The organism is Salmonella sp. NW1250 (assembly GCF_051812965.1).
In the GTDB taxonomy this organism is placed as follows: domain Bacteria; phylum Pseudomonadota; class Gammaproteobacteria; order Enterobacterales; family Enterobacteriaceae; genus Salmonella; species Salmonella enterica.
The window spans coordinates 57672-115342 of the sequence record NZ_JAMNDD010000015.1; the positions used below are offsets into that span (position 1 = coordinate 57672).

Here is a 57671-nt window from a genome sequence, read left to right on the forward strand (position 1 = left end):
CTGGGCTACCCGCTGGCGTGGGCGGTGGCGCACAGCAAGCCCTCCACGCGCAATATCCTGCTGCTGTTGGTGATCCTGCCCTCGTGGACGTCTTTTTTAATACGCGTCTATGCCTGGATGGGCATTTTGAAAAACAACGGCGTGCTGAACAATGTGTTGCTGTGGCTCGGGGTTATCGATCAGCCGCTGACGATCCTGCACACTAACCTGGCCGTCTATATCGGCATTGTTTATGCGTATCTGCCGTTTATGGTTCTGCCCATTTATACCGCATTAACGCGTATTGATTATTCGCTGGTGGAAGCGTCGCTGGATCTCGGCGCCCGACCGCTGAAAACATTTTTTAGCATCATTGTCCCGCTCACCAAAGGCGGAATCATCGCCGGCTCGATGCTGGTTTTTATCCCGGCGGTGGGCGAGTTTGTGATCCCGGAACTGCTTGGCGGGCCGGACAGTATCATGATTGGTCGCGTCCTGTGGCAGGAGTTTTTCAATAACCGCGACTGGCCGGTGGCTTCTGCGGTCGCCATTATTATGTTGCTGCTGCTGATAGTACCGATCATGTGGTTCCATAAACATCAGCAAAAAAGTGTGGGGGAGCACGGATGAATAACTTACCGGTCGTTCGCTCGCCCTGGCGCATTCTGATTCTGGTGCTGGGGTTTACTTTTCTCTATGCGCCGATGTTAATGTTGGTGATTTACTCGTTTAACAGTTCGAAGCTGGTGACGGTGTGGGCGGGATGGTCGACGCGCTGGTATGGCGAGCTCTTTCGGGATACCGCCATGATGAGCGCAGTGGGACTAAGCCTGACAATTGCCGCCTGCGCGGCGACGATGGCGGTGGTGCTCGGTACTATCGCCGCGGTGGTGATGGTGCGATTTGGACGATTTCGCGGCGCAAACGGCTTTGCGTTTATGATCACCGCGCCGCTGGTGATGCCGGATGTGATTACCGGGCTGTCGCTGCTGCTGCTGTTTGTCGCGCTCGGTCATGCTATCGGCTGGCCCTCCGATCGCGGGATGCTGACCATCTGGTTGGCGCACGTCACGTTCTGTACCGCCTACGTGGCAGTGGTGATCGCTTCGCGATTACGCGAACTGGATCGTTCGATTGAAGAGGCGGCGATGGATCTTGGCGCGGCGCCGTTAAAGGTCTTTTTTGTCATTACGTTACCGATGATCATGCCCGCGGTGATCTCGGGCTGGCTGTTGGCCTTTACGCTTTCCCTTGACGATCTGGTGATTGCCAGCTTCGTTTCCGGTCCCGGCGCCACCACGCTACCGATGCTGGTTTTCTCCAGCGTGCGCATGGGCGTGAACCCGGAAATCAACGCGCTGGCGACGTTAATCCTCGGCGTGGTAGGAATCGTCGGATTTATTGCCTGGTACCTGATGGCGCGAGCGGAAAAACAGCGGATTCGCGATATCCAGCGTGCAAGACGCGGCTGAAGCCACTAAAATCTTCCACTATGGCAATGCGTTGCCGCGCGGGTCGCGGCATCATTTTCAGGGAAGACATTCATTGGGATTTATAAAGCAATCAACCTCATCACATGCCCGTTTAAATGTGCCTACGCTGGTGCAGGTTGCGGCTATGGCGATTATTTTGATTCGCGGTCTCGATGTGCTGATGATTATGAATACCCTCGGCATACGCGGGATGGGCGAGTTTATTCATCGCAGCGTGCAGACGTGGAGCTTAACCCTGGTCTTTCTGGCCAGCTTAGTGCTGGTCTTTGTTGAAATTTATTGTGCGTTTTCGCTGGTGAAAGGCCGTAGCTGGGCGCGCTGGGTGTACCTGGCGACACAAATTATTGTGAGTGGGTATCTGTGGGCGGCGTCGTTAGGCTACGGGTATCCGGAGTTGTTTAGCATCGCGGGAGAATCGAAGCGTGATATCCTGCATTCCCTGGTCATGCAAAAACTCCCCGATCTTTTAATTCTGTTTCTGCTGTTTATTCCCGCTCCCAGCCGTCGGTTCTTCCGGCTGCAATAATGTGTATAATCGTCGCCCCGGATAATATGAAGGTTTTTTGGTATGCAGTGCGCACTCTATGACGCGGGTCGCTGCCGTTCCTGTCAATGGATTACGCAGTCGGTTAACGAACAACTTTCCGCAAAAACAGCCGATTTACATCGTTTGCTCGCCGGGCTGCCTGTTGAACAGTGGTGCGCGCCGATTGGCGGCCCGGAACAGCATTTCCGCAACAAAGCGAAAATGGTCGTGAGCGGTAGTGTAGAAAAACCGCTCTTCGGAATGCTGCATCGCGACGGTACGCCGGTCGATCTTTGCGGCTGCCCGCTGTATCCCGCCTCCTTTGCCCCCGTATTCAGCGCGCTAAAACCTTTTATTGCCCGTGCCGGACTCACGCCTTATAACGTGGCGCGAAAACGCGGCGAACTGAAATACCTGTTGCTGACGGAAAGCCAGTTCGATGGCGGTATGATGCTACGCTTCGTGTTGCGTTCAGAAACCAAACTTACGCAACTGCGCGCGGCGTTACCGTGGCTGCGCGCGCAACTGCCGCAGCTCAGAGTGATCACCGCAAATATCCAGCCGGTACATATGGCGATTATGGAAGGGGAGACGGAAATCTACCTGACGGATCAGCAGGCGCTGGCGGAACGTTTTAACGATGTGCCGCTGTGGATTCGCCCGCAAAGTTTCTTTCAGACCAACCCTACGGTCGCCAGCCGATTATATGCGACGGCGCGCGACTGGGTAGGGCAACTGCCGGTACGCCATATGTGGGATCTTTTTTGCGGAGTGGGCGGATTCGGCCTGCACTGCGCGACGCCGCAGATGCAATTAACCGGTATTGAGATCGCGCCGGAGGCGATTGCCTGCGCGAAGCAATCCGCTGCCGAGCTGGGATTGAGCCGCCTTCATTTCCAGGCGTTGGATTCCACCCAATTCGCCACCGCACAAGGCGAAACGCCCGATCTGGTGTTGGTGAATCCTCCCCGCCGCGGCATTGGCAAGCCGTTGTGCGATTACCTTGCACAAATGGCGCCGCGTTTTATCATTTATTCGAGCTGTAACGCGCAGACGATGGCGCAGGATATTCGTCATCTGCCGAACTACCGTATTCAACGTGTTCAGCTTTTCGATATGTTCCCGCATACCGCGCATTATGAGGTTTTAGCGTTACTGCGCAGGTCAATATAATATATTCACAATATTTATTGTTATCCCTTAACTATTCCATAAAAATAATAAATACAATCAATTGATTATTTAATTCAATTGATTGTATTTATATATCATCCTATTTTTGCAAATCAAATCACAAATAATCACTTTAAATCTTTTAATGACTACTTTTGATTATTACAGTGCGTGTAAGGCAAAATCAGACAAGGTGGTTTATCGGGTAACTTTCAATAGCATCAGCGAAGCAATACGTAACGTCAGTAAAGGGGTCAATCATGACAACGAATAGGCACGCTTATGGAGGGCGTTCAGACGATGTTTGCCAAATTTATAGATGTTATTCAAACGTTTTTAACTGAACCGGCAATATTAATTGGGATATTAGTCGGTGTTGGCTATGCGCTGGATAAAAAGACGCCTATAAAAATTATCACCGGTATGATCAGCGCGATGGTCGGTTTGATGATGGTGTTATTTGGCGGCTTTCAATTTTCAGCCACTTTTAAACCGGTTGCAGAGGCAGTCAGCAAGGCTTATGGCGTGCATGGATACTTAATGGATTCATACGCCATGAAAGCCGCGACGCAAATAGCGCTGGGCGATAATTTCGGCTATGTAGGATACGTTTTTGTACTGGCGTTTTTTACTAACCTGTTATTAGTTTTATTTGGCCGTTATACCGGCGCAAAAGGTATATTTCTTACCGGTAATACCGGGGTCTCTCATTCACAGGCAGTACTGTGGTTAATCGTCTTCTGGCTGGGGTTCGGTTGGGTACAATCCATTGTAATTGCCGGGGTATTGACCGGGGTCTTTTGGGCGTTTTCAACTACGCTTATTGTTAAACCCATCGCCAAAGTGACCAATAACGCCGGTTTTACCATTGCGCATAACCAGATGCTGGGACTGTGGTTTTTCTCGAAATTCGCGCATAAATTCGGCGATCCGGAAAAGCATGACGCCGAAAACCTGAAACTTCCCGGTTGGTTAGCCATTTTTAACCACAACGTGACGGCAATCGCCATTGTGATGACTCTCTTCGTTGGCGGTTTTCTATTGGCGACAGGGATCGATAACGTACAGTTAATGGCGAAAGGCAAACCCTGGTATATCTATATCATCAATCTGGGCCTGCAATTCTCTATGTATATGGTCATCTTGCTGCAGGGCGTGCGGATGATGGTTGGTGAAATTAACGGTTCGTTTAAAGGATGGCAGGATCGCTTTATTCCTAACGCTATACCGGCTGTGGATGTTGCTGCTTTATTACCTTTTTCGCCGAACGCGGCCACGCTGGGATTCGTCTTTTGTACCTTCGGCACGATTTTTTCCATGGGCATTCTGCTGCTCATCCATAGCCCTATTATGGTATTGCCTGGTTTTGTTCCGCTCTTCTTTTCCGGCGGTCCCATCGGCGTATTAGCCAACCGAATGGGGGGATATCGTTCCGTTATTATTTGTACTTTCCTTCTAGGGATTATTCAGACTTTCGGTACGGTATGGGCCATTCCTTTAACCGGGCTGGCAAAAGAAGGCGTGGGCTGGACGGGAATATTTGACTGGGCGACTCTGTGGCCTGCAATTTGTGAATTACTGAAATTTATTGCTTCAACGTTCCATCTTGGTCCTTATTCCATTTAATTGATTCGGTTTATATAAAGGATTTTATTATGAAAGATTCTGTAAATATTTTATTCGTATGCGGTTATGGTGTAGGCAGTAGCGTAATGTTACAGACTGTTGTTAAAAAAGCGTTAGCAAAATATGACTTCTCTTTTGATATGGAGCATACGGCAGCGGGAGAGGTCGGTGGATTTACCGACTGGGCAGATATTTATGCGATTTCGAAAAAATTGCTTGATGTTGTTAGCCTCGATCCTAAACACGGACAATATCTCATTCCCATTGAAAATATCATGGATGGCGAATCAATAGGTAAACAGATTTACGATGTGGTAGAGAAAAATTTTCCGCACCTGCTCAATAAATGAGGGTGAGTCATGAAAGCGATTATTCTGCTGTTTGACAGTCTGAATAAAAACTATTTGCCGCCCTATGGTGATTTGCTAACGAAAGCGCCTAACTTTCAACGCCTGGCGGCACATGCCGCCACCTTTGACAATAGTTATGTCGGCAGTATGCCCTGTATGCCAGCCCGTCGGGAACTGCACACCGGGCGCTATAATTTCCTGCATCGTGAGTGGGGGCCGCTGGAACCCTTTGATGATTCCATGCCGGAATTATTGAAAAAAGCGGGGATCTACACCCATCTTATCAGCGATCATCTGCATTACTGGGAAGACGGCGGCGGTAACTACCATAACCGCTATAGCTCCTGGGACGTAGTACGCGGTCAGGAGGGCGATCACTGGAAGGCAAGTGTTGGCGAGCCGCCCATTCCGGAAGTACTGCGCGTTCCACAAAAACAAACCGGAGGCGGCGTTTCCGGGCTATGGCGTCATGACTGGGCGAACCGCGAATACATCCAGCAGGAAGCCGATTTTCCCCAGACGAAAGTTTTTGACGCCGGGTGCGATTTTATCCATAAAAATCATGCCGAAGATAACTGGTTATTGCAGGTTGAGACGTTTGATCCGCATGAGCCGTTTTATACCACCGAGGAATATTTATCGCTCTATGACGATGAGTGGCAAGGCCCGCATTATGACTGGCCGCGCGGCAAAGTCAGTGAAAGTGAGGAGGCGATAGCGCATATTCGCTGTCGTTATCGGGCCCTGGTTTCCATGTGCGACCGCAATCTGGGACGTATCCTTGATCTGATGGATGAACACGATCTCTGGCGCGATACGATGCTGATTGTCGGTACCGATCACGGCTTCTTGCTGGGGGAGCACGGTTGGTGGGCTAAAAATCAAATGCCCTATTATAACGAGGTGGCGAATAACCCGCTGTTTATCTGGGACCCGCGCAGCGCGGTATGCGGAGCGCGACGGCAGTCGCTGGTGCAGATGATTGACTGGGCGCCAACGCTACTGGATTATTTTCAGCAACCTATTCCCGCAGATATGCAGGGCCAACCGCTGGCGAAAGTCATTGCCAGTGATGAACCCGTCAGGGAAGGCGCGCTGTTTGGCGTGTTTAGCGGACATGTTAATGTTACCGACGGACGCTATGTTTATATGCGGGCCGCGCAGCCGGGGCGTGAGCATGACATTGCGAACTACACGTTAATGCCGATCAAGATGAATGCGCGTTATGACGTGGATGAACTGGGAAAATTATCTCTGGCACCTCCGTTTAAATTCACTAAAGGGCTTCAGGTATTAAGTATTCCGGCCAGGGAAAAATATAAAGGTGTGAATAGCTTTGGTCATCTCTTGTTTGATCTCAGAGACGATCCGCAGCAGCAACATCCCCTTCATGATGAGGCCATCGAAGCAAGGATGATTAACTTACTTATCCGTTTGATGAAAGAAAATGATGCTCCGGCGGAGCAATATCGCCGTCTGGGTCTGGATGTTGTCTAAAAACATAATAATGTTGTAAGCCGGGTGCGCGTCAGCGTCACCCGGCAAGTATTAGTCCGAATCGCCTGTTGATGCAGGCGTTTGAGACTGATGACAAACTGTAGAATGCCCAATGGCGCTACGCTTATCAGGCCAGGATAGTTTCCGATGGCGACTCGTGGGCTGAATAAGGTATTTATACTGCCATTTCGCAATACAGTGGGGTAATAATATACGTCTTACTGCGGGAACCACTGATCGCTGATTTTCTGATAAGTGCCGTCCGCTTTAATGGCGGCCAGCGCATTATTCAGTTTTTCCAGCAACGCCTTATTGTCCGGGCGCACCGCGATGCCAAGTCCGGTACCGAAGTATTGCGGATCGGTCACTTTCTCTGTTGCCGGACCCAGTTGCGGATTCGTTTTCAGCCACTCATTGACCACTGCGGTATCGCCAAAGACGCCGTCAATACGGCCATTTTTCAGGTCGATAATCGCATTCTGGTAGCTGTCGTAGGCCACGGTTTTGACCTCCGGATGTTTATCCTGGAGATATTTTTGATGCGTGGTGCCATTTTCCATACCGATACGCTTACCTTTTAGATCGGTAAAGGTTTTATAGGTGTCTTTTTTGGCAATCACCAGCGCGGAGTTCGCATAATAGGGATTGCTAAAGGCGACCTGCTTACTGCGCTCCGGGGTAATGTCCATTCCGGAAATGACGGCATCATATTTTCTGAATTTCAGCGCCGGGATAAGACTATCGAAAGCATGATTGGTAAAAGTACATTCTGCCTGCATTTGCTTGCATAATGCGGTTGCCAGATCGATATCGAAGCCCACAATTTTATTACTCGCATCCAGGGATTCAAACGGGGGATAGGTGGCGGAAACCCCGAAATTGATTTTTTCAGCGGCGATGCTGCCAGTGGCGAAAGAGGCGAGTAATGCAGCCAGAACTAACTTTTTCATGATGTCACTCCCGTAATCTTATGATTATGCGCCGTGTCTGCGGCATAGATTTACAATGCCATTAATTGAATTTGTATGCAATAAAAATGAGTAAATATTTTATGATGGATAAAAAAAGACGGACAGGTTAACCACTTGTCCGTCGGATTTATTCAATATTATGCATCGTAGACCTGATAAGCGCAGCGCCATCTGACCATTGTCGAACGGCGGCGAGAATGCCTTATCCTGCCTGGTTAATTGCGCCGCTCAAACGCCAGGGCTTTACGCTCAATCAAACGCATCATCAGCGTCAATAGACCGTTGACGACCAGGTAAATTACGCCTGCCGCGCCAAATACCACCACATCGTAGGTACGACCATAGAGCAACTGACTGTACCCCATGACTTCCATCAAGGTGATGGTATAGGCCAGCGAGGTACTTTTGAAGACCAGTACCACCTCATTAGAATAGGAGGAGAGGGCGCGTTTAAACGCATAGGGCAACAAAATCGCCAGCGTATCTTTCTTACTCATCCCCAGCGCGCCACAGGACTGCCACTGACCTTCCGGAATCGCGCGAATCGCACCATAAAATAGCTGCGTCGTGTAAGCGGCGCTGTTTAGCGACAACGCGATCAGTGCGCACAGCCACGGTTCAGACAGTAGATGCCAGAGTAGCGGATACTCTTGCAGGGTCGGGAATTGACCGGGTCCGTAGTAGATCAGGAAAATTTGCACCAACAACGGCGTACCGGTAAACAACGTGATATAGCCGCGCACCAGCCACACCACGAACGGCGTTTTTAGCGTCAGGATAATGGTAAAAACTAACGCCAGCACCAAAGCGACGGCAATAGAAGCCACGGTCAGCGTCAGGCTGGTGTGTAGCCCTTTTAGCAGTTCAGGTAAGTACTCAAGCATTAGTCCGGCCTCCGCTCAAAACGTGTCGCGCGCAGGTCTATGCGTTTGAGAATGTACTGACTGATCAGCGTAATGACCAGGTAAATAGCCGCCGCAATAATGTACCAGTTAAACGGTTCCTGGGTGCGTGTGGCAATACTTTTGGTCTGCAACATCAGATCGTTAACGCTGATAAGGCTGACCAGAGCCGTATCTTTTAGCAACACCAGCCACTGATTACCCAGCCCTGGCAGGGCGTGACGCCACATCTGCGGCATCACCAGACGGAAAAAAATCGCCGTCTTTGATAATCCCAGTGCCTGACCCGACTCCCACTGACCAGACGGAACGGCTTTCAGCGCGCCGCGTAGCGTCTGCGACGCATAGGCCGCATACAGCAGGGACAACGCAATCACGCCGCACAGGAACGGACTGACGTCAAAGTTTTCAATCTCCATTTGCACCGGGATCTGCGTAAAGCCGAGATGGAGGGTAAACCCGTCAGACAGCGTAAGCAGGAGTTGCGAGGAGCCGAAATAGATAAACAGCACCACCAGAATTTCCGGCAGGCCGCGCAAAATAGTGACCAGCGCGGAGCCTATCCAGGCAATCGGGCGCCATTTTACGGACTCCCAGACGGCAAAGAACATGGCTAACGCGAGGCCAATGATCAGCGCACAGACGGCAAGGCCGACGGTCATCCCGGCGGCGCTTGCTAAAGGAAAAAATTCGTTCATCAAAGATTACTTCTGGAACCATTTGTTATAGATGGTCTCGTAAGTCCCATCTTTCTTCACTTTTTCCAGCGCAGTATTGAATTTCTGCTGCAGCTCGGTGTTGCCCTGACGTACCGCGATACCCAGGCCGGTGCCGAAATAATCTTTATCGGTGACTTTATCGCCGACCGGCGCCAGCTTAGGATTGGCTTTCAGCCATTCGGTCACGACCGCCGTGTCGCCGAAAACAGCGTCGATACGGCCATTTTGTAGATCCAGCTTCGCGTTCTGATAGCTGTCATACGGTACGGTGGTGATTTCCGGATGCTTATCCATGATGAATTTCTGGTGCGTCGTACCGTTCTGTACGCCGACTTTCTTACCTTTCAGTTGATCGACGCTGGTGTATTTGCCCTGCTGACCCACGAACAGCGCGGAGTTGTCGTAATATGGCGTGGTAAACAGCACCTGCTTTTCACGTTCCGGCGTGATATCCATTCCCGCCATTACAGCGTCGAAGCGGCGGAATTTCAGGCTGGGGATCAGGCTGTCGAACGCCTGATTGGTAAAGGTACAGGAGGCGTCGATCTCTTTACATAGCGCGTTGGCCAGGTCGACGTCAAAGCCGACAATCTTGTTATTAGCATCCATCGATTCGAACGGCGGATAGGACGCTTCGGTCGCAAAACGAATGGTCTGGGCTGCTGTAGCGGAAAGGCTAAAGCCTGCAATTAGCGCGGCAATCAGAACTTTTTTCATTGTCATTGTCCCGAATCTTAGTGAGAGAGATAGTTTTTGAACGCTTCGGTCTGAGGGTGGGCAAAGCAACCCGCATCACCGTGCTCGACGATGTGACCATTTTCCATATAAATCACACGACTGGCGGTCTTACGCGCCACTTCGACTTCATGCGTAACGATCACCTGAGTAATGTTCGTTTCCGCCAGCTCATGAATAATGCTGACGATTTGAGCGGTAATTTCCGGGTCCAGCGCGGCGGTCGGTTCATCAAACAGCAGCACCTGCGGCTCCATCATCAGCGCGCGGGCAATCGCGACGCGCTGCTGCTGACCGCCGGAAAGGTGCAACGGATAACGATCGCTATAGGGCTTCAGACGTAGACGCTCCAGCAGCTTTTCTGCGCGCGCCAGCGCCTGATCTTTTGTCAGACCCAGTACGCGGCAGGGCGCTTCAATCAGATTCTGCACAACGGTGAGATGCGGCCAAAGATTATATTGCTGAAAGACCATTCCGACATTTTGACGTAGCTCACGAATCGCTTTATCGGACGGCGTTTTCGTAAAGTCAAAATGGTTCCCGGCGATAGTCAGAGTGCCGGAGCGCGGCATCTCAAGCAGATTGAGTACACGCAGCAGCGAACTTTTACCCGCCCCGCTTGGGCCAAGCAACACCAGCGTTTCGCCTTCGGGGCAATCCAGCGTGATATCGAACAGCGCCTGATGCGCGCCGTAAAAGCAATTAATGCCGTTTAATTGAATACTCATTGACACTCGTATACAGGCAGTCTGATAGCTATTGAAGCCGCAGATAGTACCTTTCGCAGAATAGTTATGCAATATTTATGCGTTAAAAGTTAAATATATCCCACATTCTTCCCTAAACATAGCACAAAATAGCAGAAGGAATAGTAGGTAAGAAGAATTGTCGGCATCCCGGGCAGAATGCCAGACAATTTACGGGGTTATGGGTGCAAAAGCGGGGGAATACTGGCTGTTAACGGTTTTCTATCGACTGGCGCAGCGTACCGGCAGGGGCATGGACATCTCCGCCCAGATAGCGAACGTCGTCAATCACCCAGCATGAGCCTTCGTGAATCATAAGCACTTCATCCTGCCAGCTTTGATCGCCCTGTTTTAACGCTACCCGAAGAGGAATGTTGCGCGCATCTCGGTTCGGAATGGTTGATGCGCTGGCGACGTTGGCGCTATCCGGCAGCGTAGCGCGGCTGGAGAACAGATCGCCGCTCATCAACTGGCGGTGCTCCGTATCGCGGCTGGCGTCGGTCAACAATTTCGCCAGGTTATCACTCAAGTAGGGGCGAAGCGCGGCGATATCATTGCTGTGGTGTTGAATACGGTAGTCGTAAAATTGTTGAGCCACGCTGTCCGGGCCGCCTTCCACACACGCGCCGATACGCGGGCCATTATCTTTGTAGGCGGGAGTGACGGTCGTACAGGCGCTAAGCAGAAGCGCGCACGGGATGAGCAAAGAGAGTTTAGAATAGCGCATGATGATTTCCTTATAGGCGATCGAGCAAAAACCGATCTACGATAATCAATTATATCCTTTCAATGATAGCGTATCAGCTTGATAATGCGTTTGAGATCGTGTGCTTAGCTAACCCGGGAGATTCACTATGCAGTTTTCAACAACCCCAACGCTGGAAGGACAAAGCATCGTGGAGTATTGCGGTGTGGTAACGGGCGAAGCCATTTTAGGTGCCAATATTTTCCGCGATTTTTTCGCCGGCATTCGGGATATCGTCGGCGGACGTTCCGGCGCGTATGAGAAAGAGCTGCGTAAAGCGCGTGAAATCGCTTTTCAGGAACTTGGCGAGCAGGCTAAAGCGTTGGGCGCCGATGCGGTGGTAGGCATCGATATTGATTACGAAACTGTCGGCAAGGATGGCAGTATGCTGATGGTCAGCGTCAGCGGAACGGCGGTTAAAACGCGCCGATGAGAGCGCTACTGTGGCTGGTGGGTCTCGCGTTGCTGTTAACAGGCTGCGCGAGCGAAAAAGGAATTATCGATAAAGAGGGATATCAGCTTGATACCCGACATCGGGCGCAGGCGGCCTATCCGCGCATTAAAGTCCTGGTGATTCACTATACGGCGGAAAACTTTGACGTTTCGCTGGCGACGTTAACGGGTCGCAACGTCAGTTCGCATTACCTGATTCCCGCAACCCCGCCATTATATGGCGGTAAACCGCGCATCTGGCAACTGGTGCCGGAACAGGATCAGGCCTGGCATGCGGGCGTCAGTTTCTGGCGAGGCGCCACGCGTCTCAATGATACGTCTATTGGCATTGAGCTGGAAAATCGCGGCTGGCGAATGTCCGGCGGGGTGAAATCTTTCGCGCCGTTTGAATCCGCGCAAATTCAGGCATTGATTCCGTTAGCGAAGGACATTATCGCGCGCTATGACATCAAACCGCAGAATGTGGTGGCCCATGCGGATATCGCGCCGCAGCGTAAAGACGATCCCGGCCCGCGCTTCCCGTGGCGCGAGCTGGCGGCACAGGGGATTGGCGCCTGGCCTGACGCCCAGCGTGTGGCGTTTTATCTGGCTGGACGCGCGCCGTATACGCCAGTCGATACCGCAACGGTGCTTGCGTTACTCTCGCGCTATGGCTATGAAGTCAAAGCCGATATGACGGCGCGCGAGCAACAGCGGGTGATTATGGCGTTCCAGATGCACTTCCGTCCGGCGCAATGGAACGGTATCGCAGATGCCGAAACGCAGGCGATTGCCGAAGCATTACTGGAGAAGTACGGCCAGGATTAACGCGGTAAATTTCCGTGATCGCGCAGCCAGGCGGCGGTGCGCTCAATGCCTTCGTCCAGCGTGACGATGGGCTGGTAGCCCAACTCGTCCTGCGCGCGAGTTGTATCGAGCGTAAAATCAAAATTCAGTTTTGACACGCCGTAATGCGTTAGCGGGGGCTCTTTGGCGGATTTTTTGCCGAAGCGCTCCATACTGCGGGCGATCATATCCAGCATCGGGTAAGGCACAGAGCGAATGCGGCAGTCGATAGACAGTTCATCAATTAACTTTTGTACGATGCTGCGTAAGGTGCGGTTTTCGCCGTTAGTGATGTTATAAGCGCGGCCAGAAGGCAGATGATCGCAGCCCGGCTGGCTGGCCAGCCACATGGCGTGGATCGCATTTTCATAGTAGGTCATATCGACCAGCGCGCTGCCCCCGTGCGGTAATAAGACGCTACCGTAATGGTGCATCATATGCGCCAGACGTGGGATAAATACTTTATCGTGCGGGCCAAACAGGCTTTGCGGACGTAACACCGTAAAACGTGTTTGCGGATTGGCCTGCGCCAGCAGATTAATCACCTCTTCGCCGGCGGCTTTACTGCGGGCGAACTCATTGGCAAACCGATGCGGACGGAAATCCTCTTTGATATCACGGTGATGGTGGTAATCAAAATAGAGTGAGGGAGAGGAGATATGAATAAAATTGCGCACGCCCCAGGCGACCGCCCATTCTCCCAGGCGGCGGGTGGCGCGAACATTCGCCAGATCGAAAGCTTGTTGGGTTCCCCAGGGCGAGGTAAAGCTGGAGCAGTGCCACAACGTGTCGATCCCGGCGAGCATCACTTTAGCCTGCGAGGAGACCAGTTCGGTTAAATCCGCATGGACGAATTCCGCGCCCATTTTTTCAAGCAGCTTGCCCATCGCTTCATTGCGACCCGTCGCTCTGACGCTGATGCCTTTATTGCGCAAAAATTCAACCGCGTTTCGACCTAAGCCGCTGGTGGCGCCGGTAACCAGTACCTTCATATCAATCCACTGTGTTTAATAAACCGTCGTGCGCATTCTTCCGTGAATTACGTCGGTATGCAATGGGAAACACGAAAGAATACAGCAACTTTTTCTCATTTTTCTGTGATTTGTTCTGCAAGTCGGGCAATACGCCTTGCCATTCCCCGGAAAATAAACAGGTGCGCCGGGATCATCAGTAGCCAGTAAATCAGGCCCGGCATTCCGTGTGGATGCCACCAGGCGCGCACGTCAATTTCGCGGTAGCGGCCTTTATCATGCAGCGTGAAACTAAGCCGCCCCAGACCCGGCGCTTTCATGCCAAACAAGAGCGTGAGCTGTTTTTCTGGCTCGACAATGATCACTTTCCAGCTATCTACCGTATCGCCAGGCTTAAGCAAAGTATGCGACGGGCGGCCTTTCGCCAGTTTATGCCCCACCAGACGGTCCATCGCGGCGCGCGTCTGCCACAAAATATTGCCGAAAAAATAGCCCTCTTTGCCACCCAGCCGATTTACGACCTGCCATAGCGCCGATAGGCTGGCCGGGGTCTGCGCGGTAAAGCCCGCCTGCTTTGGAAAATAGCCGTATTCGGGACGCCAGCGGGCGAAGGCCAGCGCGTCGTAGCCCCAGTCGCTGGAGTTCACCAGTTTTTCTTCTTCTTTCAGCGTGCGGCGAACGGCGTCGTCAAAGGTGATAAGCGTTTGGGGGATCAACTTTTTTAACGCGGCGTCATCGGCCAGCAAATCGTGCCTTAACCCCTGGATTAAGGCTTTTGCGGTAGTCGGCGGCACGGAGGTAATAACGTTTAAAAACCAGACCGAAATCCAGCGGGTCGGAAAAGGCACCGGGATCAGCGGACGCCGTTTACCGCTGACGGCCATAAAACGTTCAAACTGCTGCTGATAGCTTAATACCTGCGGCCCGGCGGCTTCCAGAATACGATGCTCGTGCGCAGGGTGGTCCAGCAAGCCGATCAGGTAGTAGAGTAAATTTTCCAGATCGATGGGCGTGGTGCGCGAACGCACCCAGCGCGGCGGCGTGAGTATTGGCAGGTTGTAAACCATGTCACGCATGACTTCGAAGGCGGCGGAGCCTGCGCCGACGATGATCCCGGCGCGTAATTCCGTCACCGGTACGCCTGCGTCGCGCAGCGTGTCAGCCGTAAGCTGGCGGGCGCGCAGGTGATCGGATTGCTCATGCGTCGGCGCCTGCAATGAACTGAGGAAAATAAGTTGCTTAACCGGCGTCTGGCGCAGCGCGTCGCGCACGTTGAGCGCCGCCTGACGCTCATGGGCGATAAAATCGCCGCCTTCGCCCATACCGTGTACCAGATAGTAAACGGTATCAATGTCGCGAAGCAGCGCGGGTAAATTTTCCGGCCAGTGCAGATCGACCTTATGACAACTGACGTTGGCGAGGCGCTGTTTTTCCAGACGTTCCACGCGCCGCGCCGCCGCCCGCACCTGATGCCCTTGCTGACTTAGCGCAAAGACCAAGTGCTGGCCGATATAGCCGCTGGCGCCGAGAACCAGAATGCGTTGCGCCACGTTGCTCTCCTTAGCGGGCTAAAAAGGCGCGCCAGTGGGCGACGACGTCGGCAAGCTGTTCGCGAGAGACATCCAGATGCGTCACCAGACGCACAATCGGCGCGGCGTTAATCAGGATATTCCGTTCCCGTAAATAGTCGCCAAGCGCGGCGGCCTGTGCTTCGCCAACGCGAACAAACAGCATATTCGTTTCGTGGCGCATGACCTCCGCGCCCGCTTCGCGAAGCTGCTGCGCCAGCCAGGCGGCGTTGTCATGATCCTCTTGCAGACGCGCCACGTTATGCTTCAGCGCATACAGTCCGGCCGCTGCCAGAATCCCGGCCTGACGCATTCCGCCGCCGACCATTTTACGCCAGCGCGTCGCGCGTTTAATGTAATCGCGGTTGCCGACCAGCAGCGAACCGACCGGCGTCCCGAGGCCTTTTGACAGGCAGATGGTAAAAGAATCGCAATACTGCGTAATCTCTTTTAACTCACAGCCGTAGGCAACCACCGCGTTAAAAATTCGGGCGCCGTCAACGTGCAGTGCCAGCCCACGTTCGCGGGTAAACGTCCAGGCGTCTTTCAGATACGCGCGCGGCAGCACTTTCCCGTTATGCGTATTTTCCAGACTGAGCAAGCGCGTGCGCGCGAAGTGGATGTCATCCGCTTTAATCTTCGCCGCCACGTCCTCCAGCGGCAGCGTACCGTCCGCGGCGGCGTCGATGGGCTGCGGCTGAATGCTGCCGAGCACCGCAGCGCCGCCAGCTTCATAGAGATAATTATGCGCGCCCTGGCCAACGATATACTCTTCGCCGCGTTCACAATGGCTAAGCAGCGCGACCAGATTGGCCTGGGTGCCGGTGGGTAAAAAAAGCGCCGCTTCTTTACCGGAAAGGTCGGCGGCGTAGCGCTGAAGGGCGTTAACGGTAGGGTCATCGCCGTATACGTCGTCCCCGACCGGGGCGGTCATCATCGCCTCGAGCATGGCGCGGCCCGGTCGGGTAACGGTATCACTGCGTAAATCAATCATGGCACATCCCTGGATTTTAAAAGGTGATGTGCACTGTTTTACCTTAGCCAGTTCGTTTTCGCTAGTTCGATCACTTCATCGCCGCGGCCGCTAATAATGGCGCGTAGCATGTACAGGCTAAAGCCTTTCGCTTGTTCCAGTTTGATCTGCGGCGGGATCGCCAGCTCTTCTTTTGCCACGACCACGTCAACCAGTACCGGGCCGTCGATGGAAAACGCGCGCTGTAGCGCTCCGTCCACGTCTGCGGCTTTTTCCACGCGAATACCGGTAATGCCGCAGGCTTCGGCGATACGCGCGAAATTGGTGTCGTGCAGTTCGGTACCGTCGGTAAGGTAGCCGCCGGCTTTCATTTCCATCGCCACAAAGCCCAGCACGCTGTTATTAAAGACGACGATTTTTATCGGCAGCTTCATCTGTACCACCGAGAGAAAATCGCCCATCAGCATACTGAAGCCGCCATCACCGCACATCGCGATAACCTGACGACCCGGCGCGGTGGCCTGAGCGCCGAGCGCCTGCGGCATGGCGTTGGCCATTGACCCGTGGTTAAACGAGCCCAGCAGGCGGCGCTTGCCGTTCATTTTTAGATAGCGGGCCGCCCAGACGGTCGGCGTGCCGACATCGCAGGTAAAAATAGCGTCGTCAGCGGCGAAATGACTAATTTGTTGCGCCAGATATTGCGGATGGATGGCTTTATCGCTGAGTTTGGCTAAGTCATCAAGTCCCTTACGGGCGTCCCGATAGTGCTCCAGAGCTTTATCGAGGAATTTACGATTGCTTTTTTCTTCCACCAGCGGCAGCAGGGCGCGAAGCGTGGCTTTAATATCGCCCACCAGCGCCATGTCGACTTTGCTGTGCGCGCCAATACTGCCCGGGTTGATGTCAATCTGAATGATTTTGGCATCGCTCGGATAAAAGGCGCGGTAGGGGAACTGGGTGCCGAGCAGGATCAGCGTATCGGCGTTCATCATGGTGTGGAAGCCAGAAGAGAAGCCAATCAGGCCGGTCATTCCCACATCATAAGGGTTATCGTACTCAACGTGCTCTTTGCCGCGCAGGGCATGAACGATTGGCGCTTTTAGTTTTGCCGCCAACGCGACCAACTCCTCATGCGCGCCCGCGCAGCCGCTACCGCACATCAATGCGATATTGCTGGAGTAGCGCAGCAGTTGCGCCAGTTTTTTCAGCTCTTCCTCCGCCGGCGTGACGACGGGGTGCGGGGCATGGTACCAATGGGTGACGGCGTTTTCAGGCGCAGGTTTCAGCGCCACGTCACCCGGAAGTACGACCACGGAGACGCCGCGGTTTAGCACCGCTTTGCGCATGGCGATGGCGAGTACCTGCGGGATCTGCTCCGGGCTGGAAACCAACTCGCAATAGTGGCTGCATTCACGGAACAACTCCTGCGGGTGGGTCTCCTGGAAATAACCGCTGCCGATTTCACTGGACGGAATATGGGCGGCGATCGCCAGAACAGGGACGTGGTTACGGTGGCAATCAAACAGGCCATTGATCAGGTGCAGGTTGCCCGGTCCACATGAACCGGCGCACACTGCCAGCTCGCCGGTAAGCTGCGCTTGTGCGCCGGCGGCGAAAGCGGCGACCTCTTCGTGGCGGGTTGGCATCCATTCAATGGTTCCCATACGATTAAGACTATCGCTCAGGCCGTTCAGGGAATCGCCAGTGACGCCCCAGATTCGTTTTACGCCAGCCTGTTCCAGCGTTTTGGCGATGAAAGCAGCAACGGTTTGTTTCATGGTTCTCCATCTCCTTAAATGTGATAACGGTTACAAGTTTAGTTGAAGATGACGATGACGTTTTTCTTTGGCGGAGAGAGGGGCGAAAGGATGAAGCGAGTGGTAAATCGCCCGGTGGCGCTAACGCTTACCGGGCCTACGATGGAACGTTTACCGATTATGCGAGAACAAGATCGCCCTGCGGATGGCAGGAGCAGGCCAGTACGTAACCTTCGGCAATCTCCGCCTCGCTCAGCGTCATGGTGCTGCTCACCGTATAGTCGCCGGAAACGACTTTGGTTTTACAGCAGCCGCAAACACCTGCCCGACAGGCAGCGGCAACCGGTACTTTATTACTCTCCAGCGCCTCCAACAGCGTTGTACCGATCGGGGCATAAAATTCCTGCGCTGGCTGTAGTTTGGTGAATTTCAGGCCGCTGGTTGCCGTTTCCGCCACCGGCGTGAAGAACTTCTCTTTAAAGAAGCGCGTTACGCCAAGCGCTTTCACGCCCTGTTCGACGAAATCCATATAGGGCGCCGGGCCGCAGGTCATGATGGTGCGCGATGCCAAATCCGGTACGCGCTGTAATAATTCCGTGGTCAGACGGCCCGCGACAAAACCTTCCGTGGCATGATTTTCCGCCACTAGCGTGACCGGATACTGTCGCCACTCGTCGGCAAAAATCACATCATCCGGCGAACGGACGTTAAAGATGACCTGCACATCGGCCTGTGGGCGGTATTTTGCCAGCCAGCGACGCATCGACATGATTGGCGTTACGCCACAACCGGCGGCGAGCAGCAGAAACTTATCTTCTGTTTTATCGTCACAGGTAAAATCGCCCATTGCATCAGACAGCCAGATGTAATCGCCGCGCTTGATGTCATGGGTCAACCACTGTGAACCCGTGCCATCTTCAATCCGACGAACGGTCAGCGTGATATATTCACTGACGCCCGGCGTAGACGAAAGGGTGTAGGCGCGCAGCGTTTCCGCTGAATTACGCACGCTCACCAGCGCATACTGCCCGGCGCGATAAGGGTAGTAGTCATGGCATAATAGCGCAATTGTCCATACATCCGGCGTCTCCTGACGGATGTGATGCACCTGCATTCGCCAGGGACATTGTGAGGTTGGCATCGTCATTATTGACCTCCTTACGCGCTCAGCAATTGCTTCATGTCTTCTTCAACGGTGGTCACGGAGCGCAGGCCGAACTTCTCGTTGAGGATAGCCAGCAGATCCGGCGTGAAGAAGCCCGGCGCGGTCGGCCCGGTGACAATATTTTTCACGCCTAATGACAGCAGCGTCAGCAGAATCACGATCGCTTTCTGCTCAAACCAGGAGAGCACCAGCGACAGCGGCAGATCGTTGACGCCGCAGCCCAGTTTTTCCGCCAGCGTCACCGCCAGGATAATCGCGGAGTAAGCATCGTTACACTGACCGGCATCGACCAGACGCGGCAGCCCTTCGATGTCGCCGAACTCCAGTTTGTTGAAACGGTATTTACCGCAGGCCAGGGTCAGGATCAGGCAGTCATCCGGTACGCTGGTGGCGAAATCGGTAAAGTAGTTACGCTCGCCGCGCGCGCCGTCACAGCCGCCGACCAGGAAGATGTGGCGCAGTTTTTCACGGCTGACCAGATCGATGAGCGTATCGGCAGCGCCGAGCAGGGTCTGACGGCCAAAACCGACGGTGATGAGATGCGGAATTTCGCTATACGGGAAGCCCGCCATTTGCTGCGCCTGGGCAATGACCGGCCCGAAGTCATCGCCTTCAAGATGGCTAACGCCCGGCCAGCCGACGATGCTACGGGTCCAGATACGGTCGTCATAGCTGCCCACGGTCGGGTCGATAATGCAGTTAGAAGTCATCACGATTGGGCCAGGGAAGCGGGCGAACTCGACCTGCTGATTCTGCCAGCCGCTGCCGTAGTTACCGACCAGATGCTTGAATTTACGCAGTTCCGGATAGCCATGTGCGGGCAGCATTTCACCGTGAGTGTAGACGTTAACGCCGGTGCCTTCGGTCTGCTCCAGCAGGTTGTAGAGATCTTTCAGATCGTGACCGGAGATCAGAATGCACTTGCCTTCAGTCGCTTTGACGTTGACCTGAGTCGGCGTTGGGTGACCGTATTTGGTGGTTTCACCGGCATCCAGAATGCTCATCACTTTGAAGTTCATCTGGCCGATTTCCATTGCGCACTCCAGCAGCGCGTTCATGTCAGCAGGCCAGGTGCCCAGCCAGGCCATGATTTTGTGGTACTGCGCGTAAATGTCGTTGTCGTATTGACCGAGAACGTGCGCGTGCTCCATATACGCCGCCGCGCCTTTCAGACCGTACAGGCACAGCAGACGCAGGCCGAGGATGTTCTCGCCAATGGCGGCTTTGTCTTTATTCGGGGTAAATTCCGCCGCCTGACGTTGCAGTTCGCCCAGATCGTCGCTGACCAGTTGCAGATCGGCCATCGGATTGTCGCAATGCGCATTAGCATCCACGCTCAGGCACTGCGCTTTCAACGCTTCACGCAAGGCAATCGCTTCACGGGCGTAGCCGACGATACGCGGAGAGTCGAAGTTAACGTTGGTCAGCGTGGAGAAAAACGCGCGCGGCGCAAAGTTATCAACGTCGTGATTAATGATGCCATATTCACGGGCCTTCACCGCCCAGGCAGACAAACCTTGCAAAGCCGCAATCAGCAGATCCTGCAGATCGGACGTTTCAGCTGTTTTACCGCACATTCCCTGCGCGTAGGAGCAGCCGTTTCCGGCTGGTGTACGGATGGTTTGTTCACATTGCACACAAAACATGGTCACACCTTTTAAAGTTATATTTAATATACATGTTTAAGGTTATGCCTGTGAACAAAGGGATAAAAGGGATTTCTGCCATAATGTGCAAGGAGATTGATTTAGCGCAATTTTGGCGGCAGATGCCTACCGCCAAAGAGGTATCAGGCCGAGAAGAACGCCATTAAGAGGGGGACCAGCAGGCTGAGGATAAAGCCATGTACGATAGCCGCCGGAACAATCTCTACGCCGCCGGAGCGCTGTAATACCGGCAACGTAAAGTCCATTGAGGTCGCTCCGCACAGGCCCAACGCCGTTGAACGGCTGCGGCGAACCAGACCGGGAATAAGCATAATGGCTAAGAGCTCGCGGGCCAGATCGTTAAAAAATGCCGCGCTGCCGATAACCGGTCCAAACGACTCCGTCAGCAAAATACCGGAAAGAGAGTACCAGCCGAAACCTGACGCCATCGCCATGGCGGTTTTTAGCGGTAAGTCCAGGATAAACGCATTAATCACGCCGCCCAGTAATGAGCTTGCCACGACAACGACCGCGACCATCATTCCCCGGCGGTTAAGCACAATTTGCTTTAAGGTCATGCCGCTATTTCGTAGCTGAATCCCCACCAGGAACAATAAAAAGATCAGCGTATATTCACTGGCTTCGGTGGCGTGCTGTAAAACAGAGAGTCCGCTCAGGCCGATGACAAACCCCAATACCACTACGCCGCACAGTTGCAGCGACTCCAGCGCCATGGCAATACGCGAAGGCAGTTTTTCCTGCTGATGATGGTGACGCCACGGGAGGATACGTTCCAGCCACAATAAGGCGGCGATATTACACAATAAAATAATCGTAATACTGACGGCGGAATAATGAAAAATCGCCACCAGATTACTGGCGAGGTTATCCAAAAACGCCAGGCTTATTCCCATAAAAAAGAGAATAAGATACACGATCCAGCTCAGTAGCCGGTTAATGAGTTGTAATGCGGCTTTATGTCGCAGTGGAATGAGATAGCCCACAATCAGTGGAACCAGAATGATTAAAAGTCCTGAAAACATGAACAGCCGGGCCCTTTTTTATTGTTTGAATAGCGTACATGACACTACCGAATTCCAGACTATCAGTAAAGCGACACCGTCAGCCGTACATTTATCAGACATTTGCCCCAGGCAAAGGGGGGGAATATCACGCCTGGCGGACGCATTTGCCGTTATACTGCGGTGAATTTAATGGAGTGATGACGTTTTTCTGGAGGAAGCATGATTCTCGAACGCGTTGAAATAGTAGGATTTCGCGGTATCAACCGACTGTCGTTGATGCTGGAGCAAAACAACGTGCTGATTGGGGAAAACGCCTGGGGAAAATCCAGCCTGCTGGATGCGCTGACTCTGTTATTGTCGCCGGAACTCGATCTCTACCATTTTGTCCGTGAGGATTTCTGGTTTCCGCCTGGCGACATAAAAGGACGCGAGCATCACCTGCATATTATTCTGACTTTTCGCGAAACGCAGCCAGGGCGGCATCGGGTACGTCGTTATCGAGCGCTGGAAGCATGCTGGTCGCCTTGCGAGGATGATTTTCACCGTATTTTTTATCGGCTAGAGGGCGAATGCGGCGCCGATGGCAGCGTGATGACGCTGCGCAGTTTTCTCAATAGCGATGGGCAGCCATTACTGGTGGAAAATATTAACGATCAGGTGCGCCACCTGGTTCGTTTGATGCCAGTGCTACGTTTGCGCGATGCGCGCTTTATGCGACGTATTCGCAACGGTACGGTGCCCAATGTGCCGGATGTTGAAGTCACGGCCCGACAGCTGGATTTTCTGGCGCGTGAGCTGGCGACCCGGCCGCAAAATTTAACCGACGGGCAGATTCGTCAGGGACTGTCCGCGATGGTGCAACTGCTTGAACACTATTTCTCAGAGCAGGGCGCAGGACAGGCGCGTCACCGACTCATGCGCCGACGTTCGCAAAATGAGCAGCGTAGCTGGCGCTATCTGGATATTATTAATCGGATGATCGACAAACCGGGCAGCCGGTCGCATCGGGTGATCCTGCTGGGGCTTTTCTCCACGCTGTTACAGGCGAAAGGGACGCTGCGGTTACATAAAGACGCGCGACCATTACTGCTGGTGGAAGATCCGGAAACCCGTTTACATCCCATTATGCTTTCAGTCGCCTGGCAATTGCTCAATCTGTTACCGCTACAGCGGATAGCGACAACCAACTCAGGCGAATTGCTCTCGCTAACGCCGGTGGAGCATGTCGTACGGTTGGTGCGTGAATCTTCCCGCGTCGCCGCCTGGCGTCTGGGCCCGGGCGGGTTAAGCGCGGAAGATGGACGGCGCATCGCCTTTCATATCCGCTTTAATCGCGCATCGTCGCTGTTTGCGCGTTGCTGGCTACTGGTGGAAGGCGAGACGGAAACCTGGGTTATTAATGAGCTGGCGCGTCAGTGTGGTCATCATTTTGATGCGGAGGGCATTAAAGTCATTGAGTTTGCTCAGTCTGGCCTGAAACCGCTGGTGAAGTTCGCCCGCCGTATGGGAATCGAGTGGCATGTCCTGGTGGATGGCGACGAAGCGGGGAAAAAATATGCCGCGACGGTCCGCAGTCTGCTTAATAACGATCGGGAAGAAGAACGCGAACATCTCACGGCGCTGCCTGCGCTGGATATGGAACATTTTATGTATCGTCAGGGCTTTGCCGATGTTTTTCACCGGGTTGCGCAGCTTCCGCCTAATGTGCCGATGAATACCCGGAAAATTATCACTAAAGCTATCCACCGCTCGTCAAAGCCGGATTTGGCGATTGAAGTCGCGATGGAAGCCGGGCGGCGGGGAATTGACGCCGTGCCGCCGCTGTTCAGAAAGATGTTCTCGCGCGTGGTTTGGCTGGCGCGGGGCCGGGCGGATTAACGTTTGAATGTGGCCGGAACCTGTTCGACGACGCTATCGAGTAACGCATAGCGGCGGCGATACTCGGCCCGTTTTTTACTGGCGATCTCCGCTTCGCTTTTTCGGGCGATCGCCAGCGGCAGCGCATAGTAATTCCCTTTAATTCTTTCACCGCCTAACGATTCCCAAAACGCGTCATAGTCGGCATGCATTTGCGTCTTTTTATCCATGTATCGCCAGCTACGGTAAACGTGCGCATCGTTACTCACAGCTATAATCTTTTCTGCCTGAAAGACTTGCGCAAACTGACAGAGAGCCTCCATCACGATGCGTTTGGGAAAAAGACCATGGCAGGCTTTGGTCGCCTGCTGGATAATTTCGTGAGGGACGTCGTTTGCCGCGCCCTGTAATCCGCCGATAAATAGTGTGCGTTGTTGGTTAAAGCGACACAGAGTAAATGTGATCTCTGCCAGAATACGTAACTGTGCGTCGCGAACAACAACAGTGCTTTCACCTTCTTTATCCAGTGAGACCAGACTGACTAAATCAAGTTGAAACAACTCGCCGGTTTTAGTTTCAAATTTAGCAAGATTCAGGCCATACTGACTTAAATAGCTAACTTGTTGTTCCCGCGATAAAAGTTGGCGCATCTGTTGATAATGAAAACACAGCGCATCTAAGGCGAAATCGCGTTTAATATTTACAGCCATATAAGGACGATGTAGCCGAATAGGCAAACGCGGCTGACGAGCAAGTAACGTATTTAACTCCGGCCATTGGGTGAGATTGGTCAGTAATTGGCTGGTCGCACGCGGCATGACTAATGAGCGGATTAAAAACTTGCGACGAAAGCTGGCTTTACGCCAGAATTTTCCTGGCTGTAATTGCCCGCGCGTCAGACGAATAAATAATTGTAAAGGAGAGATGTAATCTGAGGTGTACCAGGTATTATCTGTAAGCTGTGTCATGATCGTAATCCGCGACATAAGATTGTCGAGATTGAACCACAGGAAACATTAACCAATCGTCAATACAGCCGACGCTATCTTTATTGCGTCAGCTTTGTTTAGATACGGTTTACTTTCTGGTTGAAATTTTGCCGTCAGGGTTTCTATGCGTGCTAAGGGAAAGAAATTTAAAAAGCGTTATCTGGTCATTATTTTAATTCTTTTAGTGGGGGGGATGGTTAGCTGGCGAATGATAAATGCGCCGCTGCCAACTTATCAGACATTAATCGTGCGGCCAGGCGATCTTGAACAGAGTGTACTGGCGACTGGAAAACTGGACGCGTTGCGTAAAGTGGATGTCGGCGCGCAGGTGAGCGGCCAGTTGAAAACGCTGCTGGTCTCCATTGGCGATAACGTTAAAAAAGATCAGCTACTCGGCGTGATTGACCCAGATCAGGCGGAGAACCAGATAAAAGAGGTCGAGGCCACCCTGATGGAGCTGAACGCGGAGCGTCAGCAGGCAGCCGCTGAGTTAAAGCTGGCGCGGGTTACGCTGGCGCGCCAGCAGCAGTTAGCTAAGACTCAGGCGGTATCGCAACAGGATCTGGATACTGCGGCGACGGAGATGGCGGTTAAACAGGCGCGTATTGGCACCATAGATGCCCAGATCAAACGTAATCGGGCCTCGTTGGACACCGCGAAAACCAACCTGGAATATACCCGTATTGTTGCTCCCATGGCGGGGGAAGTGACGCAAATCACTACCCTGCAAGGACAAACGGTGATTGCAGCTCAGCAGGCGCCCAATATTCTGACGCTGGCGGATATGAGCACCATGCTGGTAAAAGCGCAGGTCTCGGAAGCGGACGTGATCCATCTTCGGGCGGGGCAGAAAGCATGGTTCACCATTGCAGGCGATCCGCAAACGCGCTATGAAGGCGTTTTAAAAGATATTCTGCCGACGCCGGAAAAGATCAACGACGCTATTTTTTATTACGCCCGGTTTGAAGTGCCGAATCCCAAAAGAATCTTGCGTCTTGATATGACCGCACAGGTTTATATTCAACTCATGGATGTCAAAAATGTGTTGATTATTCCTCTCGCCGCGCTTGGCGAACCGGTGGGCGGCAATCGTTATAAAGTGGCGCTGTTGCGTAACGGCGAAAAACGTGAGCGCGAAGTGATCATTGGCGAGCGTAACGATACAGACGTGGAAGTGGTTAAAGGTCTGGAAGCGGGCGATGAGGTGATCATCGGTGAGAGCAGGCTAGGAGCGACGCCATGACGGCATTGCTTGAACTGCGCAATGTGAGTCGCAGCTACCCCTCCGGAGAAGAGCAGGTGGCGGTGTTGAAAGATATCTCCCTGCAAATCCACGCCGGGGAGATGGTGGCGATCGTCGGCGTTTCCGGTTCTGGAAAATCAACGCTGATGAATATCCTCGGGTGCCTGGATAAACCGACCAGCGGCACTTATCGGGTGGCGGGGCGGGACGTCTCGACGCTGGACCCGGACGCGCTGGCGCAGCTGCGGCGTGAGCATTTTGGCTTTATCTTTCAGCGCTACCATCTGTTGTCGCATTTAACGGCAGCGCAAAATGTTGAAATCCCCGCCGTCTACGCCGGCATTGAACGCAAAAAACGCCAGGCGCGCGCCAGAGAGTTGCTTTTGCGGCTGGGATTAAGCGATCGCGTCGATTACCCACCTTCACAGCTTTCTGGCGGACAGCAGCAGCGTGTCAGTATTGCCCGCGCGCTGATGAACGGCGGACAGGTGATTCTGGCAGATGAGCCGACCGGCGCGCTGGATAGCCATTCCGGCGAAGAGGTGATGGCGATTTTGCGCCAACTGCGCGATCGCGGACATACGGTGATCATTGTGACGCACGATCCGCTGATTGCCGCCCAGGCGGAGCGGATTATTGAAATTCACGATGGCAAGATTGTCCATAATCCGCCCGCGCAGGAAAAGAAACGCGAACAGGGCGTTGACGCTGCCGTAGTTAATACGGCTCCCGGCTGGCGGCAATTTGCCAGCAGCTTTCGCGAAGCGCTGTCAATGGCGTGGTTAGCGATGGCCGCTAACAAAATGCGTACTTTACTGACCATGCTGGGAATTATTATCGGTATTGCGTCGGTGGTGTCGATTGTGGTGGTCGGCGACGCCGCAAAACAGATGGTACTGGCGGATATCCGCGCTATGGGCACTAATACGATTGATATTCATCCAGGCAAAGATTTCGGCGACGACAACCCGCAGTATCGACAGGCGCTGAAATATGACGATCTGGTCGCTATTCAGAAACAGCCGTGGGTTAACTCTGCGACGCCCAGCGTTTCAAAGAGCTTACGTCTTCGCTATGGCAATATTGATATTGCCGTAAATGCTAATGGCGTCAGTGGCGATTATTTTAACGTTTACGGCATGTCCTTTAGGGAGGGGAACACCTTCAATGCTGTACAGCAACAGGATCGCGCGCAGGTGGTGGTGCTGGATGCCAACACGCGACGCCAGCTATTTCCAAATAAAGCGAATGTCGTAGGGGAAGTGGTGCTGGTGGGTAATATGCCGGTTATTGTTATTGGCGTGGCGGAAGAGAAACCGTCCATGTACGGCAATAGCAATCTGTTGCAAGTTTGGTTGCCCTATAGCACGATGTCAGATCGCATAATGGGTCAGTCATGGCTTAACTCGATCACCGTTCGTGTGAAAGATGGCGTTGATAGCGATCAGGCTGAACAGCAGCTTACCCGCCTGCTCACCTTACGCCACGGTAAAAAAGACTTCTTCACCTGGAATATGGACAGCGTCCTGAAAACGGCTGAAAAAACCACCTATACTCTTCAGTTATTTCTGACGCTGGTGGCTGTCATTTCGCTGGTTGTCGGCGGCATCGGCGTTATGAATATTATGCTGGTTTCCGTCACCGAGCGAACGCGTGAAATCGGCATCCGTATGGCGGTAGGCGCGCGCGCCAGCGATGTGCTACAGCAGTTTCTTATTGAAGCGGTGCTGGTTTGCCTGGTTGGTGGAGCGCTGGGGATTAGCTTGTCGATGTTCATCGCATTTATGCTACAGCTTTTCCTGCCCGGCTGGGAGATCGGTTTTTCACTGACTGCGCTGGCGAGCGCGTTTTTATGTTCGACATTTACCGGGATACTGTTTGGCTGGCTACCGGCGAGAAACGCGGCGCGACTGGACCCGGTGGATGCGCTGGCAAGGGAGTAATCTTGCTGACGTCATTTGTCGGCCTGATAAGATGCAACGGTGTTGCTATCAGGAACTGGCGTTAAATAAAAATGCCAGCCGATCGGGCTGGCATTTTGCCTCCTGGATGTACACAATGAGACAGAGGAGCTATGCAACGGCCTCTGCTTCGATGGGCACGATGACGCTGGCGTGATTGCCTTTTGGCCCCTGGTGGACATCAAACCGGACAGACTGTCCGGCTTTAAGCGTTCTGTAACCATCCATTTGAATGGTGGAATAATGGGCGAAAATATCCTCGCCGCCGCCTTCAGGGCAGATGAAACCAAACCCTTTGGCATTGTTGAACCACTTTACAGTACCCGTTTCCATGCTTCGACATCCTTCGTAAATCTTATATAAGTAAGATGGAATGAACCGGTGACGGAGTGGGGGCTGTTCAAAACCTCACCAACTCTCGACATTACAATTTAGAGAAATCAGGCGAGGCGTCAAGCATCAGGCAGGGGGGATCGGGTAAAAATGAATCAAAAATTTGAAGCAGTTAACGCTATTGCCGGGAATGTGACAGATGTCGCGGATGGTACTGATAGATGTTAGTTATCTATCAATTGAGGTAGATTGATTGTGTGCATAGACTCTGGTCAGCGGCAGATTTTTCTGCCGACAACCGTAACCGATAATGACGACTGACAATGGGTAAGACGAACGATTGGCTGGATTTTGACCAGTTGGTGGAAGATAGCGTGCGCGACGCGCTAAAACCGCCATCTATGTATAAAGTGATATTAGTCAATGATGACTACACTCCGATGGAGTTTGTTATTGACGTGTTACAAAAATTCTTTTCTTATGATGTAGAACGTGCAACGCAATTGATGCTTGCAGTTCACTATCAAGGCAAAGCCATCTGCGGCGTGTTCACCGCCGAGGTGGCGGAAACCAAAGTGGCGATGGTGAACAAGTATGCAAGGGAGAACGAGCATCCGTTGCTGTGTACGCTGGAAAAAGCCTGAATGCAGGTATAAAAATTGGGGGAGGTGCCTATGCTCAATCAAGAACTGGAACTCAGTTTAAACATGGCTTTCGCCAGAGCGCGCGAGCACCGTCATGAGTTTATGACCGTCGAGCATCTGTTGCTGGCGCTGCTCAGCAACCCATCGGCTCGCGAAGCGCTGGAAGCATGCTCCGTGGATCTGGTGGCGCTCCGTCAGGAACTCGAAGCCTTCATTGAACAAACCACACCCGTACTGCCTGCCAGTGAAGAAGAGCGTGATACGCAGCCGACGTTAAGTTTCCAGCGTGTCCTGCAACGTGCCGTCTTCCACGTTCAGTCTTCCGGGCGTAGTGAAGTGACTGGCGCGAATGTGCTGGTGGCTATCTTTAGCGAACAGGAATCACAGGCGGCTTATCTGCTGCGTAAGCATGAAGTGAGCCGTCTGGATATCGTGAACTTTATTTCTCACGGGACGCGAAAAGACGAACCGAGCCAATCTTCCGATCTCGGCAATCAGCCAACTGGCGACGAACAAGCTGGCGGGGAGGAACGTATGGAAAACTTCACGACGAATCTTAACCAACTTGCTCGCGTGGGCGGCATCGATCCGCTGATTGGTCGTGAAAAAGAACTGGAACGCGCGATCCAGGTCTTGTGTCGTCGCCGTAAAAATAACCCGTTGCTGGTAGGGGAATCCGGCGTCGGCAAAACGGCGATTGCCGAAGGGCTGGCCTGGCGTATCGTGCAGGGCGATGTGCCGGAAGTGATGGCCGATTGCACCATTTACTCTCTGGATATCGGTTCGCTGCTGGCGGGCACCAAATACCGCGGCGATTTTGAAAAACGGTTTAAGGCGTTGCTGAAACAGCTTGAGCAGGATACCAACAGCATCCTGTTTATCGATGAAATCCATACCATTATCGGCGCTGGCGCGGCGTCGGGCGGACAGGTGGATGCGGCAAATCTGATTAAACCGCTGCTTTCCAGCGGTAAGATCCGGGTGATCGGCTCAACGACCTATCAGGAATTCAGCAATATTTTTGAGAAAGACCGGGCATTAGCGCGCCGTTTCCAGAAAATTGATATTACCGAGCCTTCGGTGGAAGAGACGGTGCAAATTATCAACGGCTTGAAACCTAAGTACGAAGCGCACCACGACGTGCGTTATACCGCGAAAGCGGTGCGTGCGGCGGTCGAGCTGGCGGTAAAATATATCAATGACCGCCATCTGCCGGATAAAGCCATTGACGTGATTGACGAAGCGGGCGCTCGGGCGCGTCTGATGCCGGTGAGCAAACGTAAGAAAACGGTCAACGTGGCGGATATTGAGTCCGTAGTGGCGCGAATTGCGCGAATTCCTGAAAAGAGCGTCTCGCAGAGCGATCGCGATACGCTGAAGAACCTGGGCGAACGTCTGAAAATGCTGGTCTTCGGCCAGGATAACGCGATTGAGGCGCTGACCGAAGCTATTAAGATGAGTCGTGCGGGTCTGGGCCATGAGCATAAACCTGTCGGCTCATTCTTGTTCGCCGGGCCAACTGGCGTAGGGAAAACTGAAGTTACGGTACAGCTTTCAAAAGCGCTGGGTATTGAGCTGTTGCGCTTCGATATGTCTGAATATATGGAGCGTCATACGGTGAGCCGTTTGATCGGCGCACCTCCGGGATACGTCGGTTTCGACCAGGGCGGGCTGCTGACGGATGCGGTGATTAAGCATCCTCATGCGGTGCTGTTGCTGGATGAGATCGAAAAAGCGCACCCGGATGTCTTTAACCTGCTGCTGCAGGTGATGGATAACGGTACGCTGACCGATAACAACGGCCGTAAGGCGGATTTCCGCAATGTGGTGCTGGTGATGACCACCAACGCCGGCGTGCGAGAAACCGAACGTAAATCTATTGGTCTTATTCATCAGGACAACAGTACCGATGCGATGGGCGAGCTCAAGAAAGTGTTTACGCCGGAGTTCCGTAACCGTCTCGACAACATTATTTGGTTCGATCATCTGTCTGGCGAGGTGATTCATCAGGTTGTCGATAAGTTTATCGTCGAGTTGCAGGCTCAGTTGGATCAGAAAGGCGTCTCCCTGGAAGTCAGTCAGGAAGCGCGCGACTGGCTGGCGGAAAAGGGCTATGACCGGGCGATGGGCGCACGACCGATGGCGCGTGTGATTCAGGATAACCTGAAAAAACCGCTGGCCAATGAGTTGTTGTTTGGATCGCTGGTTGACGGCGGACAGGTCACCGTCGCGCTGGATAAAGAGAAAAATGCGTTGACGTATGGCTTCCAGAGTGCGCAAAAGCACAAGCCGGAAGCCGCGCATTAATCTTCGTTTCACTGCCGTACAAACCGGGCCTTAGCGCCCGGTTTTTTTATGCCGGCTAATAGTTAGCCTGATGGTGTTGTGCTCGCGGTAGGCGGATAAGGCGCTTGTAAATTGCGTCATCATCCGGTAATCGACGGGGGGTAATGCGAAAAAAAAGCCCGCCGACAGAAGACGTTCCACGAATGTGCGGAAGCCGTGCTGGAAATTTTAGGCCCATTGAGTATGCCGCTTGTCTCATGGATGCTCTTGTTCTGCCGGGTAAGCGGTCTGCTACAGCCATACTTTCCACAGGATAATACTGTACCAGAACCTGACGTTCCTGCTCATGCCAGTGGCGAGAGTAGGTTTTCACGAATTCCAGTTCTTCGGGCGTCCAGATTGTGCGGTGATATCTGCCTTTTGATTTTATCACCAACTTACTTTCCAGATAGAGTTACGCATTACAAATTTTAAAAAATCCATTCTGATTTGCTTTATTTTCGTAAGAGAATATTCATTTTTTAAACCCCACAGTATCCCGTCATATTAAGTGTTTTTTCATCGCTTTTTGTTTTGATGACAATAGTGGCTTTAATGTCGCTTCCTTCATCATCATTTTGCTCTGCCACTGGAGTCTGTTTTATGAAGATAGAAAAATCCTTATTTTTATATACTGAGTCATTTTCACCTGACGATATCTGTTTCAATATTGTTATATTCCCATTCAGTTTCATGATGGCAGAGTAAGTACATTCTTCCCCACCCGCAGGACAAATTGCCCCTTCAATATAGTTATAGGAATCCTCCTTCTTATTATCAGCCAGGTGCAGAGTGCAAGTGGAATGCCTCAAATCATCAGTAATCTCCCCATCAGTAATCTCCCCAATGTCGAAGCTATTAGCGTTTAGACCATCTAATGGTATGTTGCCAGGCTCGGTTGCAGCACAACCAACAATGCCAGATAACATCAGAACTAAAATAAAACCTATATATTTAAGCACGTTATCAATTCCTTGAAGATCAAAGACTTGGAAGATTATTTTTCCATACATTCAGATATGGTGCAGGATCTGTTACATCGGAACGCCTTCTTAATTCACCTACACGTGTTGTAAGACTGGCCGAGGATGCTCCATTGGTATAAATTTCCAGATGCAACATAGATGAACCACTGTTCAGCCTCCCCACCTTAGCAATAATCTGACCTTTTTTCACAGACGACCCACCTGAGTATGATCCATTAGCAATTTCGCCATAACGAAGGATTAATTCACCATGTCTGATTTCTACAGCAGAAGTACCAGAGTAAAAGGGATAAGGGTTACGCACCAGCACTCCATCAGCAACAGCATAAATAGGCGTTCCTGGGGGAAACTTCAAATCACAACCTGCATGTTTGCGACCTCCCGAGCGTGGCGCTCTAAATTGACGGCCTCCATTTGTCCATGACAAAGCAGGAAGTTCCGTGAAAGGAAAACAGAATCCCTCACTTGTCTCAGCAATCGTACCGGTTGATGGTTTAGTAGTCGTACCATTTGAATCAGTAGAAGAGTTGGATGAACTATTAGTTAAAGGATCCTGAACCCCCAGTTTTCTCCAGGTTTGTGGTCCCACTATACCATCATCGTTCAGCCCATTATTCCGTTGAAATAATTTCACTGCATTGTATGTGTTTTTGCCAAAATAGCCGTCTTCTATAAGTGACTGAATAGTCTTGGTTTTATTGAGTAGTTGCTGTAGTTTTATTACATCTCTGCCTTTTGAAAACATCCAAAGTGTTGCGACCATATATATTCTCTTTGTAAAAATTAGCGGGGCAATGTTCGGGATTGATAGATCTCAGAACACGGTTATGGGCTTTAAAGCCCATTGTTTTATAATATTGTTTAGACTAATTAACGGTGCTTCACAGAACTAATAATATGTTCCGCTAGTGTTTTCAATTCATCTGACGTCATTCGTGGATGCCCTTCTGCAATATCAGAGACACCGCTGACAAAACCTGAAGGTCTGGTTCTTCGGCGGGATTTTCAGGATTACCCCGGACAAACGCCAAATAATCATGATCCTTTTCACCATTTTTCTTTTTGACCTGAAAAAATGAAACGGAACCCTTTCGACCATCAGGGCAAGCTTACGAAACCCCGCACCCTGCAAGGACTGACGTGAGGTGCTCTCTGTCCATCGCTGCTCTTCTCATCTTTCTTCTCACCCTTGCTTTGAATTCTTTGTTTTCTGTCAAAACATTTACCGCTATATGCCTTATGCCAGAAAATAATTCCGCTGCATTTCCTCTCCTTATTCTGCAATCATCTTAGTTCATCGCTACATCCAAACGCCTGTGCAATTTATTTCTCACATCCCAATGACTTTTCATAGCACTGGAAAACTTCTCTGCTGTTAAATTTGCTGCACTTATAAAATATCTCACTAGAATTTCTGGTTCTTTATTTTTACTATATTTTTCGTGTGGAAACATAATGCCACACATCTATTTAGTAAGAATATTCATATTATGAATATGGCCCAAAAATTAGCACCAATTCCGCTCTCAACACTATCTATAATATCTTCTGCATCATCTATAGTGGAACTTTTCCAATTGTCATCACCATACCAAAGGCTTATCTCTCCATCTAAATGGTATACAACAAAATGAATATCATCTTTTTTAATGTACTTAACTTTCTCGTCCTTTAAATGTTCGCTTCTTTCAATAATACAAGTAAAACTACTCTGTAGAGTATCAATATTCACTCCGATGGATTGAGCTACTTCATTTAGGCTCTTTGATGAGTTGACTTTATACGCAGGAAAAAACATACTTTCTCTTATTTTAAATATATATGATTTTAGTAAAAGTAGTGATGGGTATATATAAAATCACTATAAATCAATTTCATTCCATCTGTTACTCCATCGAGCATATATATCATTATTCCATTGACATAACCATGAAATATTATCGGAGTTTAAAATGCGCGAAGAAAGTTTTTTCTCGAGGACTTTATACTCGTGAATTGCAGATAAATTATTGGATTCCGAACTATTTCGATCACATATTGAAGGTGAGTTTCCTGTTTTATAATACATGATTTGAGGTGATGTCTCTATTTTTTCACATAATACCTGAGTAACATTTAATGTGACTTGCCAGTTTATGGTTCTTAATTTATCCCACCAAAATGAATTATGAACACAGACTACATCATGTAAATCTACCCCTGGATAACGCATGCAGGATGCCCGCATGACTTCATGTGCTGTACGATTAAACGGGTTGAGGATAAATTTATATCCTAAAGTACCCCAGAAAAAATTTAACTCTAATTTTGATATGAGATTATCTCGAATATATTGTAAATATGCCCAAGGATTTTCTTCCGGTGTGCTGAACTGTAGAGAAATTACAATGCCTTGATCTGGGAATATGTTTTGATTTACCGATAAGGATAAATCATCAACATAATTATCAGTCAGTGGGCCTTTCTTGCAAATTTTAAGTACAATTTGTTTTTTTCTAATTTTAAGTGATGATGCATATTTTATCTTTTCAATAATTTTTTGCCATAACTCTGGAGTTATTCTTCCCTCCCAACCGCCCTGTGACCTGTCATGAGAAATGACTGTAATACATTGATCATCATAAAATGGGATTACTTCTAATTCCTGTAATGCAGTAAATAGTATATTTAAAAAACCAATAGAATATGAGCTATTTTTTAAACGAAAAATGATATCCAGTGATGGCGCAATACTCAAATTTTTATCAAGAGACCATAATGTATTGTTAACCTGCATTCTATTTTAACCCTTTTAAATAAAAAAACGATTAAACCATTTTTCACGAGCCTCTTTACCCTTAATTCCGGTTACGTACAAATAATCAGTTTTTAGTCTCTCTGATATCTTATGGAGAGGAGATAAAACGTTTCCGACGGCATGATAATTATCAAGTAGATTATTATGAAATGTATCACCTAATATGGGAGCTTCACCAATACGAATCATCATCCCCTGTTGGATAAAGGGAGTCACCTGTATATCGGGAAACAAAGCTGATTTCCGCTTTAGTTCACCGTGTCCTCCTATTTGGGTAGTAAATTCTGTGCCTAAAAAGGTTATCCATCCAATACTAGTAATCCCGGTTATTTTTGATGCCCACTGTGACTCGATCGAAGGGTCTGGTGACATGATTCCCGGATGGCGTTCAAGCCACTGCCCTAGATAATATTCTAGATCTTTACGGCTCAGTACTTCACCATCATTAAAAGATAGGGCAAAACCTGCATAGCCGAACGATAAGGGAAAATCACCGATGATTTCTCTGATAAATGCCTCAACATTTTGTAGACTTTGTTCTGCAAGCCAGTTTAAAGAGAGTAATATTCTGTAGTAGCTGTTAGCAGGTTGATTAATTTCAGGGGTAGCATGATCATAATACCAACGCATGCGAGGTAATTTTCGTTCTAATTTATTAGCTGTCCCGAAATAGATATCTGCAACAGCATTATCTTTGAACCTTCGTTTTGTATTAGCTAACCAGTCATAAGGAGTATTTTTTCTTTCATTAGTAATTTTTACGCCATTCTTCTGATTACCGTCAAATAATATTTTATTTACTTTGCCACCAAATTTGTTAAAAAAATTTCCGTACGGGGTCAGTAATCTCTCTGGCGCATGCGTCTGAGTTATCTTCTCGTTAGTAAATAAAGTGATGCAGAAACAGGGTTCAAACAATGTGATACCATTCTCTTCGAGTCTATAATCAGAGAAAATATTTATGCTATCATTTATATTAGTCATGGATTTCATCGATATATTTATTTTCGTTACAATAATGGTAATGGAAAAGGAATGCCAAATCCACCCGGAGCTGTACCAAAAGTTTTTCGTGCAGAATCATTGAGTTGTCGTATAAAATTTTCTACCTTGTGCAGAGTTTTTTCTTTCTCCTCTTCATCCTTGTCGTCGCAATGGCACTCACTTTCATCAATTATACGGATTTTTTCGTCCATTTGTGTTTTTTTTGCAATCTCTTGATTATCAGTAAGAGTATCATTGTGAAACTTAATTTCGATGATTTGCTCAATGTTATCCCATTCAGCATGTAACGCTGGGTTTCTGAGGACAATAAGATCCCAGATAACTACCTTCCCTTTTCCAAGATCTCTTGCCACTTCCCTGACAGCATATTTTACTGATGCTGGGGATTGAGGTCCTCCAGGGAAAGTTGAACGTCCATCGCTCTTCTCCAGGATTACTCCGCCTGTTTTTATTTTGTAAGGAACTTCTGTAAGATAACATGGGTCTTGCGGAGTAGCTCCTGCCCAAGTGTCGCTTTGTCCACTCTGATTAAACTGTTGTGCAAAACACTTTTGACGAGGGCCTGTTTTTATTTTGTCGCCCGTTTTTGGTAGCTCTGAATTTGCGCCTAAAAAGCGTCCCAATAGTTCTTGGGCAAGGCCAATAGCTGGAGCCTCTGTGAACATTTTGATTTTTTGTCGAAACTCACGGGCAATACGATTTCGACATTTACATATAGCATCACAAATTTTAGATTCCAATACGTTTTCTTTTAATGGATTTTGGCATAATCCTGCCATATTTACCGTGTTCCGATGATTCATAAATAGCTTATCTGTTAAACGGCAGGCGGTTTTTTTTTCAAAGAAGACATCAAATGAATGTGATATCCAGTCAGTTTCCGCCATATTTGTTCCGGAAATGATTCCGCCCATAGCACCTGGTTCATCAAACACGCTTCGGGCAAACTGTGAGCCAACGATGGCTACCATATTTCCGCCATCGGCAAATACGCTAATAGTACCTTTTACCAAATCCGCTGAATAGGCTTCATTCTCGTAAGGAACCGGAGTTCCAAAAGGGGGAGTTTTGCATACATTTGGCAGAGTGTTATGACTGATACCTCCACTGCCTTTATGGCAAAGTGTCAGCCCGTTGATATTAATCGTTATTGCCATTCTCTTCTTCTCTCAGTCCTTTGGATACCACCACCGCACCCCGTCGTTCATCATCTGAGCTGGACAAAATCAGCACATTTCCTGTTCGTATGGATGAACGTAGCTGCCATGCTACCAGTGACAGATGTGTTAACAGACCAGCACTGCCGAGGTCGCCACTTGCCAGCACAGGTGTTTCTCGCGTGCTGCCTTCTGCCAGACGATAGCTCAATTTCAGCAGGGTAAAGCCCATTTCGTCTGCCCGGTAAGGCTCACCATTGACATCACTGATGACGCTTTGCAAAAGAGGGTTCCCGGCAGCGCTCATCGCCGCCTGTGCAGCACGAATTAACCCTTTTCCCAGGCAAACGCCCTCATCTGAATACAAAACGTCTTCGTCAGCGTTTCCAACTCCACGAATAACACTCCAGGCGTCGACCTGTGGGCCTGATGTCAGTACCAGGGCGGCAGCGCCTTCGGAAGGCACCCTGCCGTAGGGGTTGGGACGCTCATAATCCCGGAACCGGCGAAGTGCATTATGTAACAGGTTTTGTTTATCCAGCCACATAAGGGAAGGCGCGGGCTGCCATGAATCAACGGCGAGAAGAACCTCAACTACTCTACCTTTTTGGCTTTTGTCGGCAGCAATAGTTTCCAGAACTGTTGTGATTTCTGCTGGCCCCCCGTGCAGCACATAAATATTGCTAGCATCCCATGTGGTACTTTCCTGAATTATGTTTTTTACCGCAGAAACGGTCCCTGCCGTCATTCCCGGCCTGCTTAATGAAGGAAGTAACACCCATACCCTGTGTGGCGCTGACGTTTCCAGTTCTGGCTGACGTTCCAGTAGTTCACTCAATACCTGTCGGGTCAGTTCCCGGAAACGCGCTTCCGGTAACTCATATACAATTTCAGGAAAATAGCTGGCTTTTACGCGAGCACCACAGTGATCCACGCATAACGGATGTTTGCGCACCAATGAGAATTGCAGACGACTGGCAATATCAGCCAACGGCAACGATGGGCCGGAGGGAAACAGGCACGCCGCAGAGATAATAGAAATCATAACAATTGCTCCCACTCGGGAAAATTTACCGGAAGCAGGGGGCTCCTGATGAACAGACGTTTTTTCTCCGATACTGTTGTAGACTCAAGTTGATTCGCCAGATGATGGCAGGGTAATGCGCTGTGCCAGACCATGCTAACACGGGGAAAATCGGACTCGATAATCACGGTATGTAGCCGTCCATGGTGATGACGCATGCTACCGTCATAGAATTGCGTCCGGAAAGCAGGCACTATGCGTGGTAGTGCAAAAATCAGTAATCCACCGTGCCCATAGCCGGGAGGTGCCAGATTGCCCAGACAAATAGCTTCTCCTCCTTTCAGTCGACCTCCGGCATACAATGGAGGCGGTGCGCATTGCCAGTAGCGCTCATCCAGATCGGTTGGTAGCAGAGGCGCTTGTTCCTGCTGCCATTGTTCATCATAAGTTCCGGCAAATTGCAGGCGTCCTGGCCATTGCCGGGGCAATGGGCCAAATCCCGGAGCTTTGTCATCACCATAAAATTCGATATTAGGCAATTTTGATTTGCCTACTTCAGGATATTCATCAACCTGTATTCCTGCTGGATTAAAATCGCCGTGACCAGATGGTAAAAACTCTCCCCGTCCCATTCTGCTGTAACCCAGGGGTATCCGGTTAAATTGTTCAGGTTCACCATACTGTTTGCCGTCCCATATTCTGTCACCATAGACTCTGGCAAGCCGGATCATATTGCCAACTTTTAACCCTATGGTGACAGAACTGGCTTTTTTTCCGCCTGCTGCCTGAGCACATCCATTCAGGATGATATCTGTCGCTTTTTTTTCTGGCCCCAGATCAGTATCGTATAACAGACTCGTTCCATCATTATGGAGAACTTTTCCTGCATTAACTGGAGACTGCACTGAAGAAAGCCGAGTTGTTCCATTTGGAAGAATATCCCATGTTGCTTTTAATGCTACTATCCAGATTTCTTCACCTTCTCGGCCTCGTATCCAGCTCTCTTTTATTGCATAAGGGGTTTGATTATTTATCTGCCACATAACAGTCTCTAAAATATAGGGTTAATTGATTTTATAGTAGCTGCAATTTTTGGGAGTATGTGATTAATTTGTGAAAAATAATAATGACTGAGATATAAATGCCAGTAAGAGTGATTAAATGTTTGTGTGTAATATTGGTTAAGGTGTGTTTAATAACGTGGTGAAAATGTGCGGTACACAGATTTTATATTACCAGTTGCCATAAGGATATTTTTTGCCTTTAATAAACTCAGCGGTATCCGGTGCCATATCTTTAGAAAAGATATTTTGAGACATTCCTTTACAGACATCCAGATTATCTCCGGACAATGTCTTCATATTGATTGGTGTAATGGGGTAATTCTCTCTGCCATCATCTTCACTCGCCTGAAACCAGACTTTTACTGTCCCTCCAGGAGCAAGTCCAAATAGGAGTGTATTGTACCAAAGAGGCCCACCATCACTGGCATTATGCTCCAGTGGTGTCATCATTCGTTGCCATACAGGTTTATTAAAAAACATGCTGGTTTCATAATGTTTTTTATCTACCCAGGAATCCCAGCATAAAACAATATACTGAGGAGGCGCTGCATTTTTTATTATATTATAGCCTGGGAGAGATCTAACCTTAGTGTTCCATGTGCCGATGCTTTGCGGGTCATTACCTGGCAAATCCAGGGTATGAAAACGGTACATTCGCCCGGTTGTATCCACCACAATAGCATCAGTAACCAGTGTTCGTAGTTTCCATGGGTCGATAAAAACGAAACCCCACTTATCAAATGGCAGCTTATAATCCCCCTGATTAAAGGCGGACTTCTGTGAATGAGGCTGACAGGCGGTTAAGCTGAGAAGAAAGGTAAACAATAGTGATTTTTTCATAGATATTTCCGTACCCCATCCATGTCATAAATTGTCCGTAACCAGCGTTCATCAGGGCGATTAGCAAAAATAAGCGCTAATGGCTTAGCTCCACCAACAATGTTGTTGTTTGTATCTATTTTGACGCTGTTCCAGTTGGCCGAACAATGAATATACTGCTTCGCCAGTATATCAATTTCGTCCGTTGTGAAACCTGCCGTTGCGTAGCCGCTCCGGGCGGCTTTTCCCATCGCCAGCGCTTTATTACACAGTGGCCGTAGTTCTGGTGGGATAAGCAAAGTGCGGTTATCGTCTTCTGTGCGAAACTCACACCCGGCTTCGGTGGCGGCCTCCAGCATGACCAGGTATGCAACGGCAGCCCAGTTATTTTTGACCTGACGCGGGTTAAGCGTTAATGCGGCAAATGTTCTTTTTTGTGGCGTTCCCAGGTGATCCGGTGGCATACGTTTATCATTCCAGGTTTTTGCAGTAATGGTACTGGTGCGTATGATGGGGGCAATATTCGGCGATGATTCCATATCTTTCAGGGCTGAAAAGGTCTGGCGGTAAACATGGGTGCTTTCATCTGGCTGATTTTCAGGAACCGTCTCTGCCTGCGGACGGGTCAGGAAGCAGTTTTCCTGCTCATTAGGCCAGTAGCCGCCGCCAATATCGGAATGCACGCCGGGCAAAACAAGCTCTGGCCAGGCTGGTCTGACGCTGTTCAGGGCGAAATTAAAACGGCATTCATGCTGAGCCGCAATATGGAAGACTTTCTCTGCAATCCCGGCGTGAAGTGTCAAATCGACATCACCAGTATCAGCACTATTTGGGTTTACTCCATTGAACGGTGTTCCAATGGCGGCGACGGTATCAAAAATGCCAATAAAGCGTGTTTTTCCGGCTGAGTCGCTATGATATTCCCTGTTCGCCAATCCCTGCCTGATGGCTTTAACCAGTTGCGGGTCCTTGTGGTAGATACGGTTGGCAAAGTGACGGGCTGCCGCAGCCCCCCGGCTAAAGCCGAAAATATCAAATTGGAGTGTTTTTACGATACAACGAGAAGGTAATAAATCTTTAATTACCCCAGATAACTGTGTGACAGCTTCATCTGTTTTGGCTAAGACTCCCGTGTCGCCTTCGCCCAGCCCCATACCCACTAAGCTGTCAGGTTTCCCTGCATCTGTTCCAATTCCCTGGATATATATTGCAGCCTGACGTTTTCTCTTATCATTTTCTATGAATGAGCGGTATGCAATATATAACCAATGGATATTGGTATAGTAACAAGTGTGGCTGCCGGACTCCAGATCGGAGAATCCCATATTGTCTTTGGCGTATTCGGTCAAAATGGATTGGGCATCCTGATTATTAATATCAAAATGTTTACCGTCGCAGGCGGCAATCATCTTTTCAAGGTTAATTGCATTGTTTCCGGTGCCGTCAAAAAAGACGCCGATCGTTAGTGTAACCTCGGTCTGTTCATCTTCTTTTGGCGTATCATTGTCCTCATTAGTCTCATGGATCTTCGCCTGATTTAATCCCGCCATATTTACCGTATTCCGGTGATTCATGAACAGCTTATCCGTCAATCGGCACGCAGGTTTCTTCTCGAAAAACACATCAAACGAATGGGATATCCACTCGGTCTCTGCTTTGTTTGTGCCTGAATTAACGCCGCCCATGGAACCTGACTCGTCAAACACACTGCGTGCAAATTGGGAGCCAACGTTTGCGATCATATTTCCGCCATCGGCAAATACGCTGGTGGTGCCCTTTATCAGATCGGCAGAATAGGCTTCATTTTCATAGGGAACCGGGACGCCAAAAGGGGGCGTTTTGCACACATCAGGCAGTGTGTTATGGCTGATGCCGCTGCTGCCTTTATGGCATAATGTCAGCCCATTGATATTAATCGTTATCATTTTCATCCATCCATGATGTGGGATTAATTGACTTCAATTCGCCCACCGGATAAACGGTTTACGCCTTCCGCATCGCTGAGTATGTACTCGCCTTTAATCACTATTTTTCCGTTAGGGTAAAGGGTGATCTGCGACTTGCCACAGCTCAGAGTGATTTTCTGCTGTGCTGTGAGGACAAGTTCTTCCGGGACAACTGTTCTTTTTTCGTTCTGAGCATCTTTTTCACAGCTTGCCGTTTCTTTTACTAATATCTGTTGCATCCCTGTTCCCTCATCTGTTTTTGGATGGCATATTAAAAATCTGGTACTGACTTGCTGCGGGCAGGGAAGAGAGTTCTGAAAACATGCCAGAGCGCATGAGCGCCAGGGGACGTAAATTCAGATAGCCATTTGCAATAACAGCCTTCAGACCTTCTGGTGTTGCAGGCAGCCCGCATAAATACGATGTTTCAGCATCAAACCGCCCTTGATTAGCCTGCCACCAGCGATTAAATGCCGTTCTGTCCGGCCAGCTAACCCCTTGTTCAGGATCGACTTCCGGGATATCTGCTGAATCAGTAGTAGGGGGCAGAGGTATTTCATCCTCTTTTTTCATCTGCCACCCATCCCGTTCAGGCAGTGAACCCGTTATAGCCACGGTGGATAACATGCTTAAACGCGCATACCGTTGTTCATCAAAAAAGGCGGCAAGAGAAGGAATGTATTCTGCAAGACCTGACCACCCCATTGCCTGTATCAGTAAGCGGGTATCTTCTTTTCCTTCAGACAGTGTATTGATGAGTGCGCGCGGCTCACAGAGCGCGCACGCTAAAAGGTAACGAACAGCCTGTGTGCGAATATCCGTTTTTTTACTGCTTGCCAGCAGCAAAAGTTGTTCCCGGACGATTTCAATATATTCATCGGATAACGGGCGCAGGCAAAGGATCGCGCGGCACCCTTGCAGAATGAGTGCCTCCTGGCCTGAAGATAATACCTGCTTTATTGCTGGTACAAACAATGGGGAGTTATTTTTACGAAGAAACCAGAGCAGAAAATCGACACACTGCCCATTTTCAAGCAGTGAGATAATTTCCTGCTGGGTAAATATTGGGGGAGTGGTTATCCCTTCCCTCATTACAGAGGCAAAAGCCCGACAGGCCGGGTGGGACATTATCAATGGCCATAATGCTGATGCTTCGGACATCCAACTGGTCACGGCCAGTAGTGATGGTAAAAGACGAGGCATTCCCTGTACCAGCCCGAGGCATCCGGACAACAGAAATTCATCATCTGTATTTGCCGCAAAGGCAGCGACAGAAAATAACTCCCCCGGAGACAGTCGCTCCTGTAGTTGTCCCCGAAGATACTCTGACGTTTCCTCTTCCAGCAGCAACATACCGTCCAGATATGTCTGTATTCGCCTGTCAAACTGTAACAGACTGCTAAAATCATGGTGATATGACGACAGTAATACATTACGAAGACGATAATCCTGCGCCAGCATATCGGCGTATTGTTCTGCAAGCAGAGGTCGTACCGTTCGGGTTAACATGATTTTACCTCTCTGGCATCAGTTGAAATGAACGGTACTGGCAACGCCCTTAATACTGTCGTCCGCCTTGAACTGGATTTTTACACCATTCAGCATGATGGTGCCGTCTTTGTTCATTTTCAGAACACATTCCCCGACTTTGATGGTCAGGCTGTCAGTGACCGTCAGGGTGTAATCTTTCCCGACCGTAATATTCTGAGATTTCTCTACTTTTTCCGTGTCGTCGCCGACTACCTTACTGTCCTGGTTATTACCCACATCTTTTTTGCGATCATTGGTCACGTTCAGTGTCTGGTCATTGCCGACGCTTACGCTCTGGTCATGAGCCACCGTCACGGCCTGGTCATGCCCTCCGGCATTCTCCTTACCCACGGTGACCGTTTGTCCCAGACCTACGGTGATTTTCTGGTTGTTACCGATGGTTTCCGTGTGGTCCATTTTCACATCAGTGGTGCGGTTGTTCAGCACTTCCGTATCCATGTTCTTCTGCGCATGGATATAGACCTGTTCCTGGCCCGTCGCATCCTCAAAGCGCAGCTCGTTAAATCCACCGCCTTTGTAGGTTTTCGAGCGGATAGTCATCTGCGTTTTGGTGCCCGGCAGACTGCCCGGCGAACGATTGTCCTGGTGGTAGGTGCGTCCCATGATGATGGGCTGGTCCGGGTCGCCGTTGAGGAAGTCGACTATCACTTCCTGGCCCACGCGCGGGATGGCGAGGTTGCCAAACCCGGCCCCGGCCCATGCCTGCGACACCCGTATCCAGCAGGAGCTGTCTTCGTTTCCCGGACAATAGCGGTCCCAGTGAAAACGTACCCGCACACGACCATGCTCATCGCAGAAGATTTCCTCGCCCGCCGGGCCGGTAACAATGGCGCTCTGCGGGCCGTCAACGGAAGGTTTGGGCAGGGGGGAGGAGCGCCATGTCCGGTCAGCCGGGATGACGTCCAGGCGGTTACTGAGCGTGGTGCCTTCACCCCGGTGGCCATGCTGCGCCTGTGGCTGCTCACCTTTCAGCACACTGCCGGTTACCTGCCACTCCCGGTTGAGTGTGAGGGAAGGGTGGCCGGTGAGGGTGAACCGTTTTCCGGGCCACAGTTTCGGGGAGTTGCTCGCGCAGGCAGCGGTTTCTGCATCATGCCGGAAGCCTTCAGCCAGGTAGCGGGCAAAGTCCTGACCGTGCTGCTCGTCCTTGAAACGTCCCGGATAATCGAAGATTTCATACTGGGTTCGCTGACCGTTCAGGTTTGTGGCATGGTGGCTGAAGTAACCGGGCCATCCGGGTGTTTTGAAGGTGTAATCCTGATTTTCCACCGAGGAAGGGCGTACCTGTGCCCGGTAGTGGAACTCACTGATGCATTCCGTGGACACTTCGCGGGTATTCGGGTTAAAGGGCAGGGAGCCGAGGGGGGAAACCCCGGCGACGTCATCGCAGAGCACCAGTTTCTGGTCGGGGCCGGTCGGGTGGAACCAGTCAAAGAAGAAAATGCCTTCTTCGGCCCACAGGCGGGTCAGGAAGGCGAGGTCAGTTTCGCCGTACTGTACACAGAACTCCCGCGCCGGGTGGGCTTCATAAAAGGAAGGTACCCAGTCGGTGACGCCGTTTTCGGTGAGCAGGGTGGTGGAAATGGCCCGGATATCCTGCTGCTGAAAGATGCGGAAGTTCTGACGCAGGCCACAGCGCCAGAGCGGAGGAGAAATAGTCAGGCTGTAGTTCATCTGCCAGTGGTTGTTTTCCCCGGTTTCCATTCCGGTGATGATGCCGTGGAGATAGCGCAGTGGGGTGTTACCCTGCCAGAGGGTCAGCGTGGCGTTTTTCTCGAGGAAACTGACGGCGGTGAGGCCGGACCGGTCGCTGGCAATATCGACAGTGAGCAAAAAGGGCGTGGAGAGATGCTGGTAAAGGGTGAAGCGGACGACAGCGGTTGCCGTCTGCGTTAATCCGTCGACATCCAGCGTAAAACGCAGGCCATTTTGTGACATAACCTTATCCTTGTGTATCAACCGATACTGACGGTACCGCTGCCGATAACCACGCCGCCGCAGTCAATGGCGTCACCGGTTCTGGCGGCAGGCAGGCCGTCAATAAATACCGTGGCGGAACCGCCCGCGATTTTACGCGGATGGGGCGGGTGTTCCGGTTTGGAATGCGGTGTCAGCGGGTCGCCCATACGGGCGGCGGGTAGTCCATCGACAGAAACCGTTGGAGAACCCGCAGTAATGACGGTTTCGTGATAATCATCGTGCTGGGTGCCTTTGTCATTAAGTCGGGCTGCTGTAGGCATGAGGAACCTTCATAATATTTAGTCAGCGTAAGTATGAGATGATTCTACTTAATGACGCGCTCAACATGTCCATTCATATATTTAAATTTTGAACCATCCTCAAATACGATGATTGCATTTGCTTTTCCCCATGAGACCCAATCGATAACTGAATTTCCTGAGTTCGGGATGAAACCATTGGAAATAATGGGTTTATCGCCTGAAAAGTCGAGAACTACACTGATACTGCAAAAACCCTGGTATTCTATTTTATCAAGGCAACGCTCGTTTAAAGTATATGTAATAACTGTCTTAGTGGTAAAGTATTTGTTATTCTTAAAAAAGCCCATATCATCATCTATGAAGGACATGTAATCAGTTTTTGCCTTGTATATATTCACTCCATTAAGGGTAAGGTAAGAGTAATCATCACCAGACTTGGATCTCGTTATTTGGTCGAGAATCCCAAGTTTAGTATGATAACAAAACGACGAATCGGTATTGCAATCAGCCATACTTACAGTTGGGGTAATTAGTAAGGCGAAGAAGATATTGAAACTCTTACTCATTGTATTTGCTCATTAATTTTTCAATTATTTGTGTTAAGTCAATATCTTTAGGGTTATCTGAGATGATTTGCTCATGGCAGAGATATTTAACTATCTTAATGTTGTCATCTATATAATCTATTAACCACTTTCTGTGTGCTTTCATATACCCTCCATTTTTTTTTGCTTTTGAAATGGCTGATTCATCGCCTACTTGTGCTATTAATAATTCTTTTGCTTTACCTTCAGTGATGTTATTCTTAATAAAATGTATTGCATCACTCAGACCAAGATGATGTGTTAAATATATAAGTTTGGCTTTTTCAGCATCATTAAGTCCGTCGATATTATATCCTGCCATTTTCAGAGATGCTAAATTTGCGACGCCATAATCAACTGCGGCCATAATGGCATATTCCGGTTTAAATCGCAGATTTAACCATTGCTGTATCTCTGCCGTTGCGTGAACCGGGTACGGCGTTATTCCTGTGATATATCTGCCATTTGTTAATTCCTTGAGATTTTTCCATTTATCTGTAGAAACCTGAAATTTTTTTTCATATACAATCTCATCTTTTTTGTTTTTTACCACCACACCATTTTTATTGAGTAACGGCCTGTCTGCTACCAGTCCTTGTTCAGATGCCTTTTCATAAAGATATGTCCCTTCCTTTAACGTCTCCGTCATCCATGTCCCATTTAAAAATTGTGTCATACCCGCCGCTGAGCTTTTATATATCGTGTTTTGTTTTGTCGATTTTTTGAATCCTTACACACTGAAGTCGGTTTCCAGACTCCACCACGATATTTAGCCGCTTCAGAATGAATAACTGCTGCTATGCTCTGGGGGATAATGCCACTCCGCTCAGATGCGCGAATAATCTCATTCCAGTAAATAACATTCTTACCTGGCACAATGAATCCTTCGCTGTACGTTTCTGTCTACGGAACACCATAATCTTGCCCTGCCACTATACTAAATCTGCGTCACGACCAAAAATCATAATTATTGCTGAATATTATGGACATTCAGATGTGTTAGAAACTAATTCTATCGAATCAACACCATCATTTGTCGGAAAAAATAGTGTATTTTTATCATTTTTAGAGAAATGGAATCCTCCATATGCTACAGAACTATCCATACCAAACCATAAATAGGGTTTGAATGCGACATTTCCGCATTTATCATAAATGACAAAAAAATAGTTTTCACCACGAAGGAATTTATATAACGAAAAAAGATTGTAAACTTCTGTCTTATATACAACAATTTTGAATGAATTGTCAGTGTTTGAATTTTCAAATATTTTATTATAACTGCCGTAGAAAACTGATGTGGGGAATATTAAAAAAACAATAATTAATAAAATGAGGATTATTTTTGCGTAGATTCCGGGTTTCGTAGAAATCATAAGAGGATCACTTTGTCTGATTCTTCAACCTTAGTCCAAAATACATCAGAAAAAATAATGTAATCTCCACCAGCATCATGTTTTTCCTGCCAAAGCCTGAAGTCGCTATTAAAAACAGGGACGAAGCCAGAGTAACTGCGAACCAGTTCTCCAAAAAGACCTGAAAAATATGATGACATATATATTGCTGATTCTTTTTTATCTAGTATTTTGTCGTTACTCCAAATGCCTAATGGTTCAGATGTATTATTTTCATCAACAAAATCATATGTATCTTTTAAGTAAAACCCTAAAGAGTCAGTGATAAATACATCATTTCCATTAATTTTAGTCGTGCTGCCTCGTACGCAAACTTTTAAAACGCTATTTCCCATTGCGCCATACCAGGCATTTATAGTATCAGTTTTGCTTCCTATTTTCTTAAAATTCACCTGTGCCGTCGCATCTAAATAAGTAACATCTTCGGAATAACCTAGAAAAACACAAGATTTAGTAAAATCACCAACATCTTGCAGTCGCTCTATCAGTTGTTTTTTACCTTTCGGGCTACACCATGTTTTTTTTAGCGTATTGATTCCATTCTTAACTTGTTCAAATTGTATAGCCCATGACATTTTAACTATGTCAATATTTATCTTAGATGGAGGCAGGTTACGGGGATCTCCATTAACTGCTCGATCTTTGCTATTCAAATCAAATGCGTAGGCAGGTTGTATACCAAACCAGTGTCGCATCAACTTTGCTGCTGTGGACCATTGCATCTTATCCATCGCATCAGGGATCATATCAATATGGAAGAATTCATGTTCAACTTTCTTTTCCTGAGATTCTTTTTCTGTCGATGTTGTGGTCGTCGCTATAGTCACTATCTTATCCCCGCTTTGGTCTGATATATATAATCTAAGTTAACAGATTCCTCTTTATCAGTCTGTAGTACTTGGGTTAGTGCTGTATCTGTTGTCCCTTTTATGACTCTGGTTGCTGAGCTGACCTGCCAGGCAAAGTTCATATTTTCATTGCCCGTTATGGAGTCAATTATCCTGAAATAAGCGCCGAAAGCGTTATTTGGTAGGTCGGGTAAAATAGACTGAATAGCATCACCCGGACTTCCCCCGCTGTTGAGGTTTATCTTCGGCCCCATAATGTCCACGCCACCCGGATGGATAACCACAAACGAACCGCCCACTTTCAGGCTTATCCGGCTGCTGCTCTCCAGGACAATATCGTCTTCCACTTTTATCCCCAGCGCGCCCGACACCTTCCGCGCAAGGTCGCCTTTCACTTCCAGACTGTGGCTGCCTTTCACCAGGCTGATATGGTCTCCGGTGGTGGTGTGCTCCTGTTTCCCTTCCACCGTCACCTTACGGTCATTCGCCACGTACAGCCCGTCATCATGGCTGATGCTCACCATCCGGTCGTTCTTCACTTTCAGCGTCTGGTCGTTGCGTACCGTGATGCTCCGGTCATGTGCCACCGTGATGGACTGGTCGTGTCCTCCGGCATTCTCCTTACCCACGGTGACCGTCTGCCCCAGCCCCACGGTGATTTTCTGGTTGTTACCGATGGTTTCCGTGTGGTCCACTTTCACATCAGTGGTGCGGTTGTTCAGCACTTCGGTATCCATGTTCTTCTGCGCATGGATATAAACCTGCTCCTGGCCCGTCGCATCCTCGAAGCGCAGCTCGTTAAAACCACCGCCTTTGTAGGTTTTCGAGCGGATGGTCATCTGCGTTTTGGTGCCCGGCAGACTGCCCGGCGAACGGTTATCCTGGTGGTAGGTGCGTCCCATGATAATGGGCTGGTCCGGGTCACCATTGAGAAAGTCGACTATCACTTCCTGGCCGACGCGCGGAATGGCGAGGTTGCCAAACCCGGCGCCGGCCCATGCCTGCGACACCCGTATCCAGCAGGAGCTGTCTTCATTTCCCGGACAATAGCGGTCCCAGTGAAAACGTACCCGCACACGACCATGCTCATCGCAGAAAATTTCCTCGCCCGCCGGGCCGGTGACAATGGCGCTCTGCGGGCCGTCAACGGAAGGTTTGGGCAGGGGGGAGGAGCGCCATGTCCGGTCAGCCGGGATGACGTCCAGGCGGTTACTGAGCGTGGTGCCTTCACCCCGGTGGCCATGCTGCGCCTGTGGCTGCTCACCTTTCAGCACACTGCCGGTTACCTGCCACTCCCGGTTGAGTGTGAGGGAAGGGTGGCCGGTGAGGGTGAACCGTTTTCCGGGCCACAGTTTCGGGGAGTTGCTCGCGCAGGCAGCGGTTTCTGCATCATGCCGGAAGCCTTCAGCCAGGTAGCGGGCAAAGTCCTGACCGTGCTGCTCGTCCTTGAAACGTCCCGGATAATCGAAGATTTCATACTGGGTTCGCTGACCGTTCAGGTTTGTGGCATGGTGGCTGAAGTAACCGGGCCATCCGGGTGTTTTGAAGGTGTAATCCTGATTTTCCACCGAGGAAGGGCGTACCTGTGCCCGGTAGTGGAACTCACTGATGCATTCCGTGGACACTTCGCGGGTATTCGGGTTAAAGGGCAGGGAGCCGAGGGGGGAAACCCCGGCGACGTCATCGCAGAGCACCAGTTTCTGGTCGGGGCCGGTCGGGTGGAACCAGTCAAAGAAGAAAATGCCTTCTTCGGCCCACAGGCGGGTCAGGAAGGCGAGGTCAGTTTCGCCGTACTGTACACAGAACTCCCGCGCCGGGTGGGCTTCATAAAAGGAAGGTACCCAGTCGGTGACGCCGTTTTCGGTGAGCAGGGTGGTGGAAATGGCCCGGATATCCTGCTGCTGAAAGATGCGGAAGTTCTGACGCAGGCCACAGCGCCAGAGCGGAGGAGAAATAGTCAGGCTGTAGTTCATCTGCCAGTGGTTGTTTTCCCCGGTTTCCATTCCGGTGATGATGCCGTGGAGATAGCGCAGTGGGGTGTTACCCTGCCAGAGGGTCAGCGTGGCGTTTTTCTCGAGGAAACTGACGGCGGTGAGGCCGGACCGGTCGCTGGCAATATCGACAGTGAGCAAAAAGGGCGTGGAGAGATGCTGGTAAAGGGTGAAGCGGACGACAGCGGTTGCCGCCGGCGTTAATCCGTCCACATCCAGCGTAAAACGCAGGCCGTTTTGTGACATAACCTTATCCTGGATTCATTGGCGAAAAAGGAACCACGGCCCGTTCGTGGCAGTGGGGAGGGCAGGCGTTTCAGACACGCTACCGCCGAAGTTTCCGGCATCCGCCATCTCCCATATATGAAACGTAACAGACGTAACTCATTGCTGGCACGGGTTTTTTGTCTCCGTTCCCGGACAAAAACAGCATCCCGCCATTAAGGCGGGATGCTGTGGATTTCCTCTTATGCTTCCAGCGGCGCACGCCAGTCGTCAGCACCGGAAGTGCCAGCTGAGACGTGTTCCCACTCGATTTTGCGATAAGCCAGGGAGACTTTAACCAGTTGCGTGAACTCACGTTTGGCGTCGTCCTGGCAGTGCGGCATATGGCAGTCGATATCGACAATGGTGGAGTCGGTCAGACGAGTAGTGAAGAAGTGCTCCTGCTTGCCTTCGACAGAGGTGCGATACCAGTGCAGTTCGGTGGTTGGCAGCATTTCACCGGAAGCCAGTGCGTTGTACAGCAGCGGAACCGCTTTGTTCAGCGCCACGGTGAAGATAAACGGTTTGTGAGAACGCTGACCACTGGGCTGGCCGGATTGCGGATCGGTCGGGACGGTGACGTTGTGGCTGAATTCTTGCACCAGCATTTCATCTTCATGCCCCTGCACGTAAATGTTACCGACGGATTCAGCGGTAAACGCACGATCGGTGATCAGTCCCTGGGTTTGTCCTTTAATTGAGATGTAACATGGAGTTGGCATCTTTGTAGCTCCTTTTGTGGATTTATAAACACTTTGTTGCTATTCTCCCGGATCACCAAATAGTAATGAACCGGAGGGTTATCCATATTCATAGCGGGTTAATCCATCACTTGTTGCTGACGCTTTTATTATTTATTTTGGCATTATCGCATCAAGAATAAATATTATTTATCCCAATTAAATAAACCCACGTTTGTTTTATCATTGCTGACTTTGTGATTTATCAATAAAAATCTATTGATTTATTTTCCTTGTGAATAATTAATTTTATCTGATTGCTTTTTTCATGGCTTATTCATCGTGTTACGTTTTTATTGTTGCGCAATGTATCATGCGATATTTATGGGTGTCCTGTGGGTCAGGACAGTTTCTGTGCAAGTTATCACAAATGAATATATCTCTTTTCTTTTTTTTTAAAAGTAGTTTTAAAATTTATCTTCTGGGGTATCATACGCTTTAATGTTAATTCTGCATCATATTTTTTATACCGCAAAAACGTGTTTTGAGTATTTCCTTAATAAAGTGGGAAGGTCTTTTGTGGCTCCAGTATAATATGTGAAACATAATCTGATGGAATATTTTATGAGTAATAATAAAGACGGAAGTATAGCTCCCAAGGAGCGCATTAATATTCGCTACGTTCCGAAAATGGACGGCCGGACGGCTGAAGTTGAACTCCCGCTGAGCCTGCTGGTCACCGGGGATTTACTGGGAAGGCCGGATGACACCCCACTGGATGAGCGTCAGCCTGTTGCGGTTGACCGAAACACCTTAAACGCAGTACTCGCCCAGTCTGGTATTGAACGGAACGTTTCCGTGCCGTCGGTGCTTAGTGAAAAGGCTGACGCGCGTATGGATATCAGCCTGAAAGTCAATTCGATGGCGGACCTGTCACCGGATAACATCGCCAGCCAGGTGCCTGAGCTGAAAAAAATGCTGGAGCTGCGTGAGGCGCTGGTTGCCCTCAAAGGGCCGATGGGTAATATCCCGGCATTTCGCGCTCAGCTGCAGGCACTTCTGGATAACGAGGAAACCCGCGAACAGCTGATTCAGGAACTGGGTCTGGCCAGCCAGAAATAACTTTGCACAAGGATTTCACTATGTCTTTACAGGAAGAAGTTGCTCCCGTTAGTGCTGCGCCAGAAGCAGGAACGTCATTACTGGACAATATTATGGCGCAGAGCCGTTTTCAGCCTGAGTCTGAAAGCTATGGTATTGCCCGCCAGGGCGTGACCGCATTTATCTCGGCCCTGCTGCAGAATGAAGCGGAGTCAATCGACATTCTGGCGGTTAACGCCATGATTGCGGATATTGACGATCGTATAAGTCGTCAGATGGATTTGATCCTTCACGACCCGGTGATTCAGGAGCTTGAATCGCTCCTGCGCTCCCTGAAACTGCTGGTTGAGCGTACTGATCCGCGCGAAAACATTAAAATTTATCTGCTGCATGCCACCAAAGATGAGTTGCTGGATAACTTTGAGTTCGCCCCGGAAATCACCCAGTCTGGTTTCTATAAGCACGTTTACTCCAGCGGCTACGGCCAGTTTGGTGGTGAGCCGGTTGCAGCCGTTATTGGTAATTACGCGTTTAAAAATAATGCGGCAGATTTGAAATTACTGAAATACGTCAGTGCGGTCAGCGCAATGGCGCATGCGCCATTCCTGTCATCCGTTGCGCCGGAGTTTCTCGGTCTGGATTCCTGGACTGAGCTGCCGGGCATCAAAGATGTTAGCGCTATTTTTGAGGGGCCGGCCTATACCAAATGGCGTGCATTGCGCGAATCTGAAGATTCCCGCTATCTCGGCCTTACCTCACCACGTTTCCTGCTACGTCAGCCGTATGCGCCGGGCGACAATCCGGTGAAAAGCTTTTACTACCGGGAAAATGTCAGCCGCAGTCACGATGACTACCTCTGGGGTAACACTGCATTCCTGCTGGCGGCGAATATGGCGGAGAGCTTCAGGCAATACCGCTGGTGCCCGAACATTATCGGCCCGCAGAACGGTGGGGCGGTTAAAGACTTGCCGGTCCATCTGTATGAAGCGATGGGGCAGTTGCAGGCCAAAATTCCGACCGAAGTGCTGATCACTGACCGCCGCGAGTTTGAACTTGCAGAAGAGGGCTTCATTACTCTGACCATGCGTAAGGGCAGTGATAACGCAGCCTTCTTCTCGGCAAACTCGGTACAGAAGCCCAAGGTGTTTCCCAACACGCCGGAAGGCAAGGAGGCGGAGACCAATTACAAGCTGGGCACCCAGTTACCTTACCTCTTCATCATCAGCCGTCTGGCGCACTATATCAAAGTTCTGCAACGTGAACAGATTGGGTCATGGAAAGAGCGTGGCGATCTGGAGCGCGAACTGAACACCTGGATCCGCCAGTATGTAGCCGATCAGGAAAATCCGCCAGCTGAAGTGCGCAGCCGTAAGCCGCTACGTCAGGCCAGAATTGAAGTGCTGGATGTGGAAGGTGAGCCGGGCTGGTATCAGGTGTCGCTCTCCGTGCGTCCGCATTTTAAATATATGGGGGCCAGCTTTGAGCTGTCTCTCGTTGGCCGTCTGGACAGGGATTAACAACCATGACGGAACGGGATACCGGAATGCAGGGCAGTTTGTTTGAGCGGGTGGGGAATGCGGCCGGGCCGTCACACCGCTTATCGTCGCCAGGGCAGTTGTTACAGTCCATCAGACGCAACCTGGAAAACGTTCTGAATACCCGTTCCGGCAGTTGTTATGGTTCGCCAGAGCTGGGCATTCCCGATCTGAATGATGATGCGCTGGTCTCGAGTGATTTTCGTCAGGAAATTGGCCAGGGGATCCGTGACTGCATTCTGCGTTACGAACCCCGGCTTGTTGATGTGACGGTGGGCGCCGATATGCCGGATACTGCTGCCCCGCAGGAATTACGTTTTCATATCGTCGCGCAGGTGAGCTTTCACGATGCCAGAAAACTGCTGGAGTTTGAGATCCTGCTGGACAACCGTCAGCGCTACCGGGTGGAGTAAAACGAATGGCTTTTGAAGAACGTTACTACCAGGAAGAGCTGGATTACGTGCGTCAGCTCGGGAAACTGCTGGCGAAGGATAAACCGTATCTGGCTCGTTTCCTGGCCGAAAAGGAAGGCGATCCGGATGTGGAGCGTCTGCTGGAAGCTTTCGCTTTTCTGTCAGGGGGGCTGCGGCAAAAACTGGAAGATGAGTTTCCGGAGTTTACGCACGGCATCATCCGCATGTTGTGGCCCAACTATCTGCGCCCGGTCCCGTCCATGACGGTCATTAAATACAAACCTGAAGATAATATAAAAGCGCCGGTACAGGTTTTACGTGAGGAGCAGGTCAGCTCAGGCGTGGTCCGGGTGTCCACATCGGGGCGAAAAATCCTGAGTAACGATGACATTTTATCCTCCTCTGCCTGCCGTTTTACGCTGGCCCGCGACACGTGGCTGCAGCCTTTGCAGATCCAGGATGTACGTAATGTCAGTAGCCTTGAAGAAGGCATCATTGATATTGCGTTTGTGACTAAAAACGGTGTCTCCTCCGACGCGCTGGATTTAAACAAAATCAGCTTCTGGCTGGGTAACGACGATGATTACACCCGCTACCAGCTTTATTTGTGGTTCAGCGAACGTCTGATGGATGCTGAACTGATTGTGGGCGATCGTCGCATTGCGTTACCGGATTTATGGCTGGATGCTGCCGGGTTTGAGCGTGAGGATGCTCTGCTGCCGTGGCCTAAAAATGTTCATAACGGCTATCGTGTACTTCAGGAGTATTTCTGTTACCAGGAAAGCTTTTTTTTCTTTCATCTGCGTGATGCCATATCGCTGCCGGATGATTTTCACGGCGGTGCGTTTACGCTGCGTCTGCGTTTCAATCAGCCATTACCGGTGAATGTAAAATTACGCCAGAATTCCCTGCATCTCTTCTGTATTCCGGCAGTCAATCTGTTCCTGCATCAGGCGGAGCCTGTCAGCCCAGATGGTCGTTCCCCCCAGTATCCGTTACGGGCCAGCCATCAGCATCCGGATGCTTACGATATTTTTCAGGTGCAGTCTGTCGCCAGTAAAGTTGTTGCCTCCGGTGATGTCCCCGGACAAACAAACGCTGATCCACTGCGCCTCTGGCCCGAGTTCGAGAGCTTTAATCATCAGATTGAGTACAGCCGTCAGCGTGAAGTGGTTTACTGGCATCACCGGACAAAAACCTCGCTATTCCATCGTGGCCTTGAACACGACATTGCCTTTGTTCATGCCGATGGCAATCTGCCTGATCCTTCGCGGCTGAGTGGTGAAGCGCTCAGCGTGGCGCTGGTTTGTACCAACCGGATGTTGCCTGCGGAACTGCATACAGGCGATATCTGTGTCGCCGTGGGGAAAAACCCGGCCGTAGCCAGCTTCAGCAACGTCACGCGTCCGACGCGGCCATTGTATCCGGTCACGGACGGCGATATGCACTGGTCGCTGATTTCCAGTATGAACCTGAATTATCTCTCCCTGCTGGACCGTGATGCGCTGGTGCAGATCCTGCGGACTTTCGATTTGCCCGGCATCCATCATCCACAACAGGCCCGTTTGTCGAGACAAAAGCTGGACGCCATTGAGAAGATGGAAACTCGGCCCATTGACTGGCTGTTTAAAGGCGTACCTGTCAGAGGGCTGTCCACCACGCTGTGGATCAACCCTGAGCCGTTTGTCTGTGAGGGGGAGATTTACCTGTTGGGAAACGTGCTTACGCACTTTTTCGCACTCTATGCCAGCATCAATTCATTTCACCATCTGAAAATTGTTAACACGGAAAGCCGGGAGACATGGGTATGGCAGAACAACGGCCAGCACGCTCTGATGTAGATTTCCCGGCGGATGTGCGGGATATCAGTTTTTATGTCCTGCTGGAATCGCTCTATCGCCGCTATGGTGAACCGGGGAGCGAACCGTCTCTGCGTACTGAGCCGGAAGATGAGGTGATACTGTTTAAATCTGATGCCAGCATCGCTTTTCCGGGGAGCGATCTGACGTCGCTCACGCGTAGAGATAACGGGCAGTTCACACTGATCTCAACATTTCTCGGTTTTTCCGGCAGCCAGTCGCCGCTTCCGGGTTATTACCTTGATCGGATGGCGCGGGAATCTGCGCAGAATGAAGAAGGGCTGAAAGATTTTCTTGATGTGTTCAGCCACCGCTGGACGCAGTTTGTCTACCACGCCTGGCGTAAGTACCGCTACTACATCTGTTTTCGCAATGGCGGGACGGATGTGTTTTCGCAGCGTATGTATTCCCTTGTCGGGCTGGGCAACCGCGGCGCACGCGACAGGCTCGCCATCAACCACAGCAAAATGCTGGCCTATGCCGGAATACTGGCGACGCCGGGGCGTTCGCCGGATGTGGTATGCAATCTGGTTTCCCACTGCTTTGATTTGCCGGATGTCACGATTGAGAGCTGGCAACTGCGCAAAGTGGTGATCGCGCCATCAGAGCAGAACCGGGTGGGGATACGTAATCCGAAGATACGCACTGATGGATATGTCGCCGGACGTTCTGTGCTGGGTGTCAATTTTACACTTGGCGCGCGGGTGCCGGATCGCAGCGGTAAATTCCTGCTGCGGATTAACGGCCTGGATATGGCGCGTTACCTGTCGTTTTTACCTGATGGGGATGATCATCAGGCGCTGAAAATGTTTATTTCGTTTCTGTTGCGTGACCAGCTTGCCTGGGATCTGCAATTGGGTCTGGCACCGGAGCAGGCCAGAAGGATGCGGCTGGGGGATAAATCCTGTTCCCGTCTGGGACGGACCTGTTTTATTGGCCAGCCGGTGGCTTCGCCTTCCGTCACCCTCCACATCAGGGATTAATTTTATGGAGCAACAAATGACTGAGGAAAAACCACAGTCCTCCACACTGTCGCTGACGCTTCAGGTAATGAACGGCAATGAACTGGAAAGCGGCCGCGCCGCAAAATGCCTGTTTTCCGGTGACGGCGGCGAGATAGGCCATGCTGAAGGGTGCCACTGGCCGGTACAGGACCGGGCTGGCTCGATTGCCGGGCGTGCCTGCGCCATTGTGCTGCATGACGGCGCTTTCT

The 57671-nt window shown here is 50.3% G+C and carries 55 protein-coding genes and 1 pseudogene (2 of these 56 cut by a window edge); 21 read left to right on the forward strand and 35 right to left on the reverse strand.

Annotation, left to right across the window (positions count from 1 at the left end):
* The 7 genes from potH to NBA72_RS21040 form a co-directional block, all read left to right on the forward strand.
* Positions 1–609, forward strand: partial view of a putrescine ABC transporter permease PotH gene (gene potH / locus NBA72_RS21010; RefSeq protein WP_000105453.1) — the 3' portion only. Its footprint begins 345 nt before the window's first position; the window shows 609 of its 954 coding nt (coding positions 346–954); its start codon lies beyond the left edge, outside the window; the stop codon is at positions 607–609.
* On the forward strand, positions 606–1451 hold the full coding sequence (gene potI / locus NBA72_RS21015; RefSeq protein WP_001061629.1) for a putrescine ABC transporter permease PotI: 846 nt from the start codon (positions 606–608) through the stop codon (positions 1449–1451). Before potH ends, potI begins: the two co-directional genes overlap by 4 nt.
* Before the next feature lie 73 nt (positions 1452–1524).
* Positions 1525–1998: a YbjO family protein gene (locus NBA72_RS21020; protein WP_000505788.1), complete on the forward strand. Its 474-nt coding sequence runs from the start codon at positions 1525–1527 to the stop codon at positions 1996–1998.
* A gap of 42 nt (positions 1999–2040) precedes the next feature.
* Positions 2041–3171 (forward strand): 23S rRNA (uracil(747)-C(5))-methyltransferase RlmC, encoded by a 1131-nt coding sequence (gene rlmC / locus NBA72_RS21025; RefSeq protein ID WP_024157315.1) that lies wholly within the window; start codon positions 2041–2043, stop codon positions 3169–3171.
* A 282-nt stretch (positions 3172–3453) separates the two neighbouring features.
* Positions 3454–4797 (forward strand): PTS sugar transporter subunit IIC, encoded by a 1344-nt coding sequence (locus NBA72_RS21030; protein ID WP_000399323.1) that lies wholly within the window; start codon positions 3454–3456, stop codon positions 4795–4797.
* Between the two features lie 29 nt (positions 4798–4826).
* Positions 4827–5147, forward strand: coding sequence for a PTS sugar transporter subunit IIB (locus NBA72_RS21035; RefSeq protein WP_000655399.1), 321 nt, complete (start codon positions 4827–4829; stop codon positions 5145–5147).
* Between the two features lie 9 nt (positions 5148–5156).
* Positions 5157–6644, forward strand: coding sequence for a sulfatase (locus NBA72_RS21040; RefSeq protein WP_042949794.1), 1488 nt, complete (start codon positions 5157–5159; stop codon positions 6642–6644).
* 218 nt (positions 6645–6862) lie between these two features.
* Here the strand turns inward: NBA72_RS21040 and artJ are convergent, their stop codons facing one another.
* From artJ to NBA72_RS21070, 6 genes are all read right to left on the reverse strand, one after another.
* A complete protein-coding gene (gene artJ, locus NBA72_RS21045; protein WP_000737538.1) occupies positions 6863–7594 on the reverse strand; it encodes an arginine ABC transporter substrate-binding protein ArtJ in 732 nt (243 codons plus the stop codon).
* Positions 7595–7830: 236 nt separating this feature from the next.
* Positions 7831–8499, reverse strand: a complete 669-nt coding sequence (gene artM / locus NBA72_RS21050) for an arginine ABC transporter permease ArtM (RefSeq protein ID WP_000895396.1) — start codon at positions 8497–8499, stop codon at positions 7831–7833.
* Complete coding sequence (gene artQ / locus NBA72_RS21055; RefSeq protein ID WP_001001677.1) at positions 8499–9215, reverse strand: arginine ABC transporter permease ArtQ; 717 nt, start codon at positions 9213–9215, stop codon at positions 8499–8501. Before artQ ends, artM begins: the two co-directional genes overlap by 1 nt.
* A gap of 6 nt (positions 9216–9221) precedes the next feature.
* Positions 9222–9953, reverse strand: coding sequence for an arginine ABC transporter substrate-binding protein ArtI (gene artI / locus NBA72_RS21060; protein WP_000756586.1), 732 nt, complete (start codon positions 9951–9953; stop codon positions 9222–9224).
* Positions 9954–9970: 17 nt separating this feature from the next.
* Complete coding sequence (gene artP, locus NBA72_RS21065) at positions 9971–10699, reverse strand: arginine ABC transporter ATP-binding protein ArtP (RefSeq protein ID WP_000027186.1); 729 nt, start codon at positions 10697–10699, stop codon at positions 9971–9973.
* Positions 10700–10928: 229 nt separating this feature from the next.
* The gene (locus tag NBA72_RS21070; protein WP_001270724.1) at positions 10929–11444 is read right to left on the reverse strand and encodes a lipoprotein; all 516 of its coding nucleotides are present in this window, start codon (positions 11442–11444) and stop codon (positions 10929–10931) included.
* A 127-nt stretch (positions 11445–11571) separates the two neighbouring features.
* Between NBA72_RS21070 and NBA72_RS21075 the strand changes: the two genes are divergently transcribed.
* Complete coding sequence (locus NBA72_RS21075; protein WP_001160725.1) at positions 11572–11895, forward strand: heavy metal-binding domain-containing protein; 324 nt, start codon at positions 11572–11574, stop codon at positions 11893–11895.
* Positions 11892–12722 carry an N-acetylmuramoyl-L-alanine amidase gene (locus NBA72_RS21080; RefSeq protein ID WP_001202293.1) on the forward strand — a complete coding sequence of 277 codons (831 nt, stop codon included), beginning with the start codon at positions 11892–11894 and terminating at the stop codon, positions 12720–12722. The genes NBA72_RS21075 and NBA72_RS21080 overlap by 4 nt, the downstream gene beginning before the upstream one ends.
* Here NBA72_RS21080 and NBA72_RS21085 read toward each other — a convergent pair.
* The 7 genes from NBA72_RS21085 to NBA72_RS21115 all read right to left on the reverse strand — a co-directional run bounded on the left by NBA72_RS21085 (position 12719) and on the right by NBA72_RS21115 (position 21863).
* A complete protein-coding gene (locus NBA72_RS21085) occupies positions 12719–13732 on the reverse strand; it encodes an NAD-dependent epimerase/dehydratase family protein (protein WP_000866903.1) in 1014 nt (337 codons plus the stop codon). The genes NBA72_RS21080 and NBA72_RS21085 overlap by 4 nt on opposite strands.
* A gap of 95 nt (positions 13733–13827) precedes the next feature.
* Positions 13828–15261 (reverse strand): SDR family oxidoreductase, encoded by a 1434-nt coding sequence (locus NBA72_RS21090; protein WP_042949792.1) that lies wholly within the window; start codon positions 15259–15261, stop codon positions 13828–13830.
* Positions 15262–15271: 10 nt separating this feature from the next.
* The gene (gene ltaE, locus NBA72_RS21095) at positions 15272–16273 is read right to left on the reverse strand and encodes a low-specificity L-threonine aldolase (RefSeq protein ID WP_042949791.1); all 1002 of its coding nucleotides are present in this window, start codon (positions 16271–16273) and stop codon (positions 15272–15274) included.
* Between the two features lie 38 nt (positions 16274–16311).
* Positions 16312–18030: a ubiquinone-dependent pyruvate dehydrogenase gene (gene poxB, locus NBA72_RS21100; RefSeq protein ID WP_000815324.1), complete on the reverse strand. Its 1719-nt coding sequence runs from the start codon at positions 18028–18030 to the stop codon at positions 16312–16314.
* 157 nt (positions 18031–18187) lie between these two features.
* Positions 18188–19156, reverse strand: coding sequence for an NADH oxidoreductase (hcr, locus tag NBA72_RS21105; protein WP_000178698.1), 969 nt, complete (start codon positions 19154–19156; stop codon positions 18188–18190).
* Between the two features lie 11 nt (positions 19157–19167).
* Entirely contained in the window at positions 19168–20820 is a 1653-nt protein-coding gene (hcp, locus tag NBA72_RS21110) for a hydroxylamine reductase (protein WP_000458785.1), read from the reverse strand.
* A 143-nt stretch (positions 20821–20963) separates the two neighbouring features.
* Positions 20964–21863, reverse strand: coding sequence for a lysine exporter LysO family protein (locus tag NBA72_RS21115; RefSeq protein ID WP_000491119.1), 900 nt, complete (start codon positions 21861–21863; stop codon positions 20964–20966).
* Positions 21864–22064: 201 nt separating this feature from the next.
* Between NBA72_RS21115 and NBA72_RS21120 the strand changes: the two genes are divergently transcribed.
* Positions 22065–23723: an ATP-dependent endonuclease gene (locus tag NBA72_RS21120; protein ID WP_000599765.1), complete on the forward strand. Its 1659-nt coding sequence runs from the start codon at positions 22065–22067 to the stop codon at positions 23721–23723.
* Here the strand turns inward: NBA72_RS21120 and NBA72_RS21125 are convergent.
* Positions 23720–24670: a VirK/YbjX family protein gene (locus NBA72_RS21125; protein WP_042949789.1), complete on the reverse strand. Its 951-nt coding sequence runs from the start codon at positions 24668–24670 to the stop codon at positions 23720–23722. The two genes, NBA72_RS21120 and NBA72_RS21125, sit on opposite strands and share 4 nt — an antisense overlap.
* Before the next feature lie 145 nt (positions 24671–24815).
* On the opposite strand from NBA72_RS21125, the gene macA reads away from it, so the two are divergent.
* Together macA and macB are read left to right on the forward strand one after the other, a co-directional pair.
* The gene (gene macA, locus NBA72_RS21130; protein WP_042949788.1) at positions 24816–25934 is read left to right on the forward strand and encodes a macrolide transporter subunit MacA; all 1119 of its coding nucleotides are present in this window, start codon (positions 24816–24818) and stop codon (positions 25932–25934) included.
* Positions 25931–27877: a macrolide ABC transporter ATP-binding protein/permease MacB gene (gene macB / locus NBA72_RS21135; protein ID WP_000125894.1), complete on the forward strand. Its 1947-nt coding sequence runs from the start codon at positions 25931–25933 to the stop codon at positions 27875–27877. The genes macA and macB overlap by 4 nt, the downstream gene beginning before the upstream one ends.
* 129 nt (positions 27878–28006) lie before the next feature.
* Here the strand turns inward: macB and cspD are convergent, their stop codons facing one another.
* Positions 28007–28228: a cold shock-like protein CspD gene (cspD, locus tag NBA72_RS21140; protein ID WP_000447499.1), complete on the reverse strand. Its 222-nt coding sequence runs from the start codon at positions 28226–28228 to the stop codon at positions 28007–28009.
* 150 nt (positions 28229–28378) lie between these two features.
* Between cspD and NBA72_RS21145 the strand changes: the two genes are divergently transcribed.
* The 3 genes from NBA72_RS21145 (at position 28379) to clpA (ending at position 31179) form a co-directional block, all read left to right on the forward strand.
* A complete protein-coding gene (locus tag NBA72_RS21145; protein WP_212742690.1) occupies positions 28379–28456 on the forward strand; it encodes a hypothetical protein in 78 nt (25 codons plus the stop codon).
* A gap of 95 nt (positions 28457–28551) precedes the next feature.
* Entirely contained in the window at positions 28552–28872 is a 321-nt protein-coding gene (gene clpS, locus NBA72_RS21150) for an ATP-dependent Clp protease adapter ClpS (RefSeq protein WP_000520789.1), read from the forward strand.
* 30 nt (positions 28873–28902) lie between these two features.
* Positions 28903–31179, forward strand: coding sequence for an ATP-dependent Clp protease ATP-binding subunit ClpA (gene clpA, locus NBA72_RS21155; protein ID WP_042949787.1), 2277 nt, complete (start codon positions 28903–28905; stop codon positions 31177–31179).
* Positions 31180–31679: 500 nt separating this feature from the next.
* Here the strand turns inward: clpA and NBA72_RS21160 are convergent, their stop codons facing one another.
* The 20 genes and pseudogenes from NBA72_RS21160 to NBA72_RS21255 form a co-directional block, all read right to left on the reverse strand.
* Positions 31680–32159: a hypothetical protein gene (locus NBA72_RS21160; RefSeq protein WP_042949812.1), complete on the reverse strand. Its 480-nt coding sequence runs from the start codon at positions 32157–32159 to the stop codon at positions 31680–31682.
* Positions 32160–32178: 19 nt separating this feature from the next.
* Complete coding sequence (locus NBA72_RS21165; protein WP_137963486.1) at positions 32179–32946, reverse strand: peptidoglycan-binding protein; 768 nt, start codon at positions 32944–32946, stop codon at positions 32179–32181.
* A gap of 346 nt (positions 32947–33292) precedes the next feature.
* Positions 33293–33613 (reverse strand): annotated as a pseudogene (locus tag NBA72_RS21170) (ISAs1 family transposase); the annotation flags it as partial.
* Positions 33614–33666: 53 nt separating this feature from the next.
* Entirely contained in the window at positions 33667–33981 is a 315-nt protein-coding gene (locus NBA72_RS21175) for a hypothetical protein (protein WP_042949786.1), read from the reverse strand.
* A gap of 63 nt (positions 33982–34044) precedes the next feature.
* A complete protein-coding gene (locus tag NBA72_RS21180) occupies positions 34045–34959 on the reverse strand; it encodes a hypothetical protein (RefSeq protein ID WP_137963485.1) in 915 nt (304 codons plus the stop codon).
* 15 nt (positions 34960–34974) lie between these two features.
* Complete coding sequence (locus NBA72_RS21185) at positions 34975–35964, reverse strand: type VI immunity family protein (protein ID WP_170318149.1); 990 nt, start codon at positions 35962–35964, stop codon at positions 34975–34977.
* 26 nt (positions 35965–35990) lie between these two features.
* The gene (locus NBA72_RS21190) at positions 35991–37142 is read right to left on the reverse strand and encodes a DUF4150 domain-containing protein (RefSeq protein WP_242409724.1); all 1152 of its coding nucleotides are present in this window, start codon (positions 37140–37142) and stop codon (positions 35991–35993) included.
* Positions 37126–38187, reverse strand: coding sequence for a hypothetical protein (locus NBA72_RS21195; RefSeq protein ID WP_042949783.1), 1062 nt, complete (start codon positions 38185–38187; stop codon positions 37126–37128). The genes NBA72_RS21190 and NBA72_RS21195 overlap by 17 nt, the downstream gene beginning before the upstream one ends.
* On the reverse strand, positions 38184–39209 hold the full coding sequence (locus NBA72_RS21200; protein WP_042949782.1) for a DUF2169 family type VI secretion system accessory protein: 1026 nt from the start codon (positions 39207–39209) through the stop codon (positions 38184–38186). Before NBA72_RS21200 ends, NBA72_RS21195 begins: the two co-directional genes overlap by 4 nt.
* 189 nt (positions 39210–39398) lie before the next feature.
* Positions 39399–40070 (reverse strand): DUF2931 family protein, encoded by a 672-nt coding sequence (locus tag NBA72_RS21205; RefSeq protein WP_042949781.1) that lies wholly within the window; start codon positions 40068–40070, stop codon positions 39399–39401.
* A complete protein-coding gene (locus NBA72_RS21210; protein WP_058821570.1) occupies positions 40067–41974 on the reverse strand; it encodes a PAAR-like domain-containing protein in 1908 nt (635 codons plus the stop codon). Before NBA72_RS21210 ends, NBA72_RS21205 begins: the two co-directional genes overlap by 4 nt.
* Positions 41975–41997: 23 nt before the next feature.
* Positions 41998–42234: a hypothetical protein gene (locus NBA72_RS21215; protein WP_042949779.1), complete on the reverse strand. Its 237-nt coding sequence runs from the start codon at positions 42232–42234 to the stop codon at positions 41998–42000.
* 10 nt (positions 42235–42244) lie between these two features.
* Positions 42245–43504 carry a hypothetical protein gene (locus NBA72_RS21220; RefSeq protein ID WP_042949778.1) on the reverse strand — a complete coding sequence of 420 codons (1260 nt, stop codon included), beginning with the start codon at positions 43502–43504 and terminating at the stop codon, positions 42245–42247.
* An 18-nt stretch (positions 43505–43522) separates the two neighbouring features.
* Entirely contained in the window at positions 43523–45484 is a 1962-nt protein-coding gene (locus NBA72_RS21225; RefSeq protein ID WP_272695986.1) for a type VI secretion system Vgr family protein, read from the reverse strand.
* A gap of 17 nt (positions 45485–45501) precedes the next feature.
* Entirely contained in the window at positions 45502–45786 is a 285-nt protein-coding gene (locus NBA72_RS21230; protein WP_042949975.1) for a type VI secretion system PAAR protein, read from the reverse strand.
* Between the two features lie 44 nt (positions 45787–45830).
* Positions 45831–46334, reverse strand: a complete 504-nt coding sequence (locus NBA72_RS21235; RefSeq protein WP_039591400.1) for a hypothetical protein — start codon at positions 46332–46334, stop codon at positions 45831–45833.
* On the reverse strand, positions 46327–47001 hold the full coding sequence (locus NBA72_RS21240; protein ID WP_052324039.1) for a hypothetical protein: 675 nt from the start codon (positions 46999–47001) through the stop codon (positions 46327–46329). Before NBA72_RS21240 ends, NBA72_RS21235 begins: the two co-directional genes overlap by 8 nt.
* 723 nt (positions 47002–47724) lie before the next feature.
* Positions 47725–48594 (reverse strand): DUF6402 family protein, encoded by an 870-nt coding sequence (locus tag NBA72_RS21245; RefSeq protein WP_052324037.1) that lies wholly within the window; start codon positions 48592–48594, stop codon positions 47725–47727.
* Complete coding sequence (locus tag NBA72_RS21250) at positions 48594–50852, reverse strand: type VI secretion system Vgr family protein (protein WP_254877798.1); 2259 nt, start codon at positions 50850–50852, stop codon at positions 48594–48596. The genes NBA72_RS21245 and NBA72_RS21250 overlap by 1 nt, the downstream gene beginning before the upstream one ends.
* A 221-nt stretch (positions 50853–51073) precedes the next feature.
* Entirely contained in the window at positions 51074–51592 is a 519-nt protein-coding gene (locus NBA72_RS21255; RefSeq protein WP_039591387.1) for an Hcp family type VI secretion system effector, read from the reverse strand.
* 582 nt (positions 51593–52174) lie between these two features.
* Between NBA72_RS21255 and tssB the strand changes: the two genes are divergently transcribed.
* The 6 genes in view from tssB to tagH are tightly spaced (at most 20 nt apart) and all read left to right on the forward strand, a layout consistent with a single transcriptional unit that may run on beyond the window.
* Complete coding sequence (gene tssB, locus NBA72_RS21260; protein ID WP_039591385.1) at positions 52175–52672, forward strand: type VI secretion system contractile sheath small subunit; 498 nt, start codon at positions 52175–52177, stop codon at positions 52670–52672.
* 20 nt (positions 52673–52692) lie between these two features.
* On the forward strand, positions 52693–54168 hold the full coding sequence (gene tssC, locus NBA72_RS21265) for a type VI secretion system contractile sheath large subunit (protein ID WP_058821730.1): 1476 nt from the start codon (positions 52693–52695) through the stop codon (positions 54166–54168).
* A 5-nt stretch (positions 54169–54173) separates the two neighbouring features.
* Positions 54174–54599, forward strand: coding sequence for a type VI secretion system baseplate subunit TssE (tssE, locus tag NBA72_RS21270; RefSeq protein WP_042949006.1), 426 nt, complete (start codon positions 54174–54176; stop codon positions 54597–54599).
* 5 nt (positions 54600–54604) lie between these two features.
* Positions 54605–56440 (forward strand): type VI secretion system baseplate subunit TssF, encoded by a 1836-nt coding sequence (gene tssF / locus NBA72_RS21275; protein WP_042949005.1) that lies wholly within the window; start codon positions 54605–54607, stop codon positions 56438–56440.
* Positions 56407–57441, forward strand: coding sequence for a type VI secretion system baseplate subunit TssG (gene tssG, locus NBA72_RS21280; RefSeq protein ID WP_042949009.1), 1035 nt, complete (start codon positions 56407–56409; stop codon positions 57439–57441). Before tssF ends, tssG begins: the two co-directional genes overlap by 34 nt.
* Positions 57442–57457: 16 nt before the next feature.
* A protein-coding gene (gene tagH, locus NBA72_RS21285) for a type VI secretion system-associated FHA domain protein TagH (protein ID WP_077917561.1) crosses the window boundary here: on the forward strand, positions 57458–57671 show its 5' end (the start). The gene runs 1064 nt beyond the window's last position; 214 of the gene's 1278 nt are visible here — the first part of the coding sequence; it begins with the start codon at positions 57458–57460; its stop codon lies off the right edge, out of view.

Coding starts and splice junctions, on each gene's coding strand:
- NBA72_RS21230 (WP_042949975.1), bottom strand. CDS start 45,786: ATGCCTACAGCAGCCCGACTTAATGACAAAGGCACCCAGCACGATGAT.
- NBA72_RS21115 (WP_000491119.1), bottom strand. CDS start 21,863: ATGTTTTCAGGACTTTTAATCATTCTGGTTCCACTGATTGTGGGCTAT.
- NBA72_RS21085 (WP_000866903.1), bottom strand. CDS start 13,732: ATGAAGGTACTGGTTACCGGCGCCACCAGCGGCTTAGGTCGAAACGCG.
- artP (WP_000027186.1), bottom strand. CDS start 10,699: ATGAGTATTCAATTAAACGGCATTAATTGCTTTTACGGCGCGCATCAG.
- tssB (WP_039591385.1), top strand. CDS start 52,175: ATGAGTAATAATAAAGACGGAAGTATAGCTCCCAAGGAGCGCATTAAT.
- NBA72_RS21040 (WP_042949794.1), top strand. CDS start 5,157: ATGAAAGCGATTATTCTGCTGTTTGACAGTCTGAATAAAAACTATTTG.
- macA (WP_042949788.1), top strand. CDS start 24,816: ATGCGTGCTAAGGGAAAGAAATTTAAAAAGCGTTATCTGGTCATTATT.
- NBA72_RS21070 (WP_001270724.1), bottom strand. CDS start 11,444: ATGCGCTATTCTAAACTCTCTTTGCTCATCCCGTGCGCGCTTCTGCTT.
- NBA72_RS21195 (WP_042949783.1), bottom strand. CDS start 38,187: ATGATTTCTATTATCTCTGCGGCGTGCCTGTTTCCCTCCGGCCCATCG.
- artM (WP_000895396.1), bottom strand. CDS start 8,499: ATGCTTGAGTACTTACCTGAACTGCTAAAAGGGCTACACACCAGCCTG.
- clpS (WP_000520789.1), top strand. CDS start 28,552: ATGGGTAAGACGAACGATTGGCTGGATTTTGACCAGTTGGTGGAAGAT.
- NBA72_RS21080 (WP_001202293.1), top strand. CDS start 11,892: ATGAGAGCGCTACTGTGGCTGGTGGGTCTCGCGTTGCTGTTAACAGGC.
- NBA72_RS21185 (WP_170318149.1), bottom strand. CDS start 35,964: ATGACTAATATAAATGATAGCATAAATATTTTCTCTGATTATAGACTC.
- NBA72_RS21175 (WP_042949786.1), bottom strand. CDS start 33,981: ATGTTTTTTCCTGCGTATAAAGTCAACTCATCAAAGAGCCTAAATGAA.
- poxB (WP_000815324.1), bottom strand. CDS start 18,030: ATGAAACAAACCGTTGCTGCTTTCATCGCCAAAACGCTGGAACAGGCT.
- tssE (WP_042949006.1), top strand. CDS start 54,174: ATGACGGAACGGGATACCGGAATGCAGGGCAGTTTGTTTGAGCGGGTG.
- cspD (WP_000447499.1), bottom strand. CDS start 28,228: ATGGAAACGGGTACTGTAAAGTGGTTCAACAATGCCAAAGGGTTTGGT.
- tssG (WP_042949009.1), top strand. CDS start 56,407: ATGGCAGAACAACGGCCAGCACGCTCTGATGTAGATTTCCCGGCGGAT.
- NBA72_RS21250 (WP_254877798.1), bottom strand. CDS start 50,852: ATGTCACAAAACGGCCTGCGTTTTACGCTGGATGTGGACGGATTAACG.
- potI (WP_001061629.1), top strand. CDS start 606: ATGAATAACTTACCGGTCGTTCGCTCGCCCTGGCGCATTCTGATTCTG.
- NBA72_RS21200 (WP_042949782.1), bottom strand. CDS start 39,209: ATGTGGCAGATAAATAATCAAACCCCTTATGCAATAAAAGAGAGCTGG.
- NBA72_RS21205 (WP_042949781.1), bottom strand. CDS start 40,070: ATGAAAAAATCACTATTGTTTACCTTTCTTCTCAGCTTAACCGCCTGT.
- NBA72_RS21030 (WP_000399323.1), top strand. CDS start 3,454: ATGGAGGGCGTTCAGACGATGTTTGCCAAATTTATAGATGTTATTCAA.
- NBA72_RS21190 (WP_242409724.1), bottom strand. CDS start 37,142: ATGGCAATAACGATTAATATCAACGGGCTGACACTTTGCCATAAAGGC.
- NBA72_RS21220 (WP_042949778.1), bottom strand. CDS start 43,504: ATGTTAACCCGAACGGTACGACCTCTGCTTGCAGAACAATACGCCGAT.
- artI (WP_000756586.1), bottom strand. CDS start 9,953: ATGAAAAAAGTTCTGATTGCCGCGCTAATTGCAGGCTTTAGCCTTTCC.
- clpA (WP_042949787.1), top strand. CDS start 28,903: ATGCTCAATCAAGAACTGGAACTCAGTTTAAACATGGCTTTCGCCAGA.
- NBA72_RS21125 (WP_042949789.1), bottom strand. CDS start 24,670: ATGACACAGCTTACAGATAATACCTGGTACACCTCAGATTACATCTCT.
- rlmC (WP_024157315.1), top strand. CDS start 2,041: ATGCAGTGCGCACTCTATGACGCGGGTCGCTGCCGTTCCTGTCAATGG.
- NBA72_RS21235 (WP_039591400.1), bottom strand. CDS start 46,334: ATGAGTAAGAGTTTCAATATCTTCTTCGCCTTACTAATTACCCCAACT.
- NBA72_RS21145 (WP_212742690.1), top strand. CDS start 28,379: ATGAATCAAAAATTTGAAGCAGTTAACGCTATTGCCGGGAATGTGACA.
- NBA72_RS21075 (WP_001160725.1), top strand. CDS start 11,572: ATGCAGTTTTCAACAACCCCAACGCTGGAAGGACAAAGCATCGTGGAG.
- macB (WP_000125894.1), top strand. CDS start 25,931: ATGACGGCATTGCTTGAACTGCGCAATGTGAGTCGCAGCTACCCCTCC.
- NBA72_RS21120 (WP_000599765.1), top strand. CDS start 22,065: ATGATTCTCGAACGCGTTGAAATAGTAGGATTTCGCGGTATCAACCGA.
- ltaE (WP_042949791.1), bottom strand. CDS start 16,273: ATGATTGATTTACGCAGTGATACCGTTACCCGACCGGGCCGCGCCATG.
- artJ (WP_000737538.1), bottom strand. CDS start 7,594: ATGAAAAAGTTAGTTCTGGCTGCATTACTCGCCTCTTTCGCCACTGGC.
- NBA72_RS21035 (WP_000655399.1), top strand. CDS start 4,827: ATGAAAGATTCTGTAAATATTTTATTCGTATGCGGTTATGGTGTAGGC.
- NBA72_RS21255 (WP_039591387.1), bottom strand. CDS start 51,592: ATGCCAACTCCATGTTACATCTCAATTAAAGGACAAACCCAGGGACTG.
- NBA72_RS21240 (WP_052324039.1), bottom strand. CDS start 47,001: ATGACGGAGACGTTAAAGGAAGGGACATATCTTTATGAAAAGGCATCT.
- NBA72_RS21225 (WP_272695986.1), bottom strand. CDS start 45,484: ATGTCACAAAATGGCCTGCGTTTTACGCTGGATGTCGACGGATTAACG.
- NBA72_RS21215 (WP_042949779.1), bottom strand. CDS start 42,234: ATGCAACAGATATTAGTAAAAGAAACGGCAAGCTGTGAAAAAGATGCT.
- tssC (WP_058821730.1), top strand. CDS start 52,693: ATGTCTTTACAGGAAGAAGTTGCTCCCGTTAGTGCTGCGCCAGAAGCA.
- hcr (WP_000178698.1), bottom strand. CDS start 19,156: ATGACGATGCCAACCTCACAATGTCCCTGGCGAATGCAGGTGCATCAC.
- tssF (WP_042949005.1), top strand. CDS start 54,605: ATGGCTTTTGAAGAACGTTACTACCAGGAAGAGCTGGATTACGTGCGT.
- artQ (WP_001001677.1), bottom strand. CDS start 9,215: ATGAACGAATTTTTTCCTTTAGCAAGCGCCGCCGGGATGACCGTCGGC.
- NBA72_RS21210 (WP_058821570.1), bottom strand. CDS start 41,974: ATGATAACGATTAATATCAATGGGCTGACATTATGCCATAAAGGCAGC.
- hcp (WP_000458785.1), bottom strand. CDS start 20,820: ATGTTTTGTGTGCAATGTGAACAAACCATCCGTACACCAGCCGGAAAC.
- NBA72_RS21165 (WP_137963486.1), bottom strand. CDS start 32,946: ATGGTCGCAACACTTTGGATGTTTTCAAAAGGCAGAGATGTAATAAAA.
- NBA72_RS21180 (WP_137963485.1), bottom strand. CDS start 34,959: ATGCAGGTTAACAATACATTATGGTCTCTTGATAAAAATTTGAGTATT.